The organism is Palaeococcus ferrophilus DSM 13482 (assembly GCF_000966265.1).
Taxonomy (GTDB): domain Archaea; phylum Methanobacteriota_B; class Thermococci; order Thermococcales; family Thermococcaceae; genus Palaeococcus; species Palaeococcus ferrophilus.
Genome location: NZ_LANF01000005.1, coordinates 1 through 55,868 on the forward strand (window position 1 = coordinate 1; position 55,868 = coordinate 55,868).

General features: G+C 55.0%; 54 protein-coding genes, 2 pseudogenes and 1 CRISPR repeat array (1 of these 57 running past the window's edge). Of the genes and pseudogenes, 27 read left to right on the forward strand and 29 right to left on the reverse strand.

Translation table 11 applies throughout. The annotated features are described in order from the left end of the window. The first annotated feature begins 31 nt into the window (after window positions 1-31). Window positions 32-330: a CRISPR direct-repeat array (repeat unit 28 nt; unit sequence GTTGCAATAAGACTCTAAGAGAATTGAA). Window positions 331-680: 350 nt separating this feature from the next. The 4 genes from gatE to PFER_RS00925 form a co-directional block, all read right to left on the reverse strand. Then, window positions 681-2,570, reverse strand: coding sequence for a Glu-tRNA(Gln) amidotransferase subunit GatE (gene gatE, locus PFER_RS00910; protein ID WP_048147892.1), 1,890 nt, complete (start codon window positions 2,568-2,570; stop codon window positions 681-683). Beyond that, on the reverse strand, window positions 2,567-2,779 hold the full coding sequence (locus tag PFER_RS00915) for an antitoxin family protein (protein ID WP_048147893.1): 213 nt from the start codon (window positions 2,777-2,779) through the stop codon (window positions 2,567-2,569). Before PFER_RS00915 ends, gatE begins: the two co-directional genes overlap by 4 nt. After that, the gene (gene gatD / locus PFER_RS00920) at window positions 2,779-4,077 is read right to left on the reverse strand and encodes a Glu-tRNA(Gln) amidotransferase subunit GatD (protein ID WP_211255069.1); all 1,299 of its coding nucleotides are present in this window, start codon (window positions 4,075-4,077) and stop codon (window positions 2,779-2,781) included. Before gatD ends, PFER_RS00915 begins: the two co-directional genes overlap by 1 nt. A gap of 63 nt (window positions 4,078-4,140) precedes the next feature. Next, complete coding sequence (locus tag PFER_RS00925; RefSeq protein WP_048147895.1) at window positions 4,141-4,434, reverse strand: transcriptional regulator; 294 nt, start codon at window positions 4,432-4,434, stop codon at window positions 4,141-4,143. Window positions 4,435-4,480: 46 nt separating this feature from the next. On the opposite strand from PFER_RS00925, the gene PFER_RS00930 reads away from it, so the two are divergent. From PFER_RS00930 to PFER_RS00950, 5 genes are all read left to right on the forward strand, one after another. Further along, entirely contained in the window at window positions 4,481-5,617 is a 1,137-nt protein-coding gene (locus PFER_RS00930; protein WP_048147896.1) for a tRNA pseudouridine(54/55) synthase Pus10, read from the forward strand. 6 nt (window positions 5,618-5,623) lie between these two features. Continuing rightward, window positions 5,624-5,917: a 50S ribosomal protein L21e gene (locus PFER_RS00935; RefSeq protein ID WP_048147897.1), complete on the forward strand. Its 294-nt coding sequence runs from the start codon at window positions 5,624-5,626 to the stop codon at window positions 5,915-5,917. Window positions 5,918-5,922: 5 nt separating this feature from the next. Next, window positions 5,923-6,288: an RNA polymerase Rpb4 family protein gene (locus PFER_RS00940; RefSeq protein WP_048147898.1), complete on the forward strand. Its 366-nt coding sequence runs from the start codon at window positions 5,923-5,925 to the stop codon at window positions 6,286-6,288. A gap of 83 nt (window positions 6,289-6,371) precedes the next feature. Next, complete coding sequence (locus PFER_RS00945) at window positions 6,372-7,259, forward strand: LEA type 2 family protein (RefSeq protein WP_048147899.1); 888 nt, start codon at window positions 6,372-6,374, stop codon at window positions 7,257-7,259. A gap of 109 nt (window positions 7,260-7,368) precedes the next feature. Continuing rightward, window positions 7,369-8,241, forward strand: coding sequence for a hypothetical protein (locus tag PFER_RS00950; RefSeq protein WP_048147900.1), 873 nt, complete (start codon window positions 7,369-7,371; stop codon window positions 8,239-8,241). A gap of 69 nt (window positions 8,242-8,310) precedes the next feature. Here PFER_RS00950 and rqcH read toward each other — a convergent pair whose 3' ends face one another. The 6 genes and pseudogenes from rqcH to PFER_RS00970 all read right to left on the reverse strand — a co-directional run bounded on the left by rqcH (window position 8,311) and on the right by PFER_RS00970 (window position 17,973). After that, a complete protein-coding gene (gene rqcH, locus PFER_RS00955) occupies window positions 8,311-10,263 on the reverse strand; it encodes a ribosome rescue protein RqcH (protein ID WP_048147901.1) in 1,953 nt (650 codons plus the stop codon). Window positions 10,264-10,293: 30 nt separating this feature from the next. Next, a complete protein-coding gene (locus PFER_RS00960) occupies window positions 10,294-11,736 on the reverse strand; it encodes a replication factor C large subunit (RefSeq protein WP_048147902.1) in 1,443 nt (480 codons plus the stop codon). Continuing rightward, a complete protein-coding gene (locus PFER_RS12585; protein ID WP_394296987.1) occupies window positions 11,736-14,273 on the reverse strand; it encodes an LAGLIDADG family homing endonuclease in 2,538 nt (845 codons plus the stop codon). Before PFER_RS12585 ends, PFER_RS00960 begins: the two co-directional genes overlap by 1 nt. Window positions 14,274-14,318: 45 nt before the next feature. Continuing rightward, window positions 14,319-15,326: pseudogene (locus PFER_RS12625) on the reverse strand (LAGLIDADG family homing endonuclease); the annotation flags it as partial. 54 nt (window positions 15,327-15,380) lie between these two features. Then, a pseudogene (locus PFER_RS12590) lies at window positions 15,381-17,468 on the reverse strand (LAGLIDADG family homing endonuclease); the annotation flags it as partial. A 58-nt stretch (window positions 17,469-17,526) separates the two neighbouring features. Then, complete coding sequence (locus PFER_RS00970; RefSeq protein WP_048147904.1) at window positions 17,527-17,973, reverse strand: single- stranded DNA-binding family protein; 447 nt, start codon at window positions 17,971-17,973, stop codon at window positions 17,527-17,529. 60 nt (window positions 17,974-18,033) lie between these two features. Here PFER_RS00970 and PFER_RS00975 point away from each other — a divergent pair, with 60 nt between their 5' ends. Together PFER_RS00975 and PFER_RS00980 are read left to right on the forward strand one after the other, a co-directional pair. Next, window positions 18,034-18,711, forward strand: coding sequence for an adenylate kinase (locus PFER_RS00975; RefSeq protein ID WP_048147905.1), 678 nt, complete (start codon window positions 18,034-18,036; stop codon window positions 18,709-18,711). A 34-nt stretch (window positions 18,712-18,745) separates the two neighbouring features. Then, on the forward strand, window positions 18,746-19,483 hold the full coding sequence (locus PFER_RS00980) for a heparan-alpha-glucosaminide N-acetyltransferase (RefSeq protein ID WP_048147906.1): 738 nt from the start codon (window positions 18,746-18,748) through the stop codon (window positions 19,481-19,483). 51 nt (window positions 19,484-19,534) lie between these two features. Here the strand turns inward: PFER_RS00980 and PFER_RS00985 are convergent, their stop codons facing one another. Continuing rightward, window positions 19,535-19,852, reverse strand: coding sequence for a P-II family nitrogen regulator (locus PFER_RS00985; RefSeq protein WP_048147907.1), 318 nt, complete (start codon window positions 19,850-19,852; stop codon window positions 19,535-19,537). A 253-nt stretch (window positions 19,853-20,105) separates the two neighbouring features. Between PFER_RS00985 and PFER_RS00990 the strand changes: the two genes are divergently transcribed. Then, a complete protein-coding gene (locus tag PFER_RS00990; RefSeq protein ID WP_052696153.1) occupies window positions 20,106-20,894 on the forward strand; it encodes a DUF835 domain-containing protein in 789 nt (262 codons plus the stop codon). Next, window positions 20,839-21,849 (forward strand): tRNA (guanine(37)-N1)/4-demethylwyosine(37)-methyltransferase Taw22, encoded by a 1,011-nt coding sequence (gene taw22 / locus PFER_RS00995; protein WP_048147908.1) that lies wholly within the window; start codon window positions 20,839-20,841, stop codon window positions 21,847-21,849. The genes PFER_RS00990 and taw22 overlap by 56 nt, the downstream gene beginning before the upstream one ends. A 52-nt stretch (window positions 21,850-21,901) precedes the next feature. On the opposite strand, the gene PFER_RS01000 is transcribed toward taw22, so the two are convergent. The 3 genes from PFER_RS01000 to PFER_RS01010 all read right to left on the reverse strand — a co-directional run bounded on the left by PFER_RS01000 (window position 21,902) and on the right by PFER_RS01010 (window position 26,200). After that, window positions 21,902-24,487, reverse strand: a complete 2,586-nt coding sequence (locus PFER_RS01000; protein WP_048147909.1) for a hypothetical protein — start codon at window positions 24,485-24,487, stop codon at window positions 21,902-21,904. Window positions 24,488-24,647: 160 nt separating this feature from the next. After that, complete coding sequence (locus PFER_RS01005) at window positions 24,648-24,950, reverse strand: hypothetical protein (protein WP_048147910.1); 303 nt, start codon at window positions 24,948-24,950, stop codon at window positions 24,648-24,650. Then, window positions 24,950-26,200, reverse strand: coding sequence for a hypothetical protein (locus PFER_RS01010; RefSeq protein WP_048147911.1), 1,251 nt, complete (start codon window positions 26,198-26,200; stop codon window positions 24,950-24,952). Before PFER_RS01010 ends, PFER_RS01005 begins: the two co-directional genes overlap by 1 nt. A gap of 106 nt (window positions 26,201-26,306) precedes the next feature. Here PFER_RS01010 and PFER_RS01015 point away from each other — a divergent pair, with 106 nt between their 5' ends. Together PFER_RS01015 and PFER_RS01020 are read left to right on the forward strand one after the other, a co-directional pair. Continuing rightward, window positions 26,307-27,392 carry a TRM11 family SAM-dependent methyltransferase gene (locus PFER_RS01015; RefSeq protein ID WP_048147912.1) on the forward strand — a complete coding sequence of 362 codons (1,086 nt, stop codon included), beginning with the start codon at window positions 26,307-26,309 and terminating at the stop codon, window positions 27,390-27,392. A gap of 5 nt (window positions 27,393-27,397) precedes the next feature. After that, window positions 27,398-28,132, forward strand: coding sequence for a sulfite exporter TauE/SafE family protein (locus PFER_RS01020; RefSeq protein ID WP_048147913.1), 735 nt, complete (start codon window positions 27,398-27,400; stop codon window positions 28,130-28,132). Between the two features lie 12 nt (window positions 28,133-28,144). Here the strand turns inward: PFER_RS01020 and PFER_RS01025 are convergent, their stop codons facing one another. From PFER_RS01025 to PFER_RS01040, 4 genes are read right to left on the reverse strand one after another with little or no spacing between them, the layout of a single operon-like run. Then, complete coding sequence (locus PFER_RS01025; RefSeq protein ID WP_048147948.1) at window positions 28,145-29,221, reverse strand: M24 family metallopeptidase; 1,077 nt, start codon at window positions 29,219-29,221, stop codon at window positions 28,145-28,147. A gap of 35 nt (window positions 29,222-29,256) precedes the next feature. Beyond that, entirely contained in the window at window positions 29,257-30,378 is a 1,122-nt protein-coding gene (locus PFER_RS11970) for an MFS transporter (protein ID WP_084593883.1), read from the reverse strand. A gap of 6 nt (window positions 30,379-30,384) precedes the next feature. After that, window positions 30,385-30,696, reverse strand: a complete 312-nt coding sequence (locus PFER_RS01035; RefSeq protein ID WP_048147914.1) for a cupin domain-containing protein — start codon at window positions 30,694-30,696, stop codon at window positions 30,385-30,387. 1 nt (window position 30,697) lies between these two features. Beyond that, window positions 30,698-32,038 (reverse strand): DUF438 domain-containing protein, encoded by a 1,341-nt coding sequence (locus tag PFER_RS01040; protein WP_048147915.1) that lies wholly within the window; start codon window positions 32,036-32,038, stop codon window positions 30,698-30,700. A 112-nt stretch (window positions 32,039-32,150) separates the two neighbouring features. Between PFER_RS01040 and PFER_RS01045 the strand changes: the two genes are divergently transcribed. Next, window positions 32,151-32,627, forward strand: a complete 477-nt coding sequence (locus tag PFER_RS01045; protein ID WP_048147916.1) for a DUF1858 domain-containing protein — start codon at window positions 32,151-32,153, stop codon at window positions 32,625-32,627. Window positions 32,628-32,789: 162 nt separating this feature from the next. Here the strand turns inward: PFER_RS01045 and PFER_RS01050 are convergent, their stop codons facing one another. The 8 genes from PFER_RS01050 to hcp form a co-directional block, all read right to left on the reverse strand. After that, window positions 32,790-33,596, reverse strand: coding sequence for a hypothetical protein (locus tag PFER_RS01050; protein ID WP_245612383.1), 807 nt, complete (start codon window positions 33,594-33,596; stop codon window positions 32,790-32,792). A 124-nt stretch (window positions 33,597-33,720) separates the two neighbouring features. Continuing rightward, a complete protein-coding gene (locus tag PFER_RS01055) occupies window positions 33,721-34,266 on the reverse strand; it encodes a hypothetical protein (protein ID WP_048147918.1) in 546 nt (181 codons plus the stop codon). 22 nt (window positions 34,267-34,288) lie between these two features. Then, a complete protein-coding gene (locus PFER_RS01060; RefSeq protein WP_157254980.1) occupies window positions 34,289-34,567 on the reverse strand; it encodes a hypothetical protein in 279 nt (92 codons plus the stop codon). An 80-nt stretch (window positions 34,568-34,647) separates the two neighbouring features. Then, a complete protein-coding gene (locus PFER_RS12390) occupies window positions 34,648-34,866 on the reverse strand; it encodes a hypothetical protein (protein WP_245612385.1) in 219 nt (72 codons plus the stop codon). Further along, window positions 34,854-35,312, reverse strand: coding sequence for a hypothetical protein (locus tag PFER_RS01065; RefSeq protein WP_245612386.1), 459 nt, complete (start codon window positions 35,310-35,312; stop codon window positions 34,854-34,856). The genes PFER_RS12390 and PFER_RS01065 overlap by 13 nt, the downstream gene beginning before the upstream one ends. Before the next feature lie 387 nt (window positions 35,313-35,699). Next, window positions 35,700-36,341 (reverse strand): hypothetical protein, encoded by a 642-nt coding sequence (locus PFER_RS01070; RefSeq protein WP_048147920.1) that lies wholly within the window; start codon window positions 36,339-36,341, stop codon window positions 35,700-35,702. A gap of 55 nt (window positions 36,342-36,396) precedes the next feature. Then, a complete protein-coding gene (locus PFER_RS01075; RefSeq protein WP_048147921.1) occupies window positions 36,397-37,365 on the reverse strand; it encodes a hypothetical protein in 969 nt (322 codons plus the stop codon). Between the two features lie 196 nt (window positions 37,366-37,561). Then, the gene (hcp, locus tag PFER_RS01080) at window positions 37,562-38,932 is read right to left on the reverse strand and encodes a hydroxylamine reductase (protein ID WP_048147950.1); all 1,371 of its coding nucleotides are present in this window, start codon (window positions 38,930-38,932) and stop codon (window positions 37,562-37,564) included. Between the two features lie 175 nt (window positions 38,933-39,107). Here hcp and PFER_RS01085 point away from each other — a divergent pair, with 175 nt between their 5' ends. The 3 genes from PFER_RS01085 (at window position 39,108) to PFER_RS01095 (ending at window position 41,157) form a co-directional block, all read left to right on the forward strand. Then, the gene (locus tag PFER_RS01085; protein ID WP_048147922.1) at window positions 39,108-39,494 is read left to right on the forward strand and encodes a transcriptional regulator; all 387 of its coding nucleotides are present in this window, start codon (window positions 39,108-39,110) and stop codon (window positions 39,492-39,494) included. A gap of 70 nt (window positions 39,495-39,564) precedes the next feature. After that, window positions 39,565-40,377 carry a hypothetical protein gene (locus PFER_RS01090; protein ID WP_048147923.1) on the forward strand — a complete coding sequence of 271 codons (813 nt, stop codon included), beginning with the start codon at window positions 39,565-39,567 and terminating at the stop codon, window positions 40,375-40,377. A 234-nt stretch (window positions 40,378-40,611) separates the two neighbouring features. Next, window positions 40,612-41,157 carry a SagB/ThcOx family dehydrogenase gene (locus tag PFER_RS01095; RefSeq protein ID WP_394296988.1) on the forward strand — a complete coding sequence of 182 codons (546 nt, stop codon included), beginning with the start codon at window positions 40,612-40,614 and terminating at the stop codon, window positions 41,155-41,157. A gap of 4 nt (window positions 41,158-41,161) precedes the next feature. On the opposite strand, the gene PFER_RS01100 is transcribed toward PFER_RS01095, so the two are convergent. Together PFER_RS01100 and PFER_RS01105 are read right to left on the reverse strand one after the other, a co-directional pair. Further along, entirely contained in the window at window positions 41,162-43,846 is a 2,685-nt protein-coding gene (locus tag PFER_RS01100; RefSeq protein ID WP_048147925.1) for a COG1361 S-layer family protein, read from the reverse strand. Then, window positions 43,843-46,092: a hydrophobe/amphiphile efflux-3 (HAE3) family transporter gene (locus tag PFER_RS01105; RefSeq protein ID WP_048147926.1), complete on the reverse strand. Its 2,250-nt coding sequence runs from the start codon at window positions 46,090-46,092 to the stop codon at window positions 43,843-43,845. The genes PFER_RS01100 and PFER_RS01105 overlap by 4 nt, the downstream gene beginning before the upstream one ends. A gap of 76 nt (window positions 46,093-46,168) precedes the next feature. Between PFER_RS01105 and PFER_RS01110 the strand changes: the two genes are divergently transcribed. The 6 genes from PFER_RS01110 (at window position 46,169) to PFER_RS01135 (ending at window position 50,536) form a co-directional block, all read left to right on the forward strand. After that, complete coding sequence (locus PFER_RS01110; RefSeq protein ID WP_048147927.1) at window positions 46,169-46,411, forward strand: Lrp/AsnC ligand binding domain-containing protein; 243 nt, start codon at window positions 46,169-46,171, stop codon at window positions 46,409-46,411. Beyond that, a complete protein-coding gene (locus PFER_RS01115; protein WP_048147928.1) occupies window positions 46,401-46,931 on the forward strand; it encodes a GbsR/MarR family transcriptional regulator in 531 nt (176 codons plus the stop codon). The genes PFER_RS01110 and PFER_RS01115 overlap by 11 nt, the downstream gene beginning before the upstream one ends. Window positions 46,932-46,963: 32 nt before the next feature. Beyond that, window positions 46,964-47,470 (forward strand): CDP-2,3-bis-(O-geranylgeranyl)-sn-glycerol synthase, encoded by a 507-nt coding sequence (locus tag PFER_RS01120; protein ID WP_048147929.1) that lies wholly within the window; start codon window positions 46,964-46,966, stop codon window positions 47,468-47,470. A 151-nt stretch (window positions 47,471-47,621) separates the two neighbouring features. Then, the gene (locus PFER_RS01125) at window positions 47,622-47,846 is read left to right on the forward strand and encodes a TRAM domain-containing protein (RefSeq protein WP_048147930.1); all 225 of its coding nucleotides are present in this window, start codon (window positions 47,622-47,624) and stop codon (window positions 47,844-47,846) included. Between the two features lie 106 nt (window positions 47,847-47,952). Next, the gene (gene psmB, locus PFER_RS01130; protein ID WP_048147931.1) at window positions 47,953-48,570 is read left to right on the forward strand and encodes an archaeal proteasome endopeptidase complex subunit beta; all 618 of its coding nucleotides are present in this window, start codon (window positions 47,953-47,955) and stop codon (window positions 48,568-48,570) included. 19 nt (window positions 48,571-48,589) lie between these two features. Further along, window positions 48,590-50,536 (forward strand): beta-CASP ribonuclease aCPSF1, encoded by a 1,947-nt coding sequence (locus PFER_RS01135; RefSeq protein WP_048147932.1) that lies wholly within the window; start codon window positions 48,590-48,592, stop codon window positions 50,534-50,536. 3 nt (window positions 50,537-50,539) lie between these two features. Here the strand turns inward: PFER_RS01135 and PFER_RS01140 are convergent, their stop codons facing one another. Then, window positions 50,540-50,851, reverse strand: a complete 312-nt coding sequence (locus tag PFER_RS01140; protein WP_048147951.1) for a helix-turn-helix domain-containing protein — start codon at window positions 50,849-50,851, stop codon at window positions 50,540-50,542. Window positions 50,852-50,937: 86 nt separating this feature from the next. Here PFER_RS01140 and PFER_RS01145 point away from each other — a divergent pair, with 86 nt between their 5' ends. The 6 genes from PFER_RS01145 to PFER_RS01170 all read left to right on the forward strand — a co-directional run. After that, window positions 50,938-51,729, forward strand: a complete 792-nt coding sequence (locus PFER_RS01145) for a UbiA prenyltransferase family protein (protein WP_048147952.1) — start codon at window positions 50,938-50,940, stop codon at window positions 51,727-51,729. Then, complete coding sequence (locus PFER_RS01150) at window positions 51,723-52,646, forward strand: lysylphosphatidylglycerol synthase transmembrane domain-containing protein (RefSeq protein WP_048147933.1); 924 nt, start codon at window positions 51,723-51,725, stop codon at window positions 52,644-52,646. The genes PFER_RS01145 and PFER_RS01150 overlap by 7 nt, the downstream gene beginning before the upstream one ends. Continuing rightward, window positions 52,627-53,760, forward strand: a complete 1,134-nt coding sequence (locus tag PFER_RS01155) for a glycosyltransferase family 4 protein (protein ID WP_048147934.1) — start codon at window positions 52,627-52,629, stop codon at window positions 53,758-53,760. Before PFER_RS01150 ends, PFER_RS01155 begins: the two co-directional genes overlap by 20 nt. A 42-nt stretch (window positions 53,761-53,802) precedes the next feature. Next, the gene (locus tag PFER_RS01160; RefSeq protein ID WP_048147935.1) at window positions 53,803-54,495 is read left to right on the forward strand and encodes a hypothetical protein; all 693 of its coding nucleotides are present in this window, start codon (window positions 53,803-53,805) and stop codon (window positions 54,493-54,495) included. After that, window positions 54,449-55,201, forward strand: a complete 753-nt coding sequence (locus PFER_RS01165) for a hypothetical protein (protein ID WP_048147936.1) — start codon at window positions 54,449-54,451, stop codon at window positions 55,199-55,201. The genes PFER_RS01160 and PFER_RS01165 overlap by 47 nt, the downstream gene beginning before the upstream one ends. Before the next feature lie 71 nt (window positions 55,202-55,272). Beyond that, a protein-coding gene (locus PFER_RS01170; protein ID WP_048147937.1) for an acetate--CoA ligase family protein crosses the window boundary here: on the forward strand, window positions 55,273-55,868 show its 5' portion. The gene runs 103 nt beyond the window's last position; only the first 596 of its 699 coding nucleotides appear in the window; it begins with the start codon at window positions 55,273-55,275; its stop codon lies beyond the right edge, outside the window.

Sequence of the window (55,868 nt, forward strand, 5' to 3'; positions counted from 1 at the left end):
AAATCCTGCAGGAGTTGAGCGACGCAGGGGCGTTGCAATAAGACTCTAAGAGAATTGAAAGCGTCGAGGGATTTCTTAAACGCCCGGCGTAGGGCCGGTTGCAATAAGACTCTAAGAGAATTGAAAGCGGGGAAAATCCCGCGCGGGTCCTCCATGTCGTCCAGGTTGCAATAAGACTCTAAGAGAATTGAAAGTCTTTTACGCTTGGGTGCAGAACTCTCCAGCGGCCCAGTTGCAATAAGACTCTAAGAGAATTGAAAGTCATTGACAACAATAGCTTCTGAACTTCTCCCCAGTCGTCGGTTGCAATAAGACTCTAAGAGAATTGAAGCTGGGGGAGGTTTCTGGGGTTTTTCTGGCATCTTTCTGAGCCCCCTAAGTTACCCCCTTCTTCAGCATCCCGCTAATCCTCGGCTTAAGAGTGAGTTTTCACTGGTTTTGAGGGAGTTGATAGGGCTTACATGGAATTCAGAGCCTCGGGGAGGAGTGCAGGCCCCGGCAACTAAACTGGGTTTACCGCAAAAACAAAACCCTTCAATGGGCTCTTTTCAGCCAATCGGGCACTCTCAAGTGGTTTTGCATGTACAAAAATGCACTACACCTCTTCCGCTTTTACAACTATCGAGAGTAGATGGGTGCACCGACGAGTTGCCGATAGGGTGGGGAGAAAAAAGGCGGGCTCAGCCCGCTATCTCCTGAATCTTCTTTCTAACCAGGGTGTTCACGAGCTTTCCGTCCGCCCTTCCGCGGAGCTTCGCCATGGCGCGACCCATTATCATTCCCATCGCGCCCATGCCCTTGGTCTTTATGACCTCGATGTTGGCTTTGATGACCTCGTCGATGATCCGCTCCACCTCTTCCTCGCTGAGGAGCGTCAGTCCCTTCTCCTCGGCGACCTGGGCGGCGGTTTTGGTCGGGTTCACCGCGAGCTCCTTGAATATCTCCTCGAAGGCCTCCTTCGCTATCTTCCCGCCGAGGTAGAGCTCAAAGGCCTCCCTTATGTGCTCCTCCGTTATGTTCTCTATCGGAACCTCCTTCTTGAGGCCCTTGAGAACGACCACGAGTATTGAGGCCACGAGCGAGGGCTTGAGGCCCTTCCCAACCAGCTCCTCGAAGAGTTCATCGCGCTCGTCGTTCACCAGCGTCTCTGCTAGGCTTCTGTCTATCTTGTACTCTTTAACGAACCTCTCGACCCTTTCCTGCGGGAGCTCGGGCAGGTTCTCGAGGATGTTTCTCTTGAACTCCTCGGTTATTTCTATTGAAGGAACGTCCGTCTCGGGGTACATCCTCGCCTTGCCCGGGAGCGGGCGCATGTACTCGGTGTTGCCGTCCGGCAGGGCCCTCCTCGTCTCCTCGGGAACGCCTTCGATGGCCTCTCTGGCCCTCTTAATGACCTCGCGGAGCGCGTTCTTCGCGGTCTCTTCCTCCGCCGCTACGAGGACGAAGGCGTCCTCCTCGCCAAGGCCGAGCCTCTCGATAACCGCATTAACCTCTAATTCTGTAATTCCATAGTTCGGTAATTCATCAATGTGGAATATTCCGCGCACGTACTTCTTTGCCCTGTTCGCCATCTCCGTTCCGAGCCTTCTTCCCGGCTGGATTTCCTTCCCTATCAGCCCGCGGAACTTGGGAAGCTTTACCGCCAGGACCTTTCCGCCGTTCTTGATGGCCTTCGCTATTATCTTCGAGCCTGTGTTCCCGAAGATATCCGTCACGTCGTGGAACTCCTCCTTGAGCTCCTCCGGCTTAGCTCCCCTCTTCCTCAGCTCGTCCCTTATCTTAAGAAGGTGGAGCTGCCTCTCGACTTCCCTCTCGATGATGAGAGGTATCATGTCGAGCTCCTGGACGCCCTTTATCTCGACCCTCGCCCCACCCCTGATGGAGACGTTGAGATCCTGCCTGATTGTCCCCAGACCGCGCTTGACCTTTCTGGTGGCCCTCAAAGCGTCGCCTATGAACTTGGCCACGACCTTCGCCTGCTCCGGGTGGTGGATGTCCGGTGTGGTTGCTATCTCAACCAGGGGGACACCAAGGCGGTCGAGGCGGTAGATTACTTTCTTCTCGCCCCTTTCCACAATCCTGCACGCGTCCTCCTCAAGGCAGACCGTCGGGATTCCAACACTGCCCCAGGGAGTGTCAACCTTCCCTTCCATGCCCACTATGGCCGTCCTCTGGAAGCCGGAGACGTTGGAGCCGTCTATGACGATTTTGCGCATGAAGTGAACCTCGTCAACCGGAACCGCGTTGAGGAGGTAGACTATCTGGAGGGTAACCTTAAGGGCCTCTTCGTCCGGTCCCCTCGGCGGCTCCTCGTCCATGTAGACAAGATCGGTTAGCTCGTAGTTCCCCTCGTAAACGTAGAACTTCCCCTTCTTGAACTCCTCGAGGGCCGCTGGATCAATCTCTCCCAACTCGCTCATGGTGGGCCTCAATCTTCTTTCAAAGGTGAAGTCAACTTCCTCGCTGAACTCGCTCGGCACGGGTGAGAACAGCTTCTTCGTGTCGAGCTGCCTGTGAATCTCAAGGCCGACCTTGAGGCCGAGTTCCTCGTAGTTGAACTTATCTGTCATCTCAACACCTCCAGGTTAGTTCTCAAAAAGTCATCATGAGGCTCTGCCTCCCAGTCGTAGTCGCTCTTCTTCAGGATTCCGGAGTACTTCCTCAGGATTGGGCCGGCTTTTCTCACCATCACCTCAACCTCAATGCCCTCGGGCAGTTCCACCTTCTCAAGGGGCTTGAACACCCCGTTTCTGTAGATGGCCTTAATACCCACCATCATCACCTCAGGTAAGTGTCAAACCTCGTGTAGGGCGTTATCTCGCCGGCGTAGTTGGTGAGCATCATCTTTCTGACCTCTTCGGGGTCGTCGGTGTGGCCGAGAACCCACATGAGCTTCACGTATGCCGTCTCTGGGAGCATGTCCTCGCAGGGTATAACGCCCGCCTTGAGGAGCTTCCTTCCGGTCGAGTAGACGTTGAGGTTAACCCTTCCGTAGAGGCACTGGCTCGTCATGCAGACGGTCACGCCCTCCTGGGTGGCGCGTTCTATGGCTGGAATAACGTCGTTGGGAGTGTGACCGAGGCCGGTTCCCTCGATGACGAGGCCCTTGTAACCTTTATCAACGAAGAAGTCCACGAGCTCGGCGCTCATTCCGGGGACGACCTTGAGAAGTCCTACCTTCTCCTCCATCTTGCCGTCAACCCAGACCTCGCCGTCGCTCCTCTTTTTGTAGTCCTTTCTAAGGAACTCTATCTCGCCGTTGGGCCATATCTTTGCTATGGGCACGTCGTTTATGCTCCTGAAGGCGTCCCTCCTTGAGGTGTGCATCTTCCTCGCCTTCGTTCCGCGGTGCGCTAAACAGTAGGTGTCGCTCGTCTCGCCGTGCATGACTATCGCCACCTCTCCGAAGTCGGCGGTGGCCATCCTTACGGAGCATATGAGGTTTATGGCTGAGTCGCTGCTCGGCCTGTCGGAGCTCCTCTGGGAGCCGACTAGTATCACGGGCTTTGTTAGGTTCCTAAGCATGAAGCTTAGGGCGGCGGATGTGTAGGCGAGCGTGTCCGTTCCGTGGGCTATCACAACGCCGTCCTCGCCGGAGTTGAGCGCGCTCGCCACTTCGTGAGCTATCCTTCTCCAGTACTCGGGCCTCATGTCCTCGCTCATGATGTTCATGAGCAGTTTGGGCGTGATGTTGGCTATCTCAAAGATCTCCGGGACGGCTCTAGCCAGTTCCTCCGCGGTGAAGGCAGCGTGGACGGCTCCAGTCTTGTAGTCTATCTTGCTCGCTATCGTTCCGCCGGTGCCGATGATGGTTACTCCAGGAAGGCCCTCCTTCCTTGGAAGGACCTCCTTGAATGCAACCTCCTCCTTGGGCCTGGTCCTCTCGACGATTTCGACGCTCTCGATGAGGTCTATCCTTATTCCCACGTTGTAGCCGTTGTCGAGCTTAATTGTGAGCGTCTCCCCTGGAGAGAGCTCGTACGGCGGCATTATTATGCCTGTGTACCTTATCCTCCTGTCCCCTTCCCTCTTGACGACCGAGATGCGGTCTCCGAGTGAAAGGTCCTTCTCCTTCATGAAAGTCTCAACTTTTCTCACGTTACCACCCTCCAATCAGTGTTCATGGGAAGCGTTAAAACGTTAGCGGATTTCGATTTTGAAGCGCGGCTCATCTATCCATGACGAGTGGCACCGCGGGCACTTGCTCGGGAGCTTTATCTCCGGCTCGAAGACGAAGCCGCAGTTCCTGCACATGGCCGGCTGTATGAGGAGAACCTTCCCCTCACGCTTGAGCGTTTTCGAGATTACCCTCAGGTCTTCCAGCAGTATCTTTTTGGTGCCTTTTCCCCTCATTTCGAGGACGACGGCGAGTTCGCTGATGCTGTAGTCCCTCCCTTCCAAAAGCTTTATTATTCTCTGCCGCCTCGTCATCATGGTAGTTAGTCCGGGCGAACGTTAAAAAGGTTAGCGGGTGGGGGAGATGATACTCGAAAGGGCCGAGGAGCTCCTGAAGACACAGAAACTGTGCAACCACTGCCTTGGAAGGGCCTTCGCGAAGCTCGGGAAGGGTACCAATGAGGAGAGGGGAAGGGCGATACGGTTCGTCCTCAGCATGGAGGGTAAAGAGTTTGATGAACCAGAAGTTTGTGGGCTCTGCGGTGGGGTTTTTGAGAGACTTGATGAACTTGCCGAAAAATGCACCGAGAAGGCAAGGGATTATGAATTCGAGAGCTTCATGGTCGGCTCAAGCTTTCCGGAGGAGGTGCTTGAGAAGGAGGGGGCCCTTTTCGAAGGACTCCCCTCAGAGCCGATAAACCGCGAGTTCAACAGGGAACTTGGAAAAAGGCTTGAAAGGGCCCTTGGGAAGAGGGCCGAGAGGAAAAACCCCGACCTGACGTTCCTGGTTGAGCCCTACTCCGGGAGGGTGAAAATCCGTACGAGGAGTGTTTACATTTACGGCAGATACCGGAAGCTTGTCCGGGGGATACCCCAAACTCCCCTAAAAGGCTACAAAGAGAGCGTGGCCTCGATGATAACGCGGCCATTTGCAAAGGCTTTCGGTGGAAAGGCTGTCTTCCACGGAGCCGGAAGGGAGGACGTTGACGTGAGGATGCTCGGTTCCGGAAGGCCCTTCTTTGTGGAGGTTAAGAATCCCCGCAGGCGGAGGGTTGAGCTTGAGGAGATAGCGAGGGAAATCAACGCGAGCGGCAAGGCGGAGGTCTTTGGCCTCAGGTACTCCAGCGGGGAAGAGATGAAGGGTGTCCTGAGCGAGAGGCACGACAAGGAGTACGAGGCCCTCGTTTACGTCCCGCAGGGGACGGATGAGGGAGACCTCAGGAAGGTTCTGGAAGTGTTGAACGGGGCCGTGATTCATCAAAGAACTCCGAGGAGAGTTTTAAAAAGACGGAGCGACTTAACGAGGGTTAGAAAAGTTTATAAAGTGAGTGGGGAAGTGGTTGATGGAACCCACCTCAGGCTGAGAATATTTTGCGAAGGTGGACTCTACATAAAAGAGCTGATATCGGGAGATGGAGGGCGAACGAGCCCTTCAGTTTCGGAAATACTGGCCAAAGAGGCCGTTTGTGAAGCACTGGACGTTATAAATGTTGAGAGGTGAATGAAAATGGTCAAGAAGGCACACACCCCGAGGAGGAAGACCAGGGGCAAACTTAGCAAGCACCCGAGGAGAAGGGGAATGCCCCCTGTTACCCAGTTCCTCAAGGAGTTTGAGGTTGGACAGAAGGTTCACATCGTCATAGAGCCGAGCTACCACAAGGGAATGCCCGACCCGAGGTTCCACGGAAGGACCGGAACCGTTGTCGGCAAGCGCGGAGATGCCTACGTTGTGGAGCTCACCGACGGGGGCAAGGTTAAGACGTTCTTCATACACCCCGTTCACCTAAGGCCTCAGAAGTGAGAGCCATGATAGGGAGAAAAAAGCTTGGGGAAAAGTACGTGACCCTTGCGGAGGTTCAGGAGATACTAAGGAAGGCGTGGGAAGAGGGCGTTAAGGTTAACCCCGAGGAGCCCCTGAACTACGAGGCCAGATTGAGCCTTGAGCACGCGGAGCGCTTCAGCAAGGTAAAGCCAGAGGACGTCGAGAAGGCCAGGGAGGAGCTCATAGCGACCTTCGACTGGATGACCGAGCGCCTCGCGGTCAAGCTCCTCGACCTCATGCCCGAGGACTACTTCGACATCCGCGTGATCTTCGCCAAGGAGGACTACATGCCCTCGCCCGAAGAGGGAGAGGCCATCGTGGGAATCCTCTCCAAGTACCGCAAGGAATGAACCTCATTTCTTCTTTTTCTAACCTTTCCAACGGATAGCAAAAGGTTAAAACAAAACGGCGCAATATTCTTCTGGTGGTGGTCATGGCCCTGAAAAAAATAGTGGGTATAATCATAGCCATCCTTCTCCTGTGGGGAGGGTATCTGGCCTACGCCCTCTACACCGTGGGCTCAAGCTTTAAGGTCAGCGGCGAGTGGGGGGATGTTAACGAGAACACCACGGAGCTCTGGATTCACATTGACCTCGGCAAGCCGATTCCTGCTACCCTAACGTTCACCTCCATCCACGTCTACGTGGCGGGCGTTCCGGTTGGAGAGGTAAAGAATGCCAAGCTCGGGTTCATGGGGAGCAAAATAGACGGCGTCTTCGTGCTTGACAACCACAGGGCAGTGGAGGCCTTCAAGAGGCACGTCGAGAACGGGGAGCGGAGCGAGGTCACCGTGGAGATTGAGGCGAAGGCACTCGGAATTCCAATCCACCAGAGCCTTAACGTGGACGTCACCACGGACATCCTCTCCTACCTCAACATCCAGACCCAGAGCGAAAAGGAAGGTGTCCTCATCACGCCCGAGATAAAGGGCATAACCTCACGCTGGGGCGCCATCGGAGAGGACTACATAGAGATACACAGCAACATAAAGCTCTACAACCCAAACGCCTACCCCCTGCCAGTTCCGAAGCTTTCCTACGCGCTCTCACTTAACGATATAGAGATTGCAAAGGGGCAGCTGAAGAAGGGCTTCACACTGCCGGCAAAGGGCGAGGCAACGGCCGAAGTTCTGACGCGCCTCGATACGAACCGGGCCATAAAGGCGTGGGTGAGCCACATAGAGCACGGCGAGAAGAGCACAGTGAAGGCTGACATAGTGCTCACGGTCAACTTCCTCGGAAAGGAGCAGTCCATCAGGATATCCGCCGTGGAAAAGACCGTGGAGACCGACATACTGGGCATGATAAACCAAAAGCCGTAAACTTTTGCACCATTTTCCCTTTTTTGATGACTCTTTACTGTTGCCACCATACCTCACTATGAATAGTAAAACTTATAAGTTCCTGCGTATTTCTACAACCGGTGGTACCATGGGAGCGATGGATGCCATTGGTGAGGGTATAGATTACCTGACGCAGGAGAGGAGAGCCCTCGTAATCCCGGGGGCGTTGATAGGAGTGGCTTACGCTCTCCAGGTTCTCGGGGAGGGAAAGAACGACGTTGGGAGCATCTTTGGGAACCTCATGGCAACGGAGCTCGGGAGGGGCCACATCTCAGAACCAGTATCATGGAAGCTTACGCTCGTGGCATCTCTCCTCCTCTTCGTTGCCGCACTCTTCATCACACCATACATCGTGGAGCGCTACAGGGAATTCGAGAAGGGGGAGCCAATTGAGGAGGGGCCCCTTGTAAGGAAGGCCCTCCGAAAGATGCCCGGTGTCCTCGTGGCGGGCATCGCCTACGGCATCGTTTACCTTCTCGTGTTCCTTATCGCCCTAATCCCCCTAATACTGGTCACGGCGGTCATACCCGGCCTCGGGATAGCCCTCGCGATAATCCTCGGCATTCCCCTCGGCCTCTGGATGGCTGGGATTGCTGAGACAGCCATACCCGCGTACCTCTGGACGGAGGATTTAGGGGAGGGCTTTGGGCTCCTCTCAACGGCGTGGGAAAACAAGGCGGAGTTCGCGGTGTTCGGACTGCTGGTATTCCTCGTATCGCTCGCGGGCTACCTCGTGGGGGGGATAGCCCTGCTGATCTTCGCCTTCATGGGGGCCGGCGTCGTGGGGGGCTTCCTGTTTGGCGTTGTCATGGCAGGTTTGAGCATCGTCACGACGGTGGCGGCCATAGAGTTCTTCAGGGACGTTAAGGGCTATTCCCTGAACTGGAGCGGTGAGGAAGCACTCCCCGTGGAGGAGACCTTCATCAACTACGACCCCCTCATGGGGGCCCGCCGCTACTGAATTTTATCTCTTTGAAAAATCAGGGAGGGGAGTGCCCGTCCGCGAGCCGGGCTGATAATGGTGGCGGCGCTACTCCCCTACCACCTTCTCAACCTCTCCGTTGCCCGGAGGAAGGATGGCCATTAGGTCCTCCTCGGCCACCTTGTAACCCCACCTCTCCAGGATTTTCTTTATCCTCTTCACGAACTCGCTCTTCTTGTGCCTCCCTGGGCGTATCACGATATAGCGGTCTGTGTGGGCCTTAACGGCATCAACGGGCCCGCACATTGGGAGCTTCTCACCCTCGTACTCGATCACTCCCACCGCGAGCCTCAATGGCAGACCGTGCATCCAGTTCCTCTTTCCATAGACCATGAAGGCGCCCTTTCCAAGGTACTCTCCGCTGGGGGCCTGCTTCGTCACCTGGCTCGGGTCGGCGTAGTAGGCATCCTCGCTGAACACGCCCCTGCTCCAGGCCTTGCTCATTGAAACGGCGAACTGGCATGCCTCGAAGAGCGTTTTCTGACCGGCCTTCTTGCCCTCCTTTATCACCACATGGGGAGCCCCGTAAACGTCGGCGTGGCAGTACCAGTCCCCCTCGTCCATGTACTTCTTCACGACCATCTCGTTCGTTGTGGCGTCCTTTCCTCCAATCACGAGGAAGCCCTCGCTAGAGATGAACCAGCGGAACTTCTCGAACCACTTCTTCTTTCTCTTCTCGAGCTTCCTGACCGTGGTTTCTTTCTTCAGCTCCTCCTCGATGAGCTTTTCAACCTCGTCAAGCTTTCTCTTCGTTTCTTCGTAGGCCTTCTTTGCCCCCTCAAGCTTGTGCTTTGCCTTCTTTGCCTTCTCGTAATAAACCTCGGCGTTCTCCCCTATGCTCCTGTCAAGGTGGAGGCGGACCTTCTTCCCGTCGAGCTCGATCGTGACGGCCTTGTCCTTTGGGTCAATCCCTCTGACCATGAGGGCAACCCTGTTGCCCGCTTTCTTCCCTTCCTCTATCCTCCGCTTGAACTCCTCCCATCCGAGCTTTTCAACCGCTTTTCTGAACTCGCCGAGCAGGCGCTCAACGAGGGCGAAGTGGGCGTAGATGAGGTCGCCAAGCTCCTGGTTGGCCCTCGCCTGGGCCTCAAAGCCCCTCATCATCTCCTCCTGCTTCTTCAGCGTGTGGAGGATGGAGCGCTTCCTGTCCTCAAGGCGTTTGGTCAGGGCCCTCTTGGCCTCCTCAACCGTTATGTTGCCAAAATACTCATCGAGGGCCTCGCTGAAGGTCTGGAAGTATTTCCTCTCGATGCCCTCATACTGGAGGAGTTCAATCGGCAGGACATCCACCGGCTCTCCGTCCCTATAGAGAATGTGGGGCCTTTTGGGGGCATTGAAGAGCCCGTTCATGGCATCGTAAACTTTTCTCAGCTCATCCTCCCCCAGCTCGGGAACCTTCCTAGTCTTCTCTACGCCAGCCCTCAGGAGTATCTCCTCCGCGAAGAGGCCGCCCATGTTGAACCTCCTCGCGAGGGCCCTCACAATCTCGACCTCTTCCTCCCGGATGAGCTCGAGGAAACGCTCCCATGTAACGTCAACGGGGCTCTCCCTTGCCGGGGGGAAGGCATACTCGCGCCCGGGCTTTATGGCCCTGTCCTTGAACTCCTCGTAGCGGAGGGCCCCTATGATCTTCCCCTCGCCGTCGAGAAAAGCAACGTTCCCCCTCCTGAAGAGCTCGGCCACGAGCGTGTACTCACCAAAACGGAGCTTTACAATCCTGTCGAAGTCGTGCTGCTCTATGCCATCAAGAAAGAGACCGCTCAGGTGTTTGCGGAGCAGCATGGCGAAGGAGCTCGGGTTTGGACTTTCGGTGATGTACGTGGTGAGGTGAATCCTCTTTCCGGCCTGTATTAGGAGGTCCTTCCTCCCCTCCCCCGCCTTGTGGAGCTTTATCCTTAAGATGTCTCCATCGTGGTAGACCTTATCAACCCTCGCTCCCTCAATGGCCTTGAGCTCCTCAACGGCGTAGCGTATGTCAACGCTGCTCATCTCGGTCTTCATAATCTCACCTCCACAAAAAAAAGAAGAGGGTCACTTCTTCTTTCCGAGGAAGTCAAAGAGGGTTGCCTGCTTCCCGCCCTTCTTCGGCTTCTCCTCTTTGCCCTCTACCTCGATTTCCTCGTCCGCCTTTTCAAGCTCCTCCTTCGTGAGCTCCTCCTCTTCCTCCTCTTCTTCCTTCCGCTCACTGAGGGCGATGGAGGTTTCGAGCTCGCCCATTTTCCTCTCCCTGCGAACCTGCTTTTGGATATTCATGGCTTTCCCTTTTATGCTCTTGGCCCTCTCCTTGCTCCCGGCCAGGAACTCCAGCTCCCTGTCGCCGAGCTCGAGGAAGGCCGTTATGTGCGCCGCCATCTCCTCGTTGTACTCGAATATCGCCCTGAGCACCTCGAGGGTCTCTATCGCCTCAAGCTTGCTCATATGCATCCTCTTCATTACCTTGCGGAGGATTTCATCCCTGAGACCGCGTTCATCCCTTGTGTTTTTGAGCATCTGAAGCGTCTTGGGTGGGTAGAGGCGAACAAACCCCTTCTTCTTGGTTCCCGAGACCGCTATTCCCCCGGTTATCAGATCAATGGCATACTTCCAGAGGCCGTATGTCCCTGTCCTGTTGGCCCTGCCGAAGTATATGTCCGCCCTGCTCAGCGTTTCGTAGGCCTTAGCAACGTCCTCCGGCTTCTCGTAGACGTAGGGGATGTTCTCATCTATCCAGAGCATCAGCTCCTCGGGTGTCTTGTCCACCCCCCAGGCCGCCATCCTCGCCTTTTTGACGTTGTCCGTAGCGAATATACTCCCAAGAACCTGGAAGACGCTCTTCTCCACGTCTCTGTATGCGAGGATGCTTTCAGCGTCCTCCGGGGCGAAGGCCACGGTCTCAAGGTCGTTTATGGCCGCCCTGAGGTCACCGTTGGAGCGCTGGGCTATGAGCTTTATCACCTCTCCGGGGACTTCGAGGTTCTCTGCCTTAACGATGCGCCAGAGGGCCTTCATAATGTCCCTCTGAGTGAGCTTCTTGTACTCCACGAGGAGCGACTTGTTGCGTATCGCCTGGGGGACGAACCAGTATTTGTTGGCCGTCATTATTATGGGGTTCTGGGCCTTGTCAATGAGCCTCGCTATCTCCCCCGCGCCGCTTGACTCCATGTTGTCGGCCTCATCGAGGAGTATGAGCTTCCTCCTCCTGCCGAAGACGTCCATGGTATATGCCGCTCCAACGTAGCGCTTTATCTTCTCCGTCGTCCTCTCGTCGCTGGCGTTTAGCTCTATAACCTCAAAGCCGTATTCGTTGGCGAGGGCATAGACGGTGGCCGTTTTCCCGACTCCCGGCGGCCCGTAGAGGAGGAGGGCCTTTTTCTTGGGTCTTCCTCTGAGCCAGCTCTCCATCCACTCCCTCACTTTGGGGAGTGCCTTGGCCTGGTTAACCAGTTCGTCGAGCCTCCGCGGCCTGTACTTCTCTGTCCACGGGAGCATAGGCATCACTTACCCATGAGAGTGAACTGAGCGAGGAGGGCTTCAAGCTGTATCATCTCGTGGGCACCCTCAACGAGGCGGAAGTTGTACTCACCAATCTTGTCCGCCAGGGCAACTTTCTTGGGCTCGCTTATCGGGAGGTTGAATACCTCCTTGTGCATCTGGATGATTACGTCTTCACCGCTGAGCCCCTGCTTGAGGAGTATCTCCCTCAGCTTGTCCCTCGCCTTGAGGAAGTTCCCTTCAAGGGCGAGCTTCATCATCTCGCGCACGTCCTCGGGCCTTGCCCTGCTCGCCACTGTGAAGACGTTCTCGTCGGTTATCTTCGTGTCGAGCGCTGCCGCGGCCTGGAGGACGTTTATGGCCCTCCTCATATCTCCCTCTGCCACGTAGAGGAGCGCCTCAAGCCCCTCCTCCGTGAGCTCGAGCCCCTCGTTTTCAGCTATGTACCTTATGCGCTCCGCTATGGCATCGTCGTTGAGGGGCCTGAAGCGGAAGATGGCGCATCTCGACTGTATCGGCTCGATGATTTTGGAGGAGTAGTTGCAGTTGTGGCTCACGAGGCCGTTTGATATGAAGCTGTGGTCAGAGGCGCAGGTGACGTCGTAGACGTCCATGTAGCCGAGCTCCTCCTTTTTGACCACTCTCTCCACGACATAGTCCCCGCTAACGCGCTCCCTCATGAACTCCTCGAAGGTCATGAAGTCCCTCGTCAGGCCGATGTGGACTCCTTTGAGCCTGTTGACGACGAAGTCCCTCTTAACTCCAAGCATCTTGGCGGCATGAGTTGGGTTGGTCTTTGCGGCGAGCTCCACGGCCTCCTCCGCCATCTGAGGAAGTATTATCTCCTTGTAGGCCATCTTTATCCTGAGGTACTCTCCAGCAACTCTGGCGTAGCTGTCCTTGACGTAGGTGTAGCCGACCCTCGTCAGGAACTTCAGGTAGTTGGAGTCGTTAGGAGTGACGATGAGCCTCACAATGAACCTGTCCCCCATCGGGCTCACTATCACCTTTGAGTCCACATCGAACTCCCTAAGGAGCTCCGCCAGGTCGTTGAAGAACTCGGTGGTCTTCTCAAGGCTCTCCCTCGCGGCGCGCATCTCAAGCTTTATCCCGTTGAAGTTGTACTTTTCGGGGTAGGGCTTGGTTCCATCAGCGGCGAAGAGGCCTCTCAGGAACTCCCTCTTGACGAACAGGGTACCCTTCTTTATCCACTCCGGAACGCGGTAGCCTTTCTTTGTCTTGTTCCCGACCTCAACACCCCAGAAGCGCATGAGGGCGTGAAAGGCCCTGCTGTCAACGTAGAGCATGTGTATCTTGCCCTCCACCTTCCTTCCCCTTATCTCGGAGGAGGATTCGCGCTCTATGATCTCCGAGGGTTTTAGACCGAGCATTCTGAGGTCTTTCGCCAGTGCCTCAAGCTCCTCCCTTGAGGAGTTGAACCATATTCTTGTGCCACCCTTGGCGAGGTGGCCGTCGCCAAGAAGGAAGCCGAGAATCCTCGCGAGGACTCCAGCTTTTTCGTCGTCGTACCTGACAAGCCACTTCTCCTTAACCTCACGGAGCAGGTGGTATGCCGGTCCGTCGAGTTTACCCGCGAGGAGCTGCTTAACTGCCCCATAGCTTATCCTTATCCCGAACTCCCTCTCAAGGATCCTCTTGACGTCTGCCGCGTTCCTGAGGGGAACCCCATCGCGGAGCTTTCTTACGAGCTGGCTCTTCCCTTCTATCCTTCTCTCAACGTAGCCCTTCTCCCCAAGGCTCTTGAGGAGCTGGTTCACCCTTACCCTTGAGAGCCCCACATTCTTCTGGATTTCCTCCCTCGGTGTCCACTCCGCTGGAATTTCCCGCAGTATTTCAGCTTCCCTCTCCGTGAGGCCCCTCCCCATCTCCGCCTTCAGCTCAAGGGCCCTCGCTAGGACTCTCTCCTTATCCTTTGTAGTCAGTTCCCGGAAGCTCTTCGCCTCTCCGAGTGGCTTCTTTCCGTTCTCAAGCTCCAACCTGGTTGTGAACTCGTAAAACTCCCTGAGGTCGATGATCGGCTCGGGACTGACCTCGTAGGGAGTACCCTCCAAGGTGGGCTTCACGAGGACTTCGCTGCCCTCCTTGAGGTCGTAGGTCTGGGCCCAGCCCGAGGGAGTCAGGAACATGTGGTCGCCCGTTGCCTCTATCACCCTTCCGCTTTCAAGGGTCAGCCTGAAGACCGGGTGGCCGATTATCTTTGAGTTGAAGGCAACCGCCGCTATAACCGTGTCCCTTCCCTTCTTGTTTGAGACCTCCTTAACGAGGCCGTCCTCATAGAATCTCAGGAAGTCCTTGATCTTGACTTCCCTCTCGTCGGGGGTGTATATCTTCGTGTCGCCGGTTACACAGCTGAGAATAAACCTCACGTTGTTCGAGAACATCTCCATCGTCCTTCTGAGGGCCTGCTGGGCGTCCTGGGTGAGGGCGTCAGCTTCATCGAGGAAGATTATCTTGAAGCTCGCCCCGGCGACGGGCTTCGTCCTCGCGAACTCCTTCACCTTCTCCCTGATGACGTTTATGCCCCTTTCATCGGAATTGTGGAGGAGAACTGGTACATCTCCAGCGAAGAATGTCTCGTTGCCCGGTACGCTGACGTCGTAGACGAAGTCGTTGTACTCGACGACCTCTATCTTTCTTATAGCGAGGGCGTGGAGGTCGGTCTGGGCGAGCTTCCTGAGGGTCTCGTAAATCCTTCTTCCTTTGTCATCCAGTTTCTCAACGTTGACCATATTGAGAACCTTTCTGAGAACTCTCTTACCAACCCTCTTCTTACCCTCGTAGAGCTGGTGTCTGAACTCGTAGCGCCAGTTGCCCTCGATGGCGTCCTCTATCCTCAGGAGCATCCCTATTATCGGCTCAGCCGGGAGGAGCTCCGCCTTGGCCCACTTCATTCCGCCCTTCCAAATGAGTCTTGCCTCTCTCTCGAAAAGGCTCGCCTCTATTCCCGAAATCCTCGCCAGCCAGACGGTGTCTATCAGCATGTCCCTTGAGACCGAGGATACCCTAACGACGCTCTTCCACTCGCCGCTGCCGTCGCCGTCCGCCAGCCCTTTGAGGAACGCTATTCTCTCCTCAAGAGGCGCTTCGAAAATAAAGCCCGGAATCCTCTTGTTTCCAGCCCTCCTTCCGCGGCCGTCGTAGAAGTTTTCCTCGAAGAATCTCGCCAGCTGTGTGCTGAGGAGCCTCACCTGATAGGCACTCTTCCTCGAGCGGTCGAAGCCAGACGTGGTGTGGTTCTCGTAAACGCTTACCCCAAGCCCCTCCGCGAACTCTCTAACCCTGTCTATGAGCTCTCCCTCGTGGCTTCCAAGGGTGTAGATTACCTGCCCAGAAGTCGTCCCCCTGAATCCAATGGCCCCCTCCGCCGCGTAGAGGCCCATCATGTAGGTGAGCTCATTATTGAGAGAGATCTCCCCAAAGGTTCTAACCCTTGCGCTCGGCTTTACGGTGTAGTCGGTTAAGTTGAGCACGTTAAGGAAGCCCGGAACGCTGGAGACGAAGCTCAGCAGATAGGAGCCTTCCTTAAGCTCGCTCGCCTTTACGCTCTCGAGCCCATTCTCGGTCAGAACCATTACCGAGTGGTTTCCAGTGAGCTCGAGCGTTCCTCCTCCCTCAAGGTGAACCCTCAGGATCACTGGGACGCGGTGGCGGATTATCTTGCTCACCATCGCCCATCTGACTTTGTAGTTCTCGTCAACCGTGAGGACTTCGAGGTTTTTGGCGTCTTTGTAGGCAACCTCTCCGTCGCTCCCATCGAAGAAAATCTTATCCAGCTCTGCGAAGGTGGTCCTCATGACCTCTCCCTTCAGCCTCACGAGTATCGGCGTGTCCTTTGAAACGGAGGCGTTAAGTTCGAGGAAGTTGTGCCCCCAGTGCTCCCCGAATAGCTCCCTCGCGAGGGCCAGAGCGGATGTGGTGTTGTGAACCACCGTTGGCATGTTCCCGGCAATGAAGTTGTGGTATCCGGGAACGTGGAGGTCGTAGATGATGAAATCACCCTTAAGTTCTTCCACTTCGGTTATCTCATCCCAGTAGAGCTCGTTCTGGGAGAGGAAGATCAGGTAGGCTATTCCCTCTTTGAGCTTTTCATCGGAGAGGATTTCCCCTATTAGTTCAAGCTCGATTTTCCTTATCTTTTCGAGCCCTTCAATCTTCTCTGTGTTGCTCTCAAGAATTATCCTCACGCTGGAGTTCCAAGTGCCGAGTTTTCTCCCGATTTCGGCGTAGCTTGAGTACTTCTTTGCGAAGAGCCTCATGGCCTCGATCGTAGGTTCAAGGTCAATTCCGAGAGCCTTTGCTATCTTGAGGTAGTTCCTCAGGCTCGGCTTCCTCTTGCCCTTTACGTACTCAAGGAGCCTGTCGGCCCTAATCCCAGTCTTTTCTGCTAGCTCTCTCCTTCTCTCGGCAACTTCGCTCCAGTCTATGAGGATGCTCCTTGACATGGGCTCCTTCAGCTTCTCAATCTCATCAAGACGGTAGTAGATTTCCTTCATCAACTCCCAAGAGATTTCCCTTGCCTTCCTGTGGCTCCAGCTCCTCTTATCGTCGGAGAAGTTCAGCCTGAGCCTGTCCCTGACATAGGATATGAGCTCATAATTGACCTTCAGGCTATCGAGGTTCGGGTTGGGTTTCTTGATGAGCTTCCTGGCCTTTTCGAGCTTTCCCCTATGGGAGAAACCGATCTCACTTAGGAACCTCTCCACGTTCTCTGAGCCTGAAATTGTGACGTGGTAGTATGTCTTACCCCGAACTTTTTTCTCCCGTATCTTCGAAATTATTCCGAAACCTGCCAGGGCATAGGTAATCTGCTCCGCCATCTCCCTGCTGGCGGTTGCGAGCACTATGCCGTTGTTCTCAACGCCGCCATCGCAGTCAAAGTATGCCCTGAGGAAGGAGCGGATCCCCTCCCAGCCTTTCTCCGGTATGTAAACCTTATCTGCTTTTCTTCCGGCCAAACCAAGCGAACTTACGAGCTCCCAGGCCCTCTTGGAGTTCACGTAAACGTCCGGTGCCCTGTTCTTGTGGATTCTCTCCTTAATCTTTGCATCGGGGAAGAGTCTCTCAGTCAGCTCCATAAAGCGCCGTCTTAAAGATGGATCAGTGTTTGTAAAGGTGATTACGTTGTTCTTTGAGTCGGCGTGGCCGTCCCCAATGAAATAGCCTAGCCATTCAGCCAGCGGGTCTTCCTCTCTTATGGCCGGAAGGAAGCGCGGAACTGCGAGCCTGTCACCTGGCTCGAGGTTCTCAGCCTTTACCCACCTGATTTCCCCGTTCTTCCTGTTCACGAGGAGCGGGTGATAAGGGGTAACCTTGAGCTCCCTTCCGAGGCGAGTTCCTATTCTTATCAGCCTCCTGGCCCTGTCCTTGTAGACGTACTGAACCTCAAGCTCCCTCAACTTTCCATCCTCGTCTATCCCGAGGACTTTAAGGCCTTTAACGGGTGTCGGTCCGAACCTGCCATCTGAAACTTTTTCAACAAGCTCCCCCAGCTCAAAGAGCTGACCGTTGGCGATGACGTTGGTATCTCCCGTGAGGCACTTCCCTACACCGGGCGGCCCTGCAAAGAGAAGATGGGGCATTGAACCGGTTTTAGCGTAATGTTTGAGCCTCCTGACTATGTGTGCCTGTCCGACTATATCCTCAAGCTTCTCGGGCCTGTACTTCTCAACCCACGGCTTCTCGAGAATTTTAACTTCCTTAACGGCTTCACTCATACCCATCACCTTGACCTAAAGAATAGGGGGACGGGAAATATATAAACTTGTTGAGGGCTCACTCCTCGAACCTGAGCTTCAACCCGGTGTGCTCCGCCTTTATGCGTTCTATCTTCTCCTCTATCTCTTCACTTAGCTCCCTGAGCTTCTGTGCCAGGGTTGAAAGCTCTGCTATGGCCTCTTCGAGCGCCTTTTCCCGCTCCTCGACCTCCTCCATTGCCTTTGCGAGTTTCTCCTCCTCGCTCTTCCTGTAGACCTCAATCTTTAGGCCGTCGTAGTCCCACCTTATGCCCCCCTCCGATATCGCGAAGGGAACGCTTATCCTGACCACGTCGCCCTTCTCAACGCCCATCTCCTGGAACCTCTCAAAGATAAATCTGTTGAGCTCCCCCGCGGCCCGAACTATCTCCTGCGGTGGGACTTTGCCCCCGGCGATTGCGAAGAGCACCCTCCTCACCTTTCTCGCGTAACCGCTCGCCCTCACGAAACCGGTTGAGAGCCTCACCGCCACCACCCCCCAAAGATTTTAAATACATTAAGATATAAAATTTTTCCGGGTGGTTACATGAACATACTCGTTTTTGGTCCCCCCGGGAGCGGGAAATCAACGCAGGCCAGGCGCATAATCGAAAGGTACGGCCTGGAGTACATCGCCTCGGGCGATCTGATAAGGGAGGAGATAAAGAAGGGAACCTCCGTCGGAAGGGAGATGGAGGCCTACATAAAGAGGGGCGATCTGATACCCTCGACTATTGTCAACATACTCGTTTACCGCCAGCTGAGAAGGGTCAGGGACGACTTCATACTCGACGGCTACCCCAGGACGGCTGAACAGGTTCTGGCACTTGAGAACTACCTCTACGACCACGGGATGAAGCTCGACCTTGCCCTTGATTTCCACGTGCCCAAGGAAGTGAGCATAGAGCGCATCTCAGGGAGGAGGATATGCTCGAAGTGCGGTGCGGTCTACCACGTCAAGTACAACCCCCCCAAGGTGCCCGGAAAGTGTGACGTCTGTGGCGGAGAACTCGTCCAGAGGGCGGACGACAGACCCGAGATCGTCTCGAAGCGCTACGATATATACACGGCCAACATGGAACCCATCATAAAATTCTACAAGAGGCAGGGCATCTACGTCATGGTGAAGGGAGAAGGGGACGTTGAGGAGGTCTGGGAGCGCGTGAGGCCGCTACTCGACTTCATCCACAGCAGGGAGGAGAAGCGGAGGGAGCACGAGGTTTAGCAAGGTTTTTAATGTTTCTCCCCAACCTTCCCCTATGTTCGGTAGTGAGGTTTACGACGGGGGGCGCTTCTGGGAGATTGACCTCCTGCGCGGCGTGGGCATATCCATGATGCTCGTTTCCAACTTCGTCACAGATTTGCAGTTTTTCCTCTCCTACTCTGCCCATCCCCTATTCTGGTACCTCTTCGCCCACTTAACGGCGGCGACGTTCGTTTTCGCCTCGGGTCTCTCGATATGGGTGAGCCTCTCGCGCAGCAGGGGTTACAAAAAGTACCTCGTCCGTTTTGGAAAGCTCTTCGGCCTTGGACTATTAATCACGCTGGTTACGGTGCTGTTCCTTTCGGAGGGCACCATATACTTCGGAGTGCTCCACTTCCTTGGGGCGGCAACCCTCCTCGTCATACCCTTCAAGAAACTGGGGAAGTGGAACTTTCTCGTGGCTTTTATCTTCATTGCGGGGGCCCACCTTGTCAGCAAACTGCACGGCCCGCTCTACCTCCTCCCCCTCGGCATAACACCGGAGGGCTTCTTCACCCTCGATTACTTCCCAATATTCCCGTGGTTTGGCGTCTATCTGCTCGGCTTCTCTACGGGGGCCCTGCTCTACCCCGGGGGCAGAAGGATTAGGGAGCTACCGTTCCCGTCCGTGTTTCCCGTTGAATTTCTGTGCTTCCTTGGAAGGCACACGCTGAAGATATACCTTGTCCACCAGCCCATCCTCGTGGGGCTTCTTCTCCTGCTCTACGGCCCCCTACCGGGGATATCGTTTTAAGAAAAGCACAAAGGGAAGGACAGCGGACAGCTTTTTGTTCGCCGGCGGGGGTTAGTAGAGGGCCTTGTCTCCGGTCTCGCCCGTCCTGATCCGTATTGCCTCCTCAACCGGCAGCACGAATATCTTCCCGTCCCCCGGAATGCCGCGCCGGGCCTTCTCCACTATTATGCTGACGATGACAGGAACGTCCTCGTCCTTCGCCACTATCTCCACCTTCATCTTTGCGAGCATGTCGTAGGGAGGAACGCCTCCCTGCACACCGCGCCCCTTAACAGGGTACGCCGTGAGGGGCACGAAGCCAGCCTCCTTAAGGGCGTTTTTAACGCGCTCAAAATCATCCTCCCTGAGGATAGCCTCTATTTTCTTCATGGTATCACCGGGTATAACTCGTCTTTGAGAGAGATAAGCTTTTCCCAACGCCGGGCCAAAGGTTTTAAATGATGGGTGGGACACCATTTTAGGAGGGGTTTAGGTGAGTGCTGGCTATTATAATGTGCCCGGTGTTATCTCCGGCCTAATAATCTTCAGTTTCACGTTATACGGCCTGTTCCGTGCCCATCAATACGTGAGTAAATTCAAAACACCCACCTTAAGGCGATTCTCCCAAACGTTCACTGTGGGAGTGTTCTTCTATCTCCTGGGCTCGATAGGGACCATAATAGATTCCCTAACCCCAAGGAAACTCTGGGAAGTTATGGCAACCTTCTTTACCATTGCAACGATTATCGTCCTACTTTCCACGTTCCGCTTCCTTTCGAAGTTCGAAGAGGCTGAAAGTTCTGTTGTCGAAACGGAACTGGATAGCACCCTTTCCCGGCTACCAAAGGCTCATGTAAAAAATAAAAAAAGCGGCCTTCCCGCCGGGGGTTTTGTTGTTTCGGAGAAAAACCTGGAGAAGGTATCACCCCTCCTCGGGACCTCCAATGGGGTCATCGTCATAAGCAGGAAGAAGAACCTCGAAACGTACCCCGTGCGGCCAGATAAGCACCTCTGGCTCAGCAGACTTGAGGTTCAAGGAGCCGTTGATCCGGCCAAGCTCCACGTTATCCTCGAGGAAACGCTCCGTTTCGTCCGCGATAGGGAGGGAAACGTTGTAGTCATAATAGATGGGCTGGAGTACCTCCTCCTCCATAATGACTTCAGAAGCGTCATGAAGTTTCTTGCCTCTCTGAAGGACCATCTCGCCCTCACTGGCTCGACCCTCCTCATAGTGCTCGAGAAGGGCACCCTTGACGAAAAAGAGTACAGCATAATAACCCGCGAGTTCCCACCCCTTGACGTGGAGGAACTTATGATAAAAACCGAGAACATGGCACTCTTCGGTGCACTGACCAAGGAAGGCACGGTGGAAGAGGATGAGCGCGATAAAGGTGAAGAAGTCGGAAGCGGAGAGGGCAAAAAGGGAGCTTAAACGGCTCGGCCTCTACGACGGCAGGCGGAGGCCCCAGGTTGAGGGTGACTTCGTCTTCCTACCCGTTCTCAACGACCCTATGCTCAGGGAGCTCGGCTATGACGTGGTGCCCGTTGAGTTGCCCATGAGGCCGGAGAGGCAGATATACAAAAACCTTGAGAGCGTTCTGGCGGAGAGGCTAACACCGGGGGAGCTTCAGCACCTGAGGCGCTACGACGTGGTGGGGGACATAGCCGTTATCCAAATTCCCCCCGAGCTTGAGCACAGGGTTGACGACATAGTATGGGGCCTCAGGAGGGTTCACCCATTCATCAGGGTCGTCGCCAAAAAGGGCTTCCACGAGGGGGCTTTCAGGATAAGGGAGTACTCCATAATCTGGGGAGAAAAGCGGCTAACAACGGTTCACAAGGAGAACGGCGTTGAGCTCAGGGTTGACCTCTCGAAGGCTTTCTTCAACCCGCGGATGAAGGGAGAGCGTTACCGCCTGGCACAGCTCGTAAAAGACGGTGAGCGGATTTTAATCCCCTTTGCGGGTCTTCTCCCCTACGCACTTGTGATAGCGCGCTATAAAAACGTCAAAATCACCGCCGTGGAGCTGAACGAAGAAGCATACAGGCTCGGCCTTGAGAACGTGGAGCTCAACCGGAAGAGGCTTAGGGGGGAGATTGAGTTCATCCACGGCGATGTTTTCGAGGTCCTGCCGGAACTTCCTTATTACGACCGCGTCATCAGTCCGACGCCCCGTGGCGTTGATGCCCTGGCCTTAACCCTGAGCAAAGCGAAAAAATGCCTCCACTACTACAACTTCGTTCATGAATCCAGAATTGCAGAATTCAAGAATTGCATAATTAACGAGTGCAGGCGAACCGGCAGGGAGTGCACCGTTAGGGTAAAGAAGGTCAGCGACTTCAAGCCGCATGTTTTCAAGGTCTGTGCGGATGTGAGTATTCTTTGATGGCGCTGGTGACAGTTATTCCTGCGCCAAAGGACAGAAAAAAGGGAAAAGTTCAGCCGGTCCGGACGTCCAGCCCGAACCAGACCTTCGAGCAGCCACCGGAGACACCGCAGACGTCAAAATCCAGCGACCAGTACTTGCTTGGGATTCCCGAGGTAGGATCCCAGTCGAAGTAATCATCATCGAAGACTATAGTTATCCCCACGTTGCCCATCGGATCATCGTCGTTTCCCCATTTTCCGCTATCCTCTTCCCAACCGGAGTACTCCATGTAGAGGAAGGGAACCCTCGCGTCGTCGCGCTCCAGCATAGCTAAGCCAGGCTTCAGGGAGAGCTTATCCCCGCTGAGGTACTTGTGGAATATCTTCCGGGCCGAGCAGGGCTGGCGGTTGAAGGTAGCGCCCTCACTTGAGCTCACGGGGTAGGAGTAGGCGTAGCCGGCTGGAGCCAAAACGTTGACCTCCACGTTGTGGAGCCCCTCGGTTTCGCCAAGGCTCTCGAAGCCAGCACAAGCCCTCGCGTAGTAGTAATACTCGTCGTCCCCAATCTCGGTGTCCTTCGTGAAATCCACCTCTAAGAGTTCAGCCTTGAGGTTGTCGTACTTGAGGAGCCTCGGCACCTCCACCTCGTAGATGACGTAGGTTACGCGCATGTTGCCGTCCTTCGACTCGGCAACCACGCGGTAGCCCCTCGTGAAGTCGGCCTCGTTGGGATGGAGCACGTAGACGGCATCACCAACCTTGTCCGGCTCTGCCCCAGCAAGCCAGTTGAAGACGTTTCCCCAGAGATCGTCCCCGCTCTGGCCCGTCGCCAGCCAGTTCATCCATGTAGCTCCTTTGTAGGCGTAGTTCGCCACCGTTCCAATCTCCCCTGTGGCCATTCCCACGGCGAAGTCCGTGAGGTAGCCGACCGTCTTGGTGACGTATTTCCCTGGCTCGTCCCTGTCCCAGGCAGCGGTTTCGAGAACGATGATTTTGTACTTCTTGGCCTCTTCCATGGGCATCGCGAGGATCGGATAGCCGTTCACGAAGGGTCTTCCGAGGGAGCCCGTCATCCTATCGTCGTGGTAGAGGAGTCTGCTGTTGTCCTCGGCCTCGACCCAGTGACCGATTGGATAGCCGAAGGTGTAGAGAGAGCTGTGGTTTATTGGATAAACCTTCCCATCGGGCCAGGTCATGCCGTAGGCCCACGAGGAAAGTTCTATCTCTCCTTCCGCGTAGTCTCCGTTCTCCTTTATGAAGACGTCCTCCACAACCGCCACCAAGTAGCGGTCAACGTCCTTCTCGATGCTCATTCCCTCGCTCGCGTCAACCCAGAGGTTGCTTTTAGCCGGGAAGCGGTCAACCCAGTTAGTCATCCAGAGGCGGAACTTCCTCCACGGGACGAGGCTGTAGAAGTTCTCTATCCTGAGGCTGACCCTCTTTCCCAGCTGGGTGTCCTCAACGGTTACGTTTCCGTCCCTGAAAAGGCTCCCCGAACTGTCTTTCAGCTCGTAGTTCCCATCCCTGACCTCGAGTATCCAGTCGGCCGTTCCGTCGTCGCTGCTGTCTATGTGGGCCGTGAAGGGGAGCCAGTCCTCTTTTGTAAGGTAGAACTCCAAAATAAGGTCGTAGTCGCTGCTCGTGGCCCTTAGACTAACCGGTTCGCCCTCGATGCCTAAGAAGGCGCTGGTGTAGTAGTCTATCCTCCCCTCTTTGGCCTTTATCACGAAGCTCTCCTTCGAGGGGTAGCTGAATGCTTGAAGCTTGGAACTCATCGGAACGGCCTCCACGCTCATGTAGGTCTTATCCGGAAAGATTGACGAGAAGTTCTCGATGGTGAAGCTCGCGGAGGAGCCTTTCAGCTCAACCTTTCCCTCCTGGAGCTTTAGGGGGCCGTTTCCGGTAATCTCGTAGAGCGTGAAGCTCCCTCCGCTTATCCCGCCGTAGAGGTGAACCTCCCAGCGCTTCCCGAACTCGTCTCCCTCGCTCAGCTTCATCACGGTTGGCTCGTATGTCACCTTTTTCCCGGTTATGGGGTCCATGATGAAAGGCACATGTATGTACTGCCCGAGGAGGTTCTCGTCCTTGAAGTGGAGCGTTAAAGTCACGCTTTCTCCAGGTTTCGTTGATGAAGTGATCAGGCCAACCCACTCAATAACGTCCTCCTCGCCCGGAACGTCCGCCATCGAGCTCAATGGCCCAACGTAGGTGAGGTTCGGCGGGTTTATGGGGGCAAGCTGAAGAACCGGCTGGAGTGTTATGTTCAGGACGATATCCTCCGGCAGGGCGAAGCCGGAGCCGCTCCCCTCGATGGTCTTGTTGTCCTCACATCCAGAATCCTCGCTCATGTCGCCTGTACATATAGGCAACCCGTCTTCGTCAAGCTGGACGCTCCCGTTTGGTGAGGGAGATGGGGTGGGTGTGGCCGTCTCTGTGGCGGAGGAGGTTGGGGTGTTCGTCTCCGTTTGTTTTGGGCTTTCAGACCCCGTGCTAGTTTCACTGCCCGTTTGAGTGACCGCCTCTGTTAGGGTCTCCGTGGAGGTTATAGTTCTTGTCGTCTCACTCGTTCCCCCGGGAACGCCGTTTCCAACACAGCCGCTAAGAACAACAATAAAACCGAGCGCTGCAAAGAGCATAAACTTAACATGTCCTCTCATGTCAATGCCTCCATCAAACCCGCGCCAGAAAAGAAAATAGGAAGGCATGCATGGGTTTGTATTTTACTTAGTTTTGTGCCATCTAACTATTTAACGATTTCCTCGCTCCGGAGTCATTAGTGAAAATGTTCCCCCGGCGCTGGGTGCAGCAATCCTAAAATCAGTGCCCCACTCTCTTCAGGTTTTCGAGGGCCTCCTCAATAAGTCTCCTAGCATCCGTTCTCTTCCGTATTCCCCGCAATACTGCGACAGCTTCGAACGCCCTGAAAAGTTCCTCATCGCGTGACTCCATGGCCCTCCCGCGCAGTATCTCGTAAACCTCCTCGAGAACGTCGTCAACAATGGCCGCCTCGACTTCGGTGTACTCTCCCCGGAGTATATCCTCCAGCATGATCCTCGCAAACTCCAGGTCATCAACCTCACGTCTTCTGCGGAGTCCCCTAAAGTGAAGCAGACGCTCCATCACTCCTCACCGGATTCAAGGACTTTCACAAGGAGCTCCGCTATTATGGGCTCGGAGAGGCGCCTGTCCTCTATACGGGTTACGAGGTCTATGGCATCCTCCACACGGTTCTGCCTGAGGAGGTAGTGGGCCACGCTGCTGAAGGCGAGGGAGCTTATCTCCGGGTCCTTTATCGCCGCGGCAACCCCCGCGGCCTTGTCGAGACGTCCTATCTTTAGATAATAGCTCACCGCCTTCACGAGCACCTTCTCATTGAGCGTCCTTGCCACTATCCCATCCACAACGGGCTCGAACTCAAGCCTCGGGCTGTCAATGAGATAGTTTAAGAACGCCCGGCCCGCTATCGCGAGTTCGTCGGCGGGCATGAGTTCAAAGTACCCCTCAAGAAGCTCCGGTCTCCGTGAGACAATCCCCTCCGTGAGCTTCACAAGGGTCTCCTCCATGTCCGGCAGGTTCCTGAGGAGGGAGAACGCGTTCTCAAACTCCCCGTTGAGGGCGAATATGAAGACGAGGTCACGGGTGATGTCCTCCCCAAGGTTCTCGGAGAGGTCAATGGCGACGGCAACGAGCTTATCGTAGTAGGCCTTGGAGAGGCGGGCCGCTTTGAGGTGAATGATTATCTCGCGGAGAACCTGTCTGATCCAGAATTTGTTCTTGAGGAACTTCGTGAAGTATATCGCCCTGTCGTACTCCTCAAGCCGGAGGTAGGCCTTGACGAGCTCCACAGTGGCTATGGAGTAGTACGGCTCCCCCTCCACCCTCTCCCATATGTATTCGGCCTTCCTCATCTGGAGCGCCTTTATGGGTGGCTCCCCCACAATCCTCGCGAGGTATTTGCGCAGGGCGAGTATTAGGATGTCATTTCTCAGCTCCCTGTCCGATATCTCGAGGGCGTGGTAGACCGCCTCATCAATCTCCCCGAGGTCAACTAGGTACATGACCATGCGGGAGAGAAGCACGTCTTTGATTTCAGGGGGGAACACCTCAAGACCGTCCCTGACCCTCTGAAAGAGCTTTTTCGATGTGCGCATTCCCGCCTTGCCCGTGTAGTAAGCCACAGCCGCGAGGGCCCGCATCATCCCAACGGGATCCTCTATCGAATCTATGGTATCAAGGGCCCTCTTAAAGGCAGTCTTTGAGAGTTCACTCCCCCTCACGGCCAGAACATGGCCGAGTCTGGAGTATGTGATGGCTTTGAGCTCGGGGTCCCGTATAATCTCCACAGATTCGAGAACTTCCTCCGCCAGCATGATTGTTCCCTCATGGTTTAGTCATTTATCTTATTTATACCCTTCGTTAGCATAGCTTCCCCGCAGAGGGGGCAAACTTAAAAAAGGCTCTCCCCAAGCCAGAACCATGGAATACGCTGTGATATTCGGAAAGAACCCCGAGCTGAGTGAGGCAGAGTTCCGCGCGTTTGCACGGCGATTTGGTATAAGGTTCAGCGAGCTCGAACGCTCCAGGGAGTGGCTGGTATTTGAGGGGCCTAAAAAGGTGGAGCACCTCTTCCACCGGCTCGGGGGTTCCCTAAAGTTAGTCCGGCTGGTTGATGGCATAGAGGAACTCGAGTACTCAAAGCTCTTCACCGTGAGTTTCTACGGTAAGGACGACTGGAAGCTCTGGAGGAAGCTCGGAAGCGATGTGAAGAGGCACTTCAGGGAGAGCGGCCCCGCCAAGTTCTTCAAGCCGAGGAACGTCTACGCGATGCCGGCGGAGCTCATCCTGAAGGGCTTTCCCGAGGTGAGGGACGTCGTTTTCATCTTCGGAAGGAGGGAGTGGATAGGCGAGACGGTCCGCGTTGCCGACCCCTTCGAGCTCAAGAAGCTCGACGTGGAAAGGCCCAGACAGAGGGCGATACTCTCAATCCCGCCGAGGCTCGCGAGGATAATGGTGAACCTCAGCGAGGTCAGGGAGGGAAAAGCCCTCGACCCCTTCTGCGGCGTTGGAACGGTGATTCAGGAGCTCCTCCTCCAGGGTTTCGACGCCTACGGGAGCGACATAAACCCCTCCATAGTGAACGCCGCGAAGGAGAACGTGGCGTGGCTTAAAAAGGAGTTCCGTGTGAAGAGGAGTGCCCACCTCGAGGTGTGCGATGCAAAGAAGCTCCACCGCTGCTTCCGCGGACGCTTTGACCTGATTGTGAGTGAACCGTACCTCGGCAAGCCCCTCCGCAAAAAGCCGACGAGGGGAGAGGCGGTTGAGATGGCGAGGAAGCTCGACAGCTTTTACTTTCCTGTCTTTGAGAGCTTTTCAAGGGTCATGAAGCGGAACGGAAGAGTTGTCTTCGTGTTCCCGGCATACAGACTCAGCGACGGCTCCATATACCGGCGCGAGAGGGGATGGCTCAGGAGGCTCGACTTTGAGGTGCTCGGAAGGTATCTTGACTTCGAGGAGAGGCACCGCGTTGTGAGGGACATCCACGTGCTCCGCTACAGGGGGTAGCATTAATGCTGGAGTATCCCGTCATATTCATCGCGGGCCTTTTAATCGGCACCATTGCGGGCCTTTTCGGCGTTGGCGGCGGCTTTCTCATAGTCCCGCTCCTGGTCATAATGGGCTTCCCGATTCACACCGCGATAGGCACGAGTCTCCTCTGCATATCCATAAGCTCACTCGCCGCGGCCTACAACCACGTGAGGGCAAAGAGGGTGCTATACCGCGTGGCCCTTTTGAAGGAGGCCTTCTCGGTTCCAGCTGCCCTGGGTGGGGCGTACCTCTCGAGGATGGTGGGAGAAAATCATCTGCGCGCGGTTTTCGCGCTCCTGCTAGTCTACCTCGCCTATCGCTTCCTGAGGGCCCAGGATGTGAAGCCTGGGGAATGGGAGGGGGAGATAAAATACAGGAACGTCCCCATCGTTGGCCTGTTCTCCGGCTTTTTTTCCGGCCTGCTGGGAATAAGCGGGGGAATATTGAACGTGCCCCTCTTCCATGCCCTCGTGAGAATCCCCGTTAAGTACGCCGTCGGCACGTCAAGCCTCGCGCTCTTTTTCACGGCCCTAGCCGGGACGCTGGGCCACTACAGGCTCGGGCACGTGGACGTGTCAACGGCCCTGCTCCTCGCACCGGGCCTCGTAATAGGGGCAAGTATAGGGGTGCACGCCCTCCACAGGCTACATCCCCAAAAGTTCAAGTGGGCGTTTTCCCTCCTGCTGCTCCTGATGGCGCTCAAGATGATCCTGTAAAAATAAAAAGTCTCATGTAACCTTCTCCAGACCCTCCTTCCTGACGATGTAGGTGTCCTCGTGCTTTATGGCCCCCTCCGGAATCATCAGCGGCGGATGGATTACGCTGAGCACCATGTTCTCCTGAACCTTCGAAGCCCTCTGGGGAACCACTATTGTGGTTATCGGCGGTTCCTCGATGAGAAGCCCGACGCCGTGGGTGTAGCCGGCTAGGTACGCATCGCCGAAGCCCCTCTCCCTGAAGAAGTTCGCGAGCTTCTTCTCGACGCTGGCCAGAGAAACGCCAACCCTCGTTTCCTTGAGGGCCATCTCAAGGGCCTCCTCCTTCACCGCTATGGCCTTCCTAACCCTCTCGCCCGGGTCTCCGAGCACGAAAGTCCTCGCCATGTTGGCGTAGTAGTTGTTCCAGTCGGCCCCGATGACCACGGTGACGACGCCGTTTTCCTTCACCTTTAGGTCTCTGAAAGGCTCGGCGTGCGCCCTTGGCGTGGTTGAGACGTAGACCTTGGGGTCTTCGCTGCCGTTCAGCATGAGTTCCCTCACGACCTCGGCAGCTATCTCCAGCTCGCTCTTACCCGGGGTTATGACCTCCTCGGCGACCTTCATTCCTTTCTGAGCTATCTTCCCGGCCTTCCTTATGTTGTCGAGCTCCCATTCCTCCTTTATCATGCGAAGCCCCATCGTCAGGTCGAGGATGTCCACTATCTCAACCGTTGGGTTGAGCCTCTGGAAGAGCTTGAGGAATATCAGGTAGGCGTCCCTCTCTATGCCGAACTCAAGGCCCACAGTCTGAAAGCCGTTGCTGTGTATCCACGTTACCACTCCAGCCATCAGGTCCTCAACGCGCTGGAACTCGCGTACATCTTCAATCCAGCTCTTCTGCCTGAAGAGGTCCGCCTCGCCCTTAACGACGTAGACCGTTGGTTCACCCTCCGCCGGGATCAAAAGGCTCGGCCTCAGCCACTTCGTCCCCGTGAAGTATATGAAGGTCGAAAGCGTCCTTATGACGGCGCCCTCGATGCCCTTCTCCCTCATCGCATCCTGGAAGCGCTCGACCCTCCTCCTGAATATCTCCGGGTTTCCCCTCATCATTCACATCACCAACATTTTCTTAGTCTGAACTCTTACTTAAATATAGCCGTACCTCCGAGTACAAGGGCCAGCCCGGCGAAGATCAGTACCGGTGGGGGGCCAAGGGCTGCAAGGAAACCTCCAATGGATGCCCCTACCGTGACTCCAAGTATATTGAAAACCTGTTGAAGACCCACGGAGGTCCCCCTAACCTCAGGGGGAACATCAGTCACAAAAACTGTACTGCTCAACATCAGCCCTGAGATTCCGACCCCAAAAATGCCGAGACTGACAAGGAGCTGACCAGGCGATAAGAACGCCGCCCCCGTGAGAAGCCCTGCAGATGAAAGCAGGGAGGAATAAAGAGCAATCTTTCCCGGCGTGATGCGAGAGAGGAGCCGCCCATATACAAAAAACCCTCCCGCGGCCACCAGAGAGGCCACACCAAGGCCAAGCCCCACAACCATCCTAGCAGATCGTTCTTCCCACAGGCCCCTATAAACCAGGCTTGTGGCCAGACCACCTGTGATAATACCCAAGGCCACATACAGGAAGAAGATGAGCCACAGTCCACGGAACACTGGAGAACGGATGTGTTTTAACTCCCTGAAAGAGCCGGCCGCGCCTTTCATGCCCTCCGGGAGGGTCTCCGGCAGGGAAGTACTGACAATGCCGGCGATGGCGATAACAGCAGAGAGCAGGAAAAAAGCCTTTCCGTAACCTATCCTGGAGGTTAAAATGCCCGAGGCCGCCGAGCCAACTGCTATTGCCACGGCTATCGACGCCAGAACCCTTACCAGGCCGTTTCTGCCGTTGCTGTCTGACTCTCTAGCCATTGATATTAGGGCAGGGAACACAAGGCTGCCCCCCAGGGCATGTAGCACCCTCAAAAAGGCTAGGAAAATGTAATCCCCCGCATAGGCATATAGGAATACTACCGCAGAGTCCCAGAGGAGCCCCAGTGTTAAGGTTCTCCTTCTTCCAAAGCGGTCAACGAGGATTCCGGCGAGAACACTGGCGGGGATCGCCGCAGCGCTGTAGAGGGCAGTGATAGCACCAGCCTGAGCCGGGGTGGCGCCCAGGGACATTGCATAGAGGGCTATCACTGGCATCAGGAAAGAGGTATCCAGTATCCCTGCAAAGCCTGCGAATCCCTGTGCAAGAGCCCTGCCCATGAACCCTCACCCGAGCTTCACCACGAGGAACCTGAGCGGCAGACTTCCCGCGTTCTCCACGGCGTGCGGAACCTCCCTCGGAAGGAAGACCAACGAGTCCTTTCTCGCCTCCGCGCTTTCCTTGCCAACTTCCACGAGGGCCTTTCCCTTCAGGATGTAGAGGAACGCGTCCACCGGCGTCGTGTGCCTCTCGAGGACCTCTCCGGGCTTTAGCGTGACCACTAGGACCTTGACGTTCTCCCTCGAGAGTAGGGCCCTCACATCCACCCCGTGGGGATTGTCAATACGCTCGGCAGTCTCAAAGTTTGAGACTATCACCTCAATCCCTCCAGTCCAGGAGCCTCTTCTCCCCCTCTATCTCCTTGTACGGCGCTATGTCCATGGTCATCTCAAGCGTTCCTATGTATTCACCCTTCTCATTGAAGAGCGGCACGTACTTGATGTAGACGTACTTCGGCCCGAGCCTGAGCCAGAAGGTTGCTTCCTCTTTCCTGCCCTCCTTGAATGCCTTGAGTATCTTGTTGACGATGTGGACGCTCTTCGGAGGGTGACAGAGCTGAACGGGCCTTCCGAGAACGCTCAGGGAGCGGGCGAATATCCTCTCACCCGGAGAGAAGAACCTCACGCGGTCGTCCTTGTCTATGAAGGTGACGTCAACGGGTAAAGCCTCAAAGATGGCCTTCAGCTCCTCAACGCTGACGTAGCCCGTTCCGAGGTCTATATCACCATCACGCTTTAGCTCGCTCCTGTCGAACTCCAGCGGCTGGCCCTTCAGAGCCTCCTGGACCTCCTTCGGAAGACCGAGCAGCTGTTCAACACTTAGCTCTGGATTGATCTCCCAGGGGTGGAGGGGCTTGACGTCCTCTCCGGGGTCCCATGCTGGCGGGTTCACCTTGTAGTAGCCGTACTCACCCTCCTGCATCCTTATGGCCTTCCACTCCCCCTCGCTCAGGAGGGCTTTGAGCGTCGGGTAGTAGATGTTGTTCTCCCTGAAGACCATGTCGCTGAGTGCAAAGGCTGCCTCGCCAGCCTTGTTCTTGAAGCGCTCGACGAACTCTTCCCAGGGCATTTCGACCCTCTTTCTCAAGAGTTCGGCGAGGTATTTTATCATAAACCTTATCTCGTCGTGCTTCGTCCATAGAACGGTAGCTATCGCTGTCAATCCTCTCCTCTCGATGTACGGGAATGTCAGCATCTCTTCACGGTTGTAGTGAGTGAAGCCGACCTTCCTCAGGTTGCTCACTATCTCCTCGAGCACCCCCAGAATTTCCTTCCTCATGCGTTCGTCCTTGGTCGTTGCCAGAGTCCTCGCGTAGAGGTTGAGCATTTCAGAATCTTTCATTATCTCCTTGTTCTCTTGGTAGAGGGTCTTGAGCGGGTGGCCGTCCGGCAGATCCTTCTCCTCAAGCTCGTCCGTTCCCTTAACTGCCTCGCGGAAGAGCTCCACGTGGAGGTCGCACATCTTGGCTATGTCTTTCGCTGAGATGCCCTCCTTGACCAGCTCCTGCTCAATGAGGGGAATCTCAAGGGGAGAAATCCCGCTGAGAACCTGTCTAAACTCCTCCTTGAGCTTCTCAACGCTTTCTCCCTCGTGTATCCTTAGGAGGAGCTTCTTGAGCTGCTCCTTTTTGTATTCGCGAGTGTTAAGCAATTCCGTCATCCAACATCACCTTCATGACGAGTGTCATATATACAACTTATAAGTATTTCTGGGCAAATCTGGCCAGTAAAGTTTATATGTCGCGCGTCATATTTTGAAAGGGTGATGGAAAATGATGCTCGACGTCCGAGGATTGACGGCACCACAGCCGGCGGTCATGATCATCGAGGCCCTCGGAAAGCTCAAAACGGGTGAGACACTTGAGGTGATAGGGGATAAACCCTTCGTGGATCTGCTTCCGAAGCTTGAGGAGGCTGGCTATAGGATAGAAGTCAAAGAAGTCTCTGGCTTCTTCGTACTGAGGGTGACCAAAACCGAGGAGTCAAAAGAGCTCAGCATGGAGGTCAAGGAGTGCGACGATAAGCTGGAGGAGATAACCGAAGATACCAACGTGGCAAAGCTCCTCAAGGCCTACCCCGAATCGCTGAAGATACTCGTTAAGTACGGCTTCTCGCCGCTGGAGAATCCGGTCATGAGAAAGACGCTCGCAAGGACGGTAACGCTGAGACAGGCCAAGAAGCTTCTCGGAATGAGCGACGAGCGCTTTAATGCCATGATGGCAGAGCTGAAGGCGCTGGAAAAGAGGTGACCAAGCGCTTTTTACTATTCCTTCACAATTTCTTAAATTGACCAAAAACTGCTCAAAATGATATCTCTCTCATGTTTTATGGCAATGGTTAAAGCATCCGCAGACACCTCACCCCTGAGAGCCTCCTCAAAGCCAAAGAAAATAAAGGAGAAGGACACGGACTCATCTCCCGAGCAGCTTTACCCTTTCGAGTTCCTTTTCTGCATCTTTGATGGCCTCATCAATGGCCCTTAAGAGGACGTTCTTTGGGACTTTGACGGCCATGCCAGAATACAGGACGAATGCCAGCAAAAACTCATCCTTTCCGGAGTCTGCCGCGTAGAGAACTTCAAGGGGGTCGTAGGTTGAAAGGGTAAAGCGAACGAAGGGAGGAGCCGCTCCTGCTGACAGCTTTTTAAGACCAGTAAGTTCGCGGAGAAGGCCCTTATCCTCCGGCTTTTTTGCCCCCTTGGAAGACAGCCTCTTGATTTCACAATCAACGTTCCACTTTACCCGCCACACCTCCGCAGGTAGTTTGCCGTCTACCACGAACGCCTTGAGAAGTTTAAGTTCCTCAACGTACCCCTCGAGATTAACGAACGCCTCCAGTACGTACGTGCTCCCGTAAACTTGAACTTCGTACTCGTCCATGATATCCTCAGGTTCACCGAACATCTCAAGAACTTCATGTGAAGGCGGCTTTAGTTTGAATCTGAGCCACCCCATCCTCACGGGTTTATTATTGAGAACCGCTTCCAGGTTCTGGATGGAAGTCCGGATTGTCTCGACGAGGTCTTTAGGGGTAACCTGTACCTCCCTACCATCCCGAAGGGTCAGGTAGACCCATCCACCCTCAGCCATTATCTTCAAGTCCCAGAGCTTTTTCGGGAGAACCTCCGTCGATTGGAGTGCTTTTAGGGAGCTTATGAAGTCATCCAGCGGCACCGGGTCTTCACTAATGAAAAGCGGCCCATCTTCGAGCACCAGCACTGGAAATCCCCTGTCTCCATCCTGTGGGGAGAATGAAAAAGCAAAGATTGAAACCACCTCCCGTCAATATCTCCCTGAAGATGGTGGGCATATCTTTCGCATACTCCACCAGATCGAGCCACTATTATTCCACTTTTTCGAGTATCTTGAGTACCTCCTCCCTCCACTCAAGATATTCACTCCTCAGAGCTTTGGGGATTTCAATGAGAAGTCTTTCAACTCCTTCGAGCGTGGCTTTTCTCATGCACTCCCCCAGTTCCCTCGCTGGGGCTCCCAATTTCTTCACTGAGTAAGTGGGAAGGGGGATATCGAAATTATCCGGGTAGCATAGAGTTACATTGTTATTCTCCCGTTTAAGAATCACTCCAAAATCCTCTGGAAGACCCAGCGAAAGCAGAAAGAAACCATCGAACGCCCCGCAGGAGCTTATCAGGGTTGTATAGTCGGGCTCGTCTTCAAGTTCCATGTTAGCAAAATTATTGGAGAGTAGGTACTTAGCTCCTTGGGCGAGGCTTTCAATAGTCAATACCAACCTCAGGGGGTGAACCGAGGAATAAACCTCAATCGGGCCAAGTTTTATCCTGTAGTGCCTCGGTGGAACTAAAATGGCCCTCCAGAGTTGCCCGTTGGACGTTATCTCAAGTCTGTCCCATTCTATTAAACACTCCATGCTGATCCCTCCCTAAGAAAAATTAAAAATAATGGGGAGTCCTCTCCCCACATGAGATATTCCTTATCACTCTTCTCTCATCCTCCTCAAACTTTTCAAGCACGTAGGGAATTTCATCGCATGACGCGACTGCGAAGGCCACTGTGGCGAAGATTGCCGCTAGAGCCTGCAGGATGTAGCAGGCGGCCCACACAATCCGCTTTCCATTCACCTCTATAGTGATCCAAGCCCCAAATCCTCCTGATTCCTCCAACTCTTCAAGAGGGGAATCAACTGAAAATTTAACTGGCATTGAGGGCATCCCCGGGCTTTTCTACTTTTCTCTGAAAAATTTTAAACAAAATTCAAGGCGAATTTTGAACCCATACATCATTCTCCCCGTTAATAATTTTCAATTCCCAGTAAATTTTTCAATCTTTTAGTTAGTTCCCTGTACCCGTCGATCATCTCTCTGTACCTTCTAATCCCGTTCTCATCGAATACGCGAGTGCAGGACTCCAATTCCGTGATAGCCTCCCCTGCGACATTCATTACGCTCCTCAAGAACTCACTGGTTGATACCCTGTAGACCTTTCTGTAGTCCACGTTCACGAGATACATGTATTCGCCCTTCCTGAACCGTATACGATTAAAATGGGGTCGTAGCTTCCAAGGAAGGATCTTAAAAACGGACTGGATGTTAGTTCGTTAAACTCCTCCCCCAATAGTCCTCTCAGGACCCTAACTTCCTCATCAAGCCAGTCCGGGAGTTCTGCGAGCCTCTTGAAGCTCCATCTGCATGACTTCACGTCTTCTGGCACTTTGCCTGTTACGGCATAAAATGCAAATCTAAAAAGCTCATAAAGAAATTCGTTGAGGTGGACAGTCGCGTTAAACACTTCCTCTACTCTGCAACTGATGGTGACATCATACTCACTGAGAACTGTCTCTATTATCGATTCGTCTGAATAGCCGTGTTCTTTTCCTCCCGTTACTGCCCTTCTCGCCCTTTTTTCCAAGGGCCCAAAAGGTTCTTCAAGTTTAAGTGTGATTTTGAAATTCACCATTTGTATCGCCCCAATGCTATGTAGTTAAAAAAATTAAAAGGTGGTCCCTTGTACTCAGTCCCAATCCACAGGGTGTGCTGTCACTATCCTGTAAAGATTATTGGACATCTTCCTAATAACTACCCGTAGCTTGTTCTTAGCGTCAAGTCCATAGTAATACTTTTCTAAGGACTACCCCATTTGGTGGATGCCCCTGCCACAGTTTATTTCTCCAGTTTCAATTGTCTCTTTGAGCGTCTGAAAAAGCATGTCTACAGTTAGATACTTAAATTTTGACTTGTATTGCCATTTTTCTTCTGAGATGGCCTTTCAATTATGTGTGTCGCCCCTTCATCATCAATTATAACCTCTCCTTCCGGGAAGTAGCTAACTTTTTGCATTGACTTTTCACTTTAGGGCATATCTCATCATTACCTTTAACCACTGAACCTTGGGGCGTAAGACCCCTAGCAAGGTATGCATTTTCAAGATTTCTTCAACATTGTAGATCCCACTCAAGAGATCATTTTTAATGTTGTCCACATATTCATCGGCATTTATATGGATGGTTGTATTATCATCAGATGATTTTATTTCGAGAACGTTTCCTTGCTTGTGGAGGAAATACGTTCTTGTTGGCTCAAATGTGCCAAAGAGCAATTTGAGAGAATCATTGCTAAACATTGATCTCCCTATGTCAACTGTTTTTAACGGATTAATATCCAAAGGAAAAGCCGAGAGACTTTTAATGCCGTTCTTTCCCTTTTTGACATACACTAAGGATAGGGCAACGTCTTCGAGGAAGTGAAGTAAATTCCCAATAGCAGGGGCTATAAGCTCGACATCCTCAATTTTCAGGCCGTATCTAACATCATACTCAAATCCTCTTAAAACAATGTCTCCCAGGAGCTTGCTAAAATCTTCTTCGTCCCCTTCTTTTACGGACTCGTTATAAGTTTCAACGGCATCTAAAAGTGAGGATAAAACAGCTTTTCTCAGGTAGCTGGTATCTGGAAGAGTATACCAGAGCTTAACTCTCGCCTTTGTCATGACGACACCTCTAGGATTTACTGCTCGATACGAAAAATTAAAGATGTAAAGTCAACTACTTTGATAAGTACACAGTAACAATCTTGTAAGTTTTTGAACCTATTTGGCGAAGCACCACTCGCACCCTCCCAAGTTTAGTGTTAACCTCTAGTGCAACTTCTCTTGAATTTGACTTGTCACAGTTTACCTCTCCTGCGAGTATTGCCTGTTTGATGACATTTGCAAGCCATTCCGCACTTATGCTTTTGGGAAAGGCAGTTGCATCGGGCTCTCCATAGTAAATTTCTCTTTTGAAGTGTCTTCTAATAATATGTCTTAAGTCAGCTTCATAAAGTTTCACCTTCCCTGGAGGCCAATATCCGCAGGAGGCGCTTCTTCCTCCAAATTTTGGGAGGTTTCTAGTTTCCCTGTACAGTTCTTTGGCAAATTCTTCTGCCTTCTCAGTGTCCCAGCCGTTAAGGTAGGCCTCTCCCAGGAGCCGGCCAAATTCTTTCGGGCTGAAGAGGTCGTCAACTTGATCGAGTTCGCTCTTTTTGACCTCCACCAAAGTTCTGGAACCGTCTTTGATGACCAATTTATCAGCGAAAGGAGTTGAAAATATCCAGATTTTCTTCAGATAAACTTGGACTTTAGGATGCTCCATCGAATGGCCCACAGTGCCTATAAAACCATCCCCGAACTCTGCCAGTTGCTTGAAACCTGTGGCTTTCAGAATGAACTCGGTGACCTTTCCACCGTACTTTTTGATCACTTCATGGAGTCCCTTTATCGCCAGCGTTGCCAGACCGACTGTTAACACGAGTAGTTCTTTACTACCGACGAGTATCTCTATGGTGGCTGCAATTCCCGGAAAAAAGTTGGGTTTGATCCTGTCTCCTGGCCTCTTTAAGGAATACGCGTTCTGGGGAAGTTCTATGGTGCTGTTCACCGTTCCGTTAACAAAGCTCGCCGTAGCGCTCGCACCGCTGAACGTTACTCCTAAAATCAAAAACCCGAAGAGCAGGGCGAGGGTTTTCTTCCACATTTCGGAGCACCTCCACCGGTTTGCAATGGATAATAAATCCAGGGCTTTAAAAGTATTACTATAGATAGTTTAACAAAATAATGAAGATTGAATGTAAAATCCAACTGGGAGAAGTTTGAATGATACGATTGCCAAAAACACGGCAATCTGCCTACCCGTTAACAAAGAGCATCAAAAAGGTGAGAAAAGAGAAAGCTCACTCCAGCTCCTCCGCGAGCGGGGCGTTCTCATCAACGCTTACCCCCTTGTTGAGCATGTCCATGAGGTCCTTCTCAGGATCGCCTATGAGTCTCAGGTCGAACTGCCTTCTGAGGGTCTCAAAGACGTTCGGAGTGAGGAACTCCGGCGGCTTGGGACCGAGGTAGATGCCCTTTATACCGAGGTAGAGGAGCGAGTAGAGTATTGCTATCGCCTTCTGCTCCATCCAGCTCAGGACGATGCTGACCGGCAGTGAGTTGACGTCCGTTCCCAGCTCGTTGGCGAGGGCAACGGCGATTTCAATTATCGAGTAGACGTTGTTGCACTGCCCGAAGTCGAGGAAGCGCGGGATGCCCTCGATGGTGCCGTAGTCCCTCGCGTTGTAGCGGAACTTGCCGCAGGCGGCGGAGAGTATGAGGGCATCCTTCGGAATCAGCTTGGTCAGCCTCTCGTAGTAGCCCATGCCCTTGTGCGGCGTGTCACAGCCGCCGACGACGAATATGTGCCTTATCTTGCCCTCGTTGATGAGCTCTATCAGTTTGTCCTTCAAAGCCAAGACGTTCGTGTGGTGGAAGCCGGTGAGGAGCTTCCCGCCGTCGTAGGCCTTCATTCTTGGAGTCTCAAGGGCCCTCTTTATCACGGGCTCAAAGTTGTAGTCCTCAACGTGGGGAACCCCCTCAAGGCCCGCTATTCCTGTGGTGAAAATCCTGTCCTGATAAGCCTTGGTAGGCTGCTGAACACAGTTGCTCGTGCCCACTATAACCCCTGGGAACTCCGCGAATTCTCTCTTTTGATAAAGCCACGAGCCGCCCCAGTTGCCGTAGAGAGCCTTGAACTTCCTGAGCTCGGGGTAAGCGTGGGCCGGGAACATTTCGGCGTGGGTGTAGACTTTTATCTCGTCCTCAAGGCCCTTCTCCTCTATCTGCTTCAGGAGCTCGTACATGGCCTTGTAGCTGTGGCCGGTCACGAGTATACCGTGTCCCTCAGCCGTCCCCGTGGGGACTTCAACCGGCTCAGGTCTTCCAAAGGTCTCGACGTAGGCCTTATCGAGGAGCTTCATTGCCTCGAGGTGGACCCTTCCGTTCTCAAGGATGAGCTGGAGGAAGCGGTTCTTGTCGAAGTTGACGTTGGTCAGCGTTGAGTAGAGCGCCTCGGCCAGGAAGTGACCGATTCTTGGGTCGTCGTAGCCGACCTCAAGCGCGTGGTGGTAGTAAGCGGAGGTGCCCTTTATCCCGTAGAGGAGGGCCTCCTGCAGTGAGTTCAGGTCGGGGTCCTTTCCGCAGACTCCCCTGATCGTGCACCCACCGGCCAGGCTCATCGAGCACTGGTTGCAGAGCATATCAAACGCCTCAGGAACGCGTATAGCCATGTCCATCAACCTCCCTTTTTTATGACACCTGTCATATATCGGATTATTATTGAATCTCCCTTCATAAAAACTTTGCGGTTTCTTAACCTAAAACGGCTTTATGACTTATGTCATAACAAACAGCCGAAAGACTGGCAGAAAGGTTTAAATATTCCATGCGTCATAAAAGACCACCATGAAGAGCAACGCCTTCGAAGTCGCCTCTCGCTACATCTACCCCTCCATCAGGAGGCGCCTTGTTGAGATACTTCGGGAGAGGGGTCTGAAGCAGATGGAGATAGCGGAGCTCCTCCACATCACCCAATCTGCTGTTTCGCGCTACCTCAAGATGGACAGGGGTGCCCTCATAGACCTATCGGCTTTCCCCGATGTGGACGGCGAAGTTAAGGCGCTCGCCGAGAGGATAATCAAGGAGAGGCCCGGGGAATACGAGATACACTCTTCTATTGTGAAGCTCTCGCTGGAGTTCCTTGGAAAGGGCTACGCCTGCACCTTCCACTCCCGGATCGACCCGGAGATAAACCCTGCTGAATGCCGTGTTTGCATCGAGCTTTTCGGCTGAACTAACGCTTGTAGGGTTCCTTAAGGAAGGTTTAATAACTTTCGATGCGAGTTTTAGCATGGTGATTTTCATGAAAAGAGCCCTCGTAACACTCACCCCCCCGGAGAGCAAGCGCTTAATAGCCAGAGCCATAGCGGCCATGCCCGAGGTTCAGCACGCTCTAAAGAACGGCTTCGTTTACATTGCCACCGGCACGACGGCCGCCTACGTAGCGGAGGAGCTGTTGGGGGAGAAGATTGAGAAGGAGAAGTGGACAGTTGGAGTTATAAGCAAGGGGAGAACCTGCGTTACCCCCAAGGCGACGTGGCCAAAGCACCTCGTCCTCTACAAGGGCGAGCCCTTCGACGACCCGCTTGAAGCCCTAAAGAGGATGGGGCCGAAGGACGTCTTCATAAAGGGCGCCAACGCAATAGACATCAACTGGAACGTGGCCGTTTTTGCGGCCGCTCCGGACGGCGGGACGATAGGGAAGACCTTCGGTTGGACGATAACCAAAGGGGTCTTCACGATAACGCCGGTAAGCCTTGAGAAGTTCGTTCCAACGCCGGTCGAGGAGAGCGCGAAGCTGACTGGAATTTACTCCTTCGACTGGGGAACCGGGCTCTACTCCGCGCTGGTGCCGATACCCCACTCCCACCCGGTTACGGAGGTTGAAGCATACAGAATTCTCGCGGGCGTTGAAGCGATACCGATAGCCGCCGGTGGCGCCGGTGGGGCGGAGGGAAGTGTAACCCTCGTCCTCGAGGGAGACGACGAGGCCATGGAGAGGGCGAAGGAAATAACGAAGGCGGTTAAGGGCGAGCCCTATCTCGAGCCCTACACGGAGGACTGCTCCGTCTGCCCATTCGCGAACATCTGTGGCCTTGGAAGCGGAGCCTTCTGACCTTCATATTTTTTACACCTGAAGCCTGATTTTGAGGGGGCATTTTGCAGCCGGGCAACCCTAAAATAGGAGTTGCGCGTAGTTCAAACCATGGAACACCGGAGGTTCGCCATCATCCTCACTCTTATCATAATGGCCGGAGTAGCCCTGCGGTTCCTGCCCACGCAGGAGGAGGGGCCCACCCAGAATGCCCTCCAGAAGGTCTCCCTCCCCGCCCCGAGGACAAGGGGGGATATGAGCGTTGAGGAAGCCATAGCGAGGAGGATGAGCGTGCGGGAATACCGGGACGAGCCCCTAACCCTCGAGGAGCTCTCCCAGCTTCTGTGGGCGGCGCAGGGGATAACCCACGATGGAAAGAGGAGCGCCCCAAGCGCCGGGGCCACGTACCCCTTCGAGCTCTACGTGGTTGTTGGGAGCGTTGAAGGCCTGAGTCCCGGGGTTTACCACTACGACCCCTCAGAGCACTCTCTTTCACTGGTCAGAGAGGGTGATTTTAGAGGGGAACTCCAGAGAGCGGCCCTGAACCAGGAATGGGTTGGGAAGGCCGCGGTGGACATAGTTCTTGTTGCCTTCTACGAGCGCACAACGGAGTACTATGGCGACAGGGGCGTTAGGTACGTCCACATGGAGGCCGGCCACATAGGGGAGAACATATACCTCCAGGCGACTGCCTTAAACCTTGGAACCGTGGCGGTGGGGGCCTTCAACGACGATGAGGTGGCAAAAATAGTGGGAACGGAGGGAAGGCCCCTCTACATATTCCCTGTGGGACGGGTTTAGGGGTTCAGCGGCGCCTGCGGAGGGCGGTGATTATTACCACGAGCACCACTAGAATGCCCACCGCGAGGCCCGCCCTCTTGAGGTTGCCCTCCGTCCGCGTGTTCTCCTCCACGGGGATTGTTATGCTCTTCTCGAAGACGTAAACGTTGTCGTCCCCGCTCTCCTTGTCGCCAACGGCCCTTATCCTCACCTGAACCGTGTAGTCCTTGGGGAGGGCATCGCGCGCGACGCTGATGACCAGCGCGCCCTCACCGCTCTGCCCCGGGTCGAGGTCACCTATGTAGTCCGTCCTCTTGACGAGGGTGAAGGGCTGGTCCGCCTTGACAACGCCCTCTATGATGACGTTCTCGGCCTGCTCGCCCCCCACGTTCTTGAGCTCCACGTAAACGGTCACATCCTCGCCCTGGAGGGGCGTTTTATCGAAGCGGACGTCTTCGATTTCTATCTTCGGCTTCTCGTTGACTATCACCGGGATGCCGAGTTCTAGCTCCCTGTTTTCTCCGTTTGCGTCAACGTACTCAATTTTGACGGGTATCTCGTAGGGACCACCGGTGGCGTTTCCAGCGACGTTCACCATGAAGGTAGCCTTGGCGGAGTCTCCCTGGGTGAGGCTTCCAAGGTTGATAAGCTGTTCGCTTGTTTCGGCGAGCTCAAAGGGAGGAGAGGGCATCGGCTTTAGGATAACGTAGCGTGCGCTCCCGCTTCCAACGTTCTCAACCTCGACGCTGACCTCCACGTTGTTCGTCCCCGCTAGAACCCTGCTCGGGGAGGTGCTCACCTTCGAGACTATTAGGCGCTCCCTCCCCGTCACGGCTATTCCCAGGAGCCTCTCGTCGCTCACCTGGGAGTCATCCGGTTCGCTAGTGTAGGTGAGCGAGACCTTGAGGGGGTAAACACCGTTCTGGAGTTTTTCGTTCGCCCTGAGGCGGAACTCGAGCGTTGCCTCCTCCCCTGGAGCAAGGCTTCCAACGTACTTGGCGTTGTCCTCCCCCACGGGGAGAAATGCCTCCACGTTCTGCTTTGCAAGCTCCCTTAGGAGCTGGTTCAGCGCGCTCTGGAGGTTCTCGCTCATGCTCTGGCTCCCCTGGACGGGGAGGTTCTGGAGGGAGGATAGGTCAACGGCGCTAACCTCGCCCTGCACCTCCGTCTCCTGGGGCTCTATCTTGAAGTAGAGGGCCTTGGCTGCCTCTTCTCCCACGTTCCTGAGGCGTACCCTGAGGGTGAACTCGTCCCCGGGCTCAATGTCCTTGGAGGTTTCAACCTCCTCTATCTCCACGAAGGCGCTGTTTTTTCTCACGACGCTTAGGGAGAACTCGAAGGTCTGGTCCTTCCCGTCCTTGGCGTCTCCGCTGTAGTAAGTGAGCTTGATGTTTAATGGGTACGTGCCCGTTTTGGCGTCCTCCTTCGCGTGGAGCCTGAAGGTGTACTCCACCTCCCTGTTCGTGCCCACGATGGAGGTGTATTGCTGGTCAGTGGTGTTGTCAATGAGGAAGGGGCTATCAACGTCCGTCAGCCCCTTCTCGAGTTTCACGAGGAGGTTCTTTGCAACGTCCATACCGAGGTTCTTCAGCCTCACCCTGACCTCGAAGTCCTCACCGGGCCTCACGAAGTCCGGCTTCTCAATCTCCAGGAGCTCGAACGTGGCGTCGCTCTCCCTGCCTACCGTTAGAGCCACGTAGTCAACGCTCTGGGCCATCTGGAGGTTTCCTCCGGTACCGATGGAGTAGAAAACGTTCACGTAAAGGGGGTATATCCCCGGTTCGGCGTTTTCGTTCACCTTGACTTTGAACTCGAGAACCCTCTCCTCCTTGCCCTCAAGGTACTCGATGAACTGGCTTGAGCTGTTCACGGGAAGGAAAACGTTCTGCGCTATCCCGCTCTGGCTGAGCGTCTGTGCCAGGGTGCTCGCGGTTCCCTCGGAGGCCTCCCTCATACTGACGGGCATTGGGGATACAACCACGTTGACGTAGCGCACCTTTAGGGCCCCTTCGTTCTTGATGTGGACCCTTAGGGTTACCTCGTCCCCGGGATTGGCGACTTTGGGCGCTTCCACACTTGTTTTGATGAAGGCGGGAAGTGTGGAGGCCTTCCAGTCGGCCGGCCCGCTTATGCTCAGCTTTGCGCCGTTTGGGTAAATCTCAAGGGCGGTTATGGCTACCGTGTCCCCATCAACGTCGAGCTCTATCGTCTCGTTCTCCCCTATGAGCGTGAACTCGGGAAACGTCATGGGCACCATTAGGTCTTCCAGACTTATCCCGAGCTCAGGGTGCTCCTGAATGGTCCGCACTATCGCGTCCCATACCTCAGTCTGGGGGGCGTTCGAGAGCCACACCAGAAACTGGGCGTACTCTAGGGGGTTGGTCGTGTTGTAGCCGAGGGTCTCCGCCATTGCCTGGAGGAAGGTAACGTTTGAGAGCAGCTCCTGAACCTTGCTCGGGTTTGGAATGTTTATCGTCGTGTAGTTGGCGTTTATTGGCTTTCCGTCCTTAACGACCACCAGCATGGCCTTGTACTCGTTCGTGAGGTAGTCCTTCTGGACGTCGCTGAGGGTCACTATGAGCGGCCCCACGAAGACGGCCTCACCCTTATCGAGGTAACCCTCGAATAGAAGGGCTTCCTGTGCTGTAACCGCCCCCAGGACGTTTGAGAGAACCATGAGCACGGTAAGGAACCCCAAAACCTTCTTCATTCTTTATCACCCCTAACCTTTTTCCCGTAGAAGATTTGAAGCAGTGCGGGAGTTACAATGAACGCGGCAAGCATTGAGGCGAATATTCCAACGGCGAGGGTCTTTCCAAAGTCGTGGATGGCGGTAAGCTCCCCCGCAAGGAGTGCAAGGAACCCTCCAGCTGTTGTCAGGGCTCCCACGAGTATGCCCGGGCCAACGCCCTCCACGGCCGTAACTATTGGGTGGGGGTTTCCCTCCTCGAACTCCTCGAGGAAGCGGTGCGTTAGGTGCATGCCGTAGTCAACTCCAAGGCCCACTATCATGGAGATAACCCCCGCGAGGGTCTGGCTGAAGGGAATCCCCGCGAGCCCCATGTAGCCAACCGTCCAGAGCGCTCCGAGGAACATCGGGAGTATCATCGCCATCGAAACCAGCGGCTTTCTAAAGAGGATGAGCACTATGAGCACCACGAAGAGCGTCCCGTAGGTCGAGACCTTGCTCAGATCCTCGTTCGTGTACCTGTCGAGAACGTAGTTGAGGTAGTCGTCCCCCGCGGGCCTGACCTCCACCCCTGGCGGAAAGTCCGCGCTCCGCGCCTCCCCCTCGAAGTAGTGCATTATCCGCCTGAAGTCATCGGGATTGACCCCTCCAAAGTTGCCCTTCACCTGGATGAGCGTGGTGGAGTAGTCGTCGCTTATGGGCGCTCCCTGCCCCTCCTCGAGGACCTCCTTTATCTTTTCCTTATCCTCAGGGATGTAGCCGTACTCTCTCACGACCACGTCCGCTATGCTCGAGGTCTCGAAGACGTTGTTGTAGTATGAATCCGCCATCAGCTCCCTCTCGAAGCGGTAGATGGCCCTCACCACCGAGGGGTCCCTGACATCTTCGGCCTTCACTATGAAGTCCACCTCGTCCTGTCCGCCGAACTCGTAGCGGACATCTCTGAGCGCCTCTATCTCCGGAATTCCCGAGGGGACCATCTTCTCAAGCCTCACCTCCGTGGTGACCAGAGTGGCCCCGTAGGCGAAGACCATGGTGAGTATGAGCATAATGCCCAGCGCGCTCTTCGGGTGGTCCCTCACACCCTTTCCGAGCGAATGGAAGGCCCTCGCCACGATTCCGGAGTGGGCCCTTATCTCCGGAACCTCGTAGTGCCCCACGAGGCGCTTCATGAGGTCTTCCTCGAGCATTATCACCGCGGGAGTGACCACGACGGCGTTAACCGCGGCCAGGGAGAGCCCCATTATGAGTGTCACGCTAAGCCTCTGAAGGGACGGCAGGACGGAGAGGCCAAGGGCCGCAAAGCCCGCTATCGTCGTAAGCGCCGCCCCGAGGAGGGCCTTACCCGTTTCAGCTATGGCCTCCTCCGCGGCCTCCCCAAGGGGTTTTCCACGCGCCCTCTCCTCGTAGTAGCGGTTCGTAACATGAACGCCGTAGTCAATGCCCATACCAACTATCATGGCCCCTATAACCGTCGTCGCCATGTCTATGGGGATTCCAAGGAGGCCCATGAAGCCGAGCGTCATTATGAGGCCAAAAACGAGGGGAATGAGGGGAATAATCGCCTTTAGAGGGGATTTGTAGAAGTACAGCAGGAGGGCCGCCACGAAGAGAAAGGCTATCGCCATGGTCCTGCTCAGGTCGTTCTGGAGCATGAGTAGAATTCTGTAGGTGATTCCAACGTTTCCGGTCTGGACGACCTCAACGTTTTTTGGAAAGTTCGTCTCCTCGATGTCCCGCTGGATGTCCTCGTAGACGCGCGTGATTGCCCGGGAACCCGCCACGGGGCTCATCTCGACTACCATCATGGTGGTCATGTAGTCGGAGCTTATGAGTCCCGATTTGGCCTCCTCGGGCAGCATGTCGAGCACAAAGCGAACCTCCTCCTCGTTCTCGGGGAGCCTCCCAAGGATTTGGATGTAGATGTCGGCGAGGCTCACGACGTCGCTCACGTACTCGTGCTCCCTGAGACGCTGCCCGAGCTCGTAAAGGGCCTCTATAACCTGGGGATCGCGGATATCGTAGACTCCCCCCTCCTCTATGCTCCCGACCTTGACTATGATTAATGTGGAGCCTCCTCCCTGGAAAGTGTTCTGGAGTGTTATGTAGTCCTTGACCGCATCAACGTCCTCCGGAAGCTGCTTTGTAATATCGCTCTCGAATTCAAGCTTTTGAATCCCGTAGAGTGACACAATGAGCAGGAATATCGCTATCAGCGCAAAGGCAGCCCTGTATTCCACTATTATCCTCGCGACCCTCTTGAGCATGCGCCTCCCCCACATCTTTCGGAAATTTCCGAAAGTTTTATATATTCGAAACCTTAAAAGGCTTTTGGTGGAGGACATGAGGACGTTCCTGCTGATGGCCCTTAGCGCCGGGAAGGAAGATGAAACCCTTGAGAGGCTTAGAGAGCATTTCCACGTTGTTGAGTCCCACAGGCTTTACGGAACCTACGACGCCATAGCCATCGTTGAGGTTAACGACATCAACGAGCTCTCGGAGACCATAAACGGGCTTTTAAACGATGGAAGCGGAATCCTCTACGTTGAGACACTCATGGAGAGGGGTGAGGGTGATGGGAGTTGAAGAAGCCAAGAGGATAATGATGGAGCACTTCGCGAACACCGCGAGGCGCTTTGGACTGAACGAGCTCTACGGTTACATCTACGGGGTGCTTTTCTTTGAGGATGAACCCATGAGCCTCGGGGAGATAGCTGATAAGACGAGCTACTCGCTCTCGCACGTGAGCACCGCGCTGAAGCTCCTTGAGAACATCGGGCTCGTCAAGAGGGTCAAGAAGCCGGGGGACAAGAGGGCGTACTTCACGGCCATAAAGAACATCCGCGAGTGGAGGAAGGAGGCCTACTACAAGAAGATAGTCGAGGACGTGCAGCAGACGAGGGAGAACCTGCTCAGGGCCCTTGAGGAGCTCGAGAGTGATGAGAGCGAGGAGGCGAAGCGCATAAGGGAGCGCATAGAGTTCGCACTGGAGAGGAACAGGATAGCCGAGAAGGTCGTTAAAATCTTCCTCATGAACGAGGAGGAAGCGGTGTTGAAGCTCATGCTCGAGTGCCTGGAGGAAAAGCTCGGACGGGCAAAGCTTTAAAAGGGACCCGTTTAAGTAATGGCGGTGGTCAAATGAATCCGTTGCTGGAGGCCTTCTGGTACATTCTTCCCGCGTACTTCGCGAACTCCTCCCCCGTCGTCTTCAAGGGCAAAACTCCCATTGACTTTGGAAGGAACTTCGTTGATGGGAAGAGGCTTCTGGGCGACGGCAAAACGTGGAGGGGCTTCTTCGGCGGGCTGACCGTTGGCGTTCTCGTATCGCTCATCCAGTATCACGCCCTGCCCTCCTACTACGGCTCCCTCAACGCGGCCCTCCGCCTCGGGTTTGCGCTCTCACTGGGCGCCCTGCTGGGCGACATCATAGGGAGCTTCGTGAAGAGGAGGGCCAACTTCCCGAGGGGCTATCCGGCGATAGGCCTCGACCAGTGGGGCTTTTTAATAACGGCGTTGATTCTGGCCTATCCCGTTAGAACGCTCGAAACGGGGCAGGTGCTCTTCCTTCTCGCTGTAACGCCCTTCATCCACTGGGGGGCAAACGTGCTGGCCTACACCCTCGGATGGAAGAGCGTCCCGTGGTGAGGCTTTTTCATCTTCCTCCCTGCTGAAAGGGAAGTTTTAGTTCCCGGTGGGGGATAAATTCTCCTCAAAACGTGCAAAAGTTTATATACCTTTCCGATAACCTACATCTGGCGTCCTGCAGGGGCGCCGAAAGTTGAAAGGTTGGATGGATATGTATAGGGACAATAGGTTTGGTGAAAGAAACTTTGAGAACACCGCGCCTGTGAAAGTGGGTGAAAGATACCGCGTCAAGATTGAGGGTATGGGAAGCGGCGGCGATGGAATCGCCCGCATTAAGGGGTTTGTTATATTTGTCCCGGACACGAAGGTTGGGGACGAGGTTGACATTGTCATAAACAGCGTCAAGAAGAGGTTCGCTTTCGCGGAGAAGATTTGATTCTTCTCCTTCCTTTTCACTTCATCGAAAACTTTAAATACTGACTTGCAAAAGCCGCTTATGAAGAGGCTTCATTCTATTCTACGAAGCAAAAGGGGTGTTGTAGTTGACGGGCCACATTAAAGGCACTACAACAGTGGGCATTGTATGTAAAGACGGCGTAGTCCTGGCAGCGGATAAGCGCGGATCCTACGGGAACATGATAATGACGAAGAACGCGACCAAGGTCTTCCAGGTGGAGGACCACCTCGCGGTAGCAGGTGCGGGAAGCGTTGGCGATATACTGGGCCTTGTAAGGGTCTTAAGGGCCGAGGTTAGCCTCTACAGAGCCCGCGTTGGGAAGCCCATGAGCGTGAAGGCCTTCGCAACGCTCACAGCCAACATCCTCCAGGGCAGCAAGTACTATCCCTACTTCGCGTGGTTCCTCATCGGGGGCTACGACGAAAGGCCGGGACTCTACTCCGTTGATCCAATAGGAGGCATCACGGAGGACAGGTACGTTTCGGCCGGCTCGGGAATGGAGTTCGCCTACGCGATTCTTGAGGAGAACTACAGGTCAAACATGACTGTTAAAACCGGCGTTAAACTTGCCGTTAGGGCCATAAACGCGGCCCTGAAGCGTGATGTTTACACAGGAGATGGGATAACCCTCGTGGTTGTTGATAAAAACGGCTACAGGGAGATGAGCAAGGAGGATATAGCGGCAATTCTAAAGGCGTTATAACTCTTCTGAGGTGAGGGCAGTGATAAAAAGGGAGACTTTTGTTGATGACATTCTCAAGGAAATGAGGGAGATAATCAACCAGATGGTGCCAAAAGAGGCGAAGATCACGGAGATTGAGTTTGAGGGGCCAGAGCTCGTCATATACCTCAAGAACCCCGAGACCGTTGTTAAGGACGGCGAGCTCATTAAAAACCTCGCAAAGGTTCTCAAGAAGAGGATAAGCGTGAGGCCTGACCCGGATGTTCTTCTTCCTCCGGAGGAGGCCGAGGAGAGGATTAAAAACATAGTGCCCGCGGAGGCGGAGATAACGAACATAAGCTTCGACCCATCCGTGGGTGAGGTTCTCATAGAGGCCAGGAAGCCGGGCCTCGTTATAGGGAAGAACGGTGAGACGCTGAGGGAGATAACCCAGAAGGTTTACTGGGCCCCGAGGGTTATAAGGACCCCTCCCCTCCAGAGCCAGACAATATACTCCGTGAGGCAGATACTCCAGGCGGAGAGCAAGGACAGGAGGAGGATTCTCCGCCAGGTGGGGAGGAACATTTACCGCAAGCCCGAGCTCAAGAGCGATTGGATAAGGATAACAGGTCTCGGCGGGTGGCGCGAGGTCGGGAGGAGTTCACTCCTCCTCCAGACAAACGAGAGCAACGTCCTCGTTGACTTCGGTATCAACGTGGCCGCGCTAAACGACCCCAAGAAGGCCTATCCCCATTTCGACGCACCCGAGTTCCGCTACGTCCTCAACGAGGGCATACTCGACGCGATAATCGTAACCCACGCCCACCTCGACCACTCGGCCCTGCTCCCGTACCTCTTCCGCTTCAACCTCTACGATGGGCCCATATACGCCACGCCGCCCACGAGGGATCTGATGGTGCTCCTTCAGAAGGACTTCATCGAGATACAGCAGATGAACGGTGTGGAGCCACTCTACAAGCCCAGGGACATTAAGGAGGTAATAAAGCACACCATAACCCTCGAGTACGGCGACGTGAGGGACATCTCGCCGGATATACGTCTAACCCTCCACAACGCGGGCCACATACTCGGCTCATCAATAGTGCACCTCCACGTGGGCAACGGCCTCCACAACGTGGCTGTAACCGGTGACTTCAAGTTCGTGCCGACGAGGCTCTTCGAGCCGGCAGTGAGCAGGTTCCCGAGGCTTGAGACGCTCATCATGGAATCAACGTACGGTGCCTCCCGCGACTACCAGCTCCCTAGGGAGGAGGCGGAGAAGAGGCTCATGGAGGTCATCCTGAGAACCATCAAGCGCGGCGGAAAGGTTCTCATACCTGCCATGGCCGTTGGAAGGAGCCAGGAGATTATGATGGTGCTCGAGGAGTACGCGAGGGTCGGGGGAATGGACGCTCCCGTTTACCTCGATGGAATGATATGGGAGGCGACCGCCATCCACACGGCCTACCCCGAGTACCTCAGCAGGAACCTGCGCAACCAGATATTCCACGAGGGCTACAACCCCTTCCTGAGCGAGATATTCCACCCGGTTGCGAACGCCAACGAGAGGAAGGACATCATAGAGAGCGGCGAACCTGCGATAATCATAGCCTCCTCGGGCATGCTCGTTGGAGGGCCAAGCGTGGAGTACTTCAAACAGCTCGCAAGCGACCCGAAGAACTCCCTCATATTCGTGAGCTACCAGGCGGAGGGAACGCTCGGAAGGAAGGTGCAGCGCGGCCTGAGGGAGATACCCATAGTGGGCGAGAGCGGAAGGACGGAGGTCGTGCACGTCAACATGGAGACCTACACGATAGACGGCTTCTCCGGTCACGCGGACAGAAGGGAGCTCATGAACTACATAGCGCGCCTCAAGCCGCGCCCCGAGCGCGTCATAACCGTCCACGGAGAGGCCCAGAAGTGCCTTGACCTGGCCTCAAGCCTCCACAAGAAGTTCAGCATCTCAACGCGCGCGCCCAACAACCTCGACGCCATAAGGCTTCGCTGAGGCTTATAGGAGGCCTTCCACCTCTTTTTCCACTTCTTCCAGCCTTTTTATTATGCCCTCTATTGCCTCCCTCAGGGGTCTCGCCCTGTAAACGTAGCCGATCCACCCTCTATCCACGAGGTTTCTCTCAACGAGTCCGAGGTTCAGGAGGTGCTTGAGCCTCTCCCTGACTATCCTCTCGGAGATTCCCAGCCTCTTTGATATCTGGCGCGGCGTTAGGGAGTCCTTCAAAAGAAGGGTGTATATCCTTATCTCCGAATCCGTGAGCTCAAACGTCCTGAAGAGTGAGTTTAGACTTTTGAGAAGCTCCTCCACGCCACCCACCATGAAGCTTTTTCTTCATACCTATTCACCACTCGGTGAAAAGGCTTATAAGGCTTTCCGGGCTACTAGGGCCGGTGATGGCAGTGATATCAGCGATGATAAAAAACACGCGTTTCCTCGATGGCAGAGCCTACATGGCCCTCATCGGATTTGCGCTCCTGCTGAACGTTGAAAACGCCAGCCCAGGAGTAGAGGCGATTGCTTTCGTGGCGGGAGTACTCTACGTGCTCTACGCCTTCTCAATAAACAACTGCTTCGATGTTGATACCGACTCGGTGAACCCCCAAAAGGCGCGCAAAAACCCCGTGGCCAGCGGTGAGCTGAGCTTCAGGGCGGGGGTGGTTTTTTCGCTTGCCCTTATAGTGACGGGCCTCGCGCTCTCCCTCCTGATCAACAGGGCCGCGGCGCTCACCTACGCTACCATGGCCCTGATAGCTACCCTCTACTCCGCCCCGCCGAGGCTCAAAGCGAGGGCAGTACTTGATGTGCTCTCCCACGGCCTCTTCTTCGGTGGACTGCCCTTCCTCTACGGTGCCCTGGTGGACGCTTCACTTACGCGGGAGGAACTCCTAATTGCCGGAGCTATAACCCTCTACTCCTTCGCCCTTGAGCTCAGGAACCACCTTGAGGACTACGAGAGCGACGTGAGGGCGGGCCTCAGGACGACGCCCATAGCCATTGGAAGGGAGCTTTCGGAGGGCCTCGTTGTGACCTTCTCCCTCGGGGCCATAGGAATGCTCCTGTACCTCCAGCACCCCCTGTTCCTCATGGCCGCCCCCCTGCTGGCCGTCCAGAGGGCCTACAGGGCATTTGACGCGGTGGTGGTCTTCCTCCTCCTCATCCACCTTATGCGGGGACTCCTATGGTAAGCTCCAGAACGAAGAGGTTCCTTTCCATAGTCGCCTTCGCAGCCTCCATTGCCTACCTGCTACGCCTCCTCGATATGGGGGAGCTCAGGGAGGCCCTTGGAACGGCGAGATGGCACTACCTGGGGCTGGCCCTTTCGATAGCCTTCCTTACCGTCCTCCTCTCCGCCCTCCGCTGGTACCTTCTCCTCCGCGAGGTGCAGGAGGCGGACTTCACGAAGACCCTCAAGGCCTACCTGAGCGGCTACTACTTCATAGCCATCCTCCCCCCCAGTGTCGGACACGCTGCCAAAGTGAAGCTCGTTGGGGGAGACTATTTCCGCGCGCTGTCTTCCCTCGCCATGAGCGTGGTTGTGGAGCTCGTGCTGGCCCTTTCAGCGGCCCTCATAATCCTTGGTTTAACCAGGGAAGGTATTCTCCTCCTTTTGCTCCTCCTCGCTGCCCTCGTCTATGAGCGCGGCTTTTACACCCTGGCCGATTCCCTCCTGGCCCTCCTCGAGAGGAGCAAGGTTGGAATCTTCACGCGCCTGCGTGATTACCTGGACAGGCTCCACAGGGGATGGAGGAGCGCCAAAGAGAACAAAAGGGCATTCTCCCTCTCCTTCCTCCTCGCGGGAGCCACGTTCCTCATCCAGACGATGGGTATAGTGCTCGTTGGGGCCGCCTTTGGCATGGAGGTATCTCTCCCGGCGGCGCTTAAGGGGCTCCTGCTGAGCATGCTCTTCGCCTCGATAAGCGGCATTCCCTCCGGTTTTGGAGCGAACGAGCTGGGAATCGTTCTGGGAATAGGGGCCTCCACGAAGGCGACGCTCGTAGCTTTCACGTACAAGTTCCTCTTCCAGTACGTATGGGCAATTGTGGGGGCGGTGGTGTTCTACACTTTCGTGGGTGGTGGTTCAAATGAAGGTGGCGCTCGTTAGCGACTGGTACTATCCAAAGGTGGGGGGAGTTGCTTCCCACATGCACGACCTCGCGCTTAAGCTGAGTGAGATGGGACACGAGGTAACCATAGTCACGAACGACAGGGTGACGGGGAAGGAGGAAGAGCTTGGGGCGAAGGGCATAGGCCTACTCAAGGTTCCGGGCGTTGTGAGCCCCATCCTGGAGGTAAACCTTACCTACGGCCTGAAATCAACAAGGGAACTCACCCCCTTCCTCGAGGACTTTGATGTAGTTCACTCCCACCACGCCTTCACCCCGCTCTCCCTGAAGGCGGTAAAAGCGGCGAGAAACCTTGAAAAGGCCTCCCTGCTTACCACGCATTCCATCTCGTTCTCCCACGAATCGCGCCTCTGGAGCGCCCTGGGCCTCACAATTCCCCTCTTCAGCCACTATCTGCGCTATCCTCACAAGATAATAGCCGTCAGCAAGGCATCGAAGGCCTTCGTGAGTCACTTCACGGACACCTCGGTGGAGGTGGTTCCAAATGGCGTTGATGACAAACGCTTCCGCCCGTCGCAGGGTGGGGAGGAGCTCAAGGAAGAGCTCGGCATAGAGGGGAACGTGGTGCTCTACGTTAGCAGGATGAGCTACCGCAAGGGGCCCCACGTGCTCCTCAACGCCTTCGCCGGGATTGAGGACGCCACTTTGGTAATGGCGGGAAGCGGTGAGATGCTCCCCTTCCTCAAGGCGCAGGCGAGGTTCCTAGGCGTTGAGGATCACGTCCGCTTCCTCGGCTACGTTCCGGATGAGATGCTCCCGAGACTCTACGACATGGCCGACGTCTTCGTCCTCCCCTCCACGACGGCCGAGGCCTTTGGCATAGTCGTCCTCGAGGCCATGGCCTCTGGAGTTCCCGTTATCGCGACGGACGTTGGAGGGATACCTGAGATAGTGAGGGAGAGCGAGAGCGGCCTCCTCGTGCCTCCGGGCAACGAGTTGGAGCTCAGGAAGGCTATAGAGCGCCTCCTTAAGAACGAAGAGCTCCGCGAGTTCTACGGGAAAAACGGCCGCAGGACAGTGGAGGAGAGGTATTCGTGGGACGTGGTCGCGCGGCAGGTGGAGGAGAGGTATTTGGAAGTTCTCAGCCGTTAAGTTTTTACACATTTTTTTCCAACTCCCTTCGGGAGCGGAGTTATGGAGCCCGTTGAGGAGATTGAAAAGAGGATAAAGCGACTTGAGGCGGAGATAGAGCTCGCCGAGAGCAGGCTGGAGTTCATGGACAGGGTTGGCGCCTCAAGCCGCTACGCCATCTGGGAACGCAGGGAGGAACCGCTAGATTATTACATGGTCTTCTTTTTCGTAGTCCTCCTCCTGAGCCTCGCGGTCTTCTGGTGGGTGAGGGCGAAGGTGGGGGTGTCCTACGTGTCGCTCCGCCCCTACATCGCGACCGCGGCGGTCCTCGGGATACTCCCTGTTGCCTACTTCATCATGCGGGCCCGGGGGAGGAGGAAGGACGCAAACCCCGTGGAGTACCTCGGGAGGCGGGAGAGCGCTGCCCGAACCGTCCTTAGGGAGTTCTACATCCCCCTGAGGAAGGCCGTGGAGGAGGACGACCGCGAGGGCATAAGGGCACTCGCCGATAAACTCATCACCGATGCGGCCCTCGCGGGGGATTTTGAGCTCCTGAACGAGGGCGATGCCAAACTCACCGCCTACGCGCTCTACCTCTACGCCGTTGGGAGCACGGAACAGGCGGGGGAGATGGTGGAGCTCCTCGAGAGGGCCCCCAACAGGGCCGTAAAATCACTCCTGATAAAAGCCCTTGAGGAGGTGGGAATTCATGAGGTTCCGGGTGAAGAGCAGGGAGACCATGAGGGAGCTGAGTAAGGAGCTCAGCAAGGCGGGGATAATGAACCGCACCGAGGAGAGGCTTGAGAGAGAGGTCCGCTACTGGGTTCTCGTAAGTGGAAAGCTGGAGGAACTTGAAGAACTCGCGGGGGGCGTTCCTGCTGTAGCTGAAGCCCTCGAGGAGTTCGTGGAAGCCTACGAGAGGCTGGAGGTGGGAGAGGTCGTTGGTGGTGAGGATGGAGTGAGTCCCTCACTCGTTGAGACCCTTCACGGGGCTGGGCTCATCGATGGGGAGGGGAAGCTCCTGGAAAAGCCGCCCCTGGGGTCTTTAACGGTAAACCTTCTCCTGCCGGCTGAAGAGTTGGACGAAGAGCTTGAGGGAGCCAGGCTAAGGGCAGCGGTGCGGTTCACGATGGCCCACTACGTTGAGGTGCTCGAGGTTGACGGAGAGCTCGTGGAGAGGGCCCTTGACATAGCAGAGGGATACGTGGACGAGGACGAGCTGGAGGAAGCGACTCTGGTCGGACTCGCGGAATCAGTTCTCGCCGAGACCGTTATGGAGTCTCTAAAGGAGGACAACAGGAAGGACGCGCTCATTGCCCGCGTTATGGAGAGCGTTCCCATCACGCTGGAGGACGAGGACGAACTTAGGGTGGAGATTGACGAAGAGTCGCTCGAGGAGTTCCTCAAACACCTCCAGAGGCTCGGATACCTCAAGGTTAAGGGCAACAAGATATGGTGGTAGGGGACGGAAAGACTTTTAACATTGTAAATGTAGTTTGGAGTGCAATTATGGTAATCGAAGAGGTGAACGGTATGGACAGGATTGCTAAGGCTAGGGAGATAATTGAGAAGGCCAAGGCCGAAAACAGGCCGCTCGTCGAGCCGGAGGCTAAGGAGATACTCAAGCTCTACGGCGTCCCGGTTCCGGACTTCAAGGTCGCCACCAACGAGGAGGAGGCCGTTCAGTTCGCTCGCGAAATCGGCTACCCCGTCGTTATGAAGATCGTTTCTCCGCAGATCATCCACAAGAGCGACGCTGGAGGAGTCAAGGTCAACATCAAGAGCGACGAGGAGGCCAGGCAGGCCTTCAGGACCATCATGGAGAACGCGAGGAACTACAAGCCGGACGCCGACCTCTGGGGCGTCATCGTTTACCGCATGCTCCCGCTCGGCAAAGAAGTTATAGTCGGTATGATTCGCGACCCGCAGTTCGGCCCGGCCATCATGTTCGGTCTCGGTGGTATCTTCGTCGAGATACTCAAGGACGTGTCATTCAGGGTCGCCCCGATAAGCAAGGACGAGGCCCTCGACATGATAAAGGAGATCAAGGCCTACCCGATTTTAGCGGGAGCGCGCGGTGAGAAGCCCGTTAACATCGAGGCCCTCGCCGAGATAATCACCAAGGTCGG

Coding starts and splice junctions, on each gene's coding strand:
- PFER_RS01070 (WP_048147920.1), bottom strand. CDS start 36,341: ATGACAAAGGCGAGAGTTAAGCTCTGGTATACTCTTCCAGATACCAGC.
- gatE (WP_048147892.1), bottom strand. CDS start 2,570: ATGACAGATAAGTTCAACTACGAGGAACTCGGCCTCAAGGTCGGCCTT.
- PFER_RS01095 (WP_394296988.1), top strand. CDS start 40,612: ATGAGCGTTGAGGAAGCCATAGCGAGGAGGATGAGCGTGCGGGAATAC.
- PFER_RS01105 (WP_048147926.1), bottom strand. CDS start 46,092: ATGCTCAAGAGGGTCGCGAGGATAATAGTGGAATACAGGGCTGCCTTT.
- taw22 (WP_048147908.1), top strand. CDS start 20,839: ATGAGCGCGATAAAGGTGAAGAAGTCGGAAGCGGAGAGGGCAAAAAGG.
- PFER_RS12390 (WP_245612385.1), bottom strand. CDS start 34,866: ATGTATCTCGTGAACGTGGACTACAGAAAGGTCTACAGGGTATCAACC.
- gatD (WP_211255069.1), bottom strand. CDS start 4,077: ATGAAGGAGAAGGACCTTTCACTCGGAGACCGCATCTCGGTCGTCAAG.
- PFER_RS01010 (WP_048147911.1), bottom strand. CDS start 26,200: ATGCTGGCGGAGGAAGTTCTCGAATCTGTGGAGATTATACGGGACCCC.
- PFER_RS01025 (WP_048147948.1), bottom strand. CDS start 29,221: ATGAGGGGAAACCCGGAGATATTCAGGAGGAGGGTCGAGCGCTTCCAG.
- PFER_RS01090 (WP_048147923.1), top strand. CDS start 39,565: ATGAAAAGAGCCCTCGTAACACTCACCCCCCCGGAGAGCAAGCGCTTA.
- PFER_RS01015 (WP_048147912.1), top strand. CDS start 26,307: ATGGAATACGCTGTGATATTCGGAAAGAACCCCGAGCTGAGTGAGGCA.
- PFER_RS11970 (WP_084593883.1), bottom strand. CDS start 30,378: ATGGGCAGGGCTCTTGCACAGGGATTCGCAGGCTTTGCAGGGATACTG.
- PFER_RS00985 (WP_048147907.1), bottom strand. CDS start 19,852: ATGAAGAAAATAGAGGCTATCCTCAGGGAGGATGATTTTGAGCGCGTT.
- PFER_RS01155 (WP_048147934.1), top strand. CDS start 52,627: ATGAAGGTGGCGCTCGTTAGCGACTGGTACTATCCAAAGGTGGGGGGA.
- PFER_RS01115 (WP_048147928.1), top strand. CDS start 46,401: ATGGGAGTTGAAGAAGCCAAGAGGATAATGATGGAGCACTTCGCGAAC.
- PFER_RS00980 (WP_048147906.1), top strand. CDS start 18,746: ATGTTCGGTAGTGAGGTTTACGACGGGGGGCGCTTCTGGGAGATTGAC.
- PFER_RS01100 (WP_048147925.1), bottom strand. CDS start 43,846: ATGAAGAAGGTTTTGGGGTTCCTTACCGTGCTCATGGTTCTCTCAAAC.
- PFER_RS00935 (WP_048147897.1), top strand. CDS start 5,624: ATGGTCAAGAAGGCACACACCCCGAGGAGGAAGACCAGGGGCAAACTT.
- PFER_RS01040 (WP_048147915.1), bottom strand. CDS start 32,038: ATGACGGAATTGCTTAACACTCGCGAATACAAAAAGGAGCAGCTCAAG.
- PFER_RS01120 (WP_048147929.1), top strand. CDS start 46,964: ATGAATCCGTTGCTGGAGGCCTTCTGGTACATTCTTCCCGCGTACTTC.
- PFER_RS01055 (WP_048147918.1), bottom strand. CDS start 34,266: ATGGAGTGTTTAATAGAATGGGACAGACTTGAGATAACGTCCAACGGG.
- PFER_RS00975 (WP_048147905.1), top strand. CDS start 18,034: ATGAACATACTCGTTTTTGGTCCCCCCGGGAGCGGGAAATCAACGCAG.
- PFER_RS01005 (WP_048147910.1), bottom strand. CDS start 24,950: ATGGAGCGTCTGCTTCACTTTAGGGGACTCCGCAGAAGACGTGAGGTT.
- PFER_RS01045 (WP_048147916.1), top strand. CDS start 32,151: ATGATGCTCGACGTCCGAGGATTGACGGCACCACAGCCGGCGGTCATG.
- PFER_RS01160 (WP_048147935.1), top strand. CDS start 53,803: ATGGAGCCCGTTGAGGAGATTGAAAAGAGGATAAAGCGACTTGAGGCG.
- PFER_RS01110 (WP_048147927.1), top strand. CDS start 46,169: ATGAGGACGTTCCTGCTGATGGCCCTTAGCGCCGGGAAGGAAGATGAA.
- PFER_RS00950 (WP_048147900.1), top strand. CDS start 7,369: ATGGGAGCGATGGATGCCATTGGTGAGGGTATAGATTACCTGACGCAG.
- PFER_RS01075 (WP_048147921.1), bottom strand. CDS start 37,365: ATGTGGAAGAAAACCCTCGCCCTGCTCTTCGGGTTTTTGATTTTAGGA.
- PFER_RS00945 (WP_048147899.1), top strand. CDS start 6,372: ATGGCCCTGAAAAAAATAGTGGGTATAATCATAGCCATCCTTCTCCTG.
- PFER_RS01150 (WP_048147933.1), top strand. CDS start 51,723: ATGGTAAGCTCCAGAACGAAGAGGTTCCTTTCCATAGTCGCCTTCGCA.
- PFER_RS00915 (WP_048147893.1), bottom strand. CDS start 2,779: ATGATGGTGGGTATTAAGGCCATCTACAGAAACGGGGTGTTCAAGCCC.
- rqcH (WP_048147901.1), bottom strand. CDS start 10,263: ATGAAGACCGAGATGAGCAGCGTTGACATACGCTACGCCGTTGAGGAG.
- PFER_RS00925 (WP_048147895.1), bottom strand. CDS start 4,434: ATGATGACGAGGCGGCAGAGAATAATAAAGCTTTTGGAAGGGAGGGAC.
- PFER_RS00940 (WP_048147898.1), top strand. CDS start 5,923: ATGATAGGGAGAAAAAAGCTTGGGGAAAAGTACGTGACCCTTGCGGAG.
- PFER_RS01145 (WP_048147952.1), top strand. CDS start 50,938: ATGGCAGTGATATCAGCGATGATAAAAAACACGCGTTTCCTCGATGGC.
- PFER_RS01125 (WP_048147930.1), top strand. CDS start 47,622: ATGTATAGGGACAATAGGTTTGGTGAAAGAAACTTTGAGAACACCGCG.
- PFER_RS01065 (WP_245612386.1), bottom strand. CDS start 35,312: ATGGTGAATTTCAAAATCACACTTAAACTTGAAGAACCTTTTGGGCCC.
- PFER_RS00960 (WP_048147902.1), bottom strand. CDS start 11,736: ATGCCTATGCTCCCGTGGACAGAGAAGTACAGGCCGCGGAGGCTCGAC.
- PFER_RS01165 (WP_048147936.1), top strand. CDS start 54,449: ATGAGGTTCCGGGTGAAGAGCAGGGAGACCATGAGGGAGCTGAGTAAG.
- PFER_RS01085 (WP_048147922.1), top strand. CDS start 39,108: ATGAAGAGCAACGCCTTCGAAGTCGCCTCTCGCTACATCTACCCCTCC.
- PFER_RS01000 (WP_048147909.1), bottom strand. CDS start 24,487: ATGAGAGGACATGTTAAGTTTATGCTCTTTGCAGCGCTCGGTTTTATT.
- hcp (WP_048147950.1), bottom strand. CDS start 38,932: ATGGCTATACGCGTTCCTGAGGCGTTTGATATGCTCTGCAACCAGTGC.
- PFER_RS01060 (WP_157254980.1), bottom strand. CDS start 34,567: ATGCCCTCAATGCCAGTTAAATTTTCAGTTGATTCCCCTCTTGAAGAG.
- PFER_RS01020 (WP_048147913.1), top strand. CDS start 27,398: ATGCTGGAGTATCCCGTCATATTCATCGCGGGCCTTTTAATCGGCACC.
- PFER_RS00930 (WP_048147896.1), top strand. CDS start 4,481: ATGATACTCGAAAGGGCCGAGGAGCTCCTGAAGACACAGAAACTGTGC.